Source organism: Rhodanobacter sp. 7MK24 (assembly GCF_014842995.1).
GTDB lineage: Bacteria > Pseudomonadota > Gammaproteobacteria > Xanthomonadales > Rhodanobacteraceae > Rhodanobacter_A.
The window spans coordinates 172,664-229,720 of record NZ_JACYXL010000006.1; the positions used below are offsets into that span (position 1 = coordinate 172,664).

Sequence of the window (57,057 nt, forward strand, 5' to 3'; positions counted from 1 at the left end):
TGTTCTCGATAGCGTCCTCCAGCGTGCAGCCGGGCTTGGCGACGGTGGCCTCGAACGGATAGAGGTTGAGCACCAGCAGGTCGATGGGCTGGATGCCGAGGTCGGCCATGACCGCGTCGTCGATGCCGCGTCGGCCGAGCAGGCCGCCGTGCACCTTGGGATGCAGGGTCTTTACGCGGCCGTCCATGATCTCCGGGAAGCCGGTGAGGTCGCTGACGTCTTTCACCGCAATGCCGGCATCGCGCAGCGCCTTCGCACTGCCGCCGGTGGAGAGCAGCTCGACGCCCTTCGCGGCGAGGCGGCGCCCCAGCTCGATCAGGCCGGTCTTGTCGGAAACGCTGAGCAGGGCGCGGCGGACGGGGACGACAGCGGGGGCGGGCATGGCGGCTTCCAGACGGGAAAGCCGCGAATTATAGCCCAGTCGGGGAGGCGGCCGGGATTTGGACGGCCAAATGCACGCTGATTACAGCAGCCCGTGCGCGGCCAGTTTCTTGCGCAGCGTGGCGCGGTTGATGCCCAGCGCCACGGCGGCGCGGCTCTGGTTGCCGTCATGGAACGCCAGGACTTCGCGCAGCAGCGGGCCTTCCACCTCGTGGATCACCAGTGCGTGCAGCCCCTCGCCGCAGTCCGCATCGCCGAGGTCGGCGAGATAGCGGCGCACGGTGCGGCTGACGCATTCGCCAAGCGCACTCTGCGAGGCGACCGGACGGGTGGCCTCGGCGGTTGGCAATCTCACGGCGTTCACTGACATTTCCCTCTGTACGTCTCGCGCGGCTGCGTGGGCCGCTGTTCTGATGGCCTTGCACGACCGCGTGGGCGATCGCCCCGTGCATGCCATCGGCAGTGCGCGGGGCGGAGAAGTCTACCCGTCCGGAACGCGGATTTTAAGTGCCGTGTCTGTGCGGTGCGCTATTCGAAATCAAACTGGTAGGCAACCGCTGCGTCGCCGGGATCTTGCACTTCCAATACCAGTGCCGTGGTGGCGCCGGGCGCGAGCCCCTGGCGCAGTACGACCGGGTCATCGAGATAGTCAGTGGGCAGCAAACGGCGCATCGACAGCCGATGGCCCTGCGCATCTGACAGGGTGACCACCACCACAGGCCAGGGTTGGGCGAACGCAGCGTCGTTGCGCAGACTGAGGCTGATCATCAGCGCCTGCGCGGCATTGGGATGCGTTTCGACGTTGCTGGCGAGCAGGTGCAACTGCTTTGGCGCAGCCACGAGCGGCAGGCGGCAGCCGAGCATGTCGCAGGCGCCACGCAGCCAGCTGCCGATGAGTGGGGAGCGAACCAGGTCATTGCGATCGATCCATGCCACTTCCCCCGCGAGCGCAATGGTGAGCGCCGTGCAGACCAGCACCCATGGCCAACGCCGTTGGTGGTCGGCGGTGCGCGGCCCGCGGTGTTTCCTTGCGGCTCGTGACGGTTTGCGTTTGCGCGCCTCCTTCGCGAAACGCGGCGCGAATACCAGCTGCGAGAAGTCTTCCGAGTTCGCGGCGGCAGGAGATGTTGCCTCCGCTACCACGGCAGGTTCCGGCGCAGGGCGCTGCGGGCGATACACCACCAGCTCGATGCGCGGCGGCGCCAGTGCCTGCTCGTTCACCGGCATTTCCTGAAAGGGTTCCGGCGGCAATTGCTCGCTGAGCGTGGCGAGACTGTCGAAACCGGCACCACAGTGTCCGCACAGTACGTAGCCGTGCGCCTGCACCAGCGCCTGCGCGCCGAGCGAGAACACGGACAGGCATTCGGGGCATTGTGCGTACATGTGGTGCGTCGCGTTGAACGAGCCGCAAGCTTAGCAGGGGATGCACGAGAGCCTGTTCACCCTCTCCGCGTGGCCCGCGCCGGGAACTGTCTGCGTGCAGCTCAAGGAAGGAACGAGGGTACGCGGGGAGAGTTCATGCAGGGACTCGGCCTTGAGGGGCGGACGCCCGTCCACGACCGGGTGATGACGCAGACATGCGGTCGAACAGGGGCGGCCCGTCGGGTTGCCTTGCCACGGCTGTCGTGAGGCAGCGTGCGGCTTCGCCCGATAGCCAGGCGCCACACGCTATCTCCTGACGGCCACGGCAAGGCTGCACGGGCTGCGTGGAGGCAGTGAACAGGCTTTTAGCCGCGACGATGCCCGCTGATGCGCACCCAGCCTTCGTGCACGTCCACCCGCAACGCATCGAACCATTCGGCGTAGCGTGCCAGCAGTTCGTCCTGTTGCCCGTCGAGGATGCCGGAGATCGCGAACGGTGCGCCGGGCTTTGCCGCCGCCGCGAACGCGGGCGCGAGTTCGCCCAGCGGACCGGCGAGGATGTTCGCCACGAACACATCGGCTGCAGCCCTGGGTTCGTCGCCCGGCAGATAGACGTCCAGATGCTTCGCCACGCCGTTGCGCCCAGCGTTGTCGCGCGAGGCAAGTAGTGCCTGCGGGTCATTGTCCACGCCCATCGCGTGGATGGCGCCCAGCTTGAGCGCGGCGATGGCGAGGATGCCCGAGCCGCAGCCGTAGTCGATCACGGACTTGCCGGCGAGATCGAGCCCGTCCAGCCATTCCAGGCACAGCGCGGTAGTCGGATGCGTACCACTGCCGAAGGCGAGGCCAGGGTCGAGGCGCACCACCACGCGTTCGTCGTCGGTCGGCGGCTCGATGTTCCATGGATAGATCCATAGGCGCCGGCCGAAGGACATCGGCTGGTACTGGTCCATCCACACGCGCTCCCAGTCCTGGTCTTCCACCACGCGGAAGTCCAGCTGGTCGGGCTCGAGCCACGGCAGCAATTCGCCCAGCGCGGCGGCGAGGCCGCGTTTGTCTGAGTGTTCGTCGAACAGTGCGTTCAAGGTGATCGTGGGCCACAGCGGCAATTCGCCCACGCCCGGCTCGAAGATCGCCTGCTCGTCCGGCGTCTCCGCATCGGCATCGCGCAGCGTGATCGACAGCGCGCCGAGATCCTCCAGCGCTTCCTCCACGCGAGGTTGCTGTTCGAGGCGGGTGGTGAGGGAGAGTTCGAGGAAGGGCATTTACGAGGCGTCGCTGGATGGTTGGCGATTCATGTGTGCCATGAAGGGTGGATCTTCGAGATAGATGTGGTCGGTGATGTGGAACACCTCCTTGATCAAGGGGTGCGCCAATGCTTCATCACGATCGAGCATGCGACCAAGAATGTTCGTTTCGTGCCATGGCGATTCATCCGCATTGCAGACACGGACGCCATCCGCGCGAAGCTCAAGGGCAAACGCCGTGCGTTGCGAGGGCGTGCTGCCTTCTTCCCAATCTCCGAGGCTTACTGCGGCGACGGCAGGCGTTTCCGGGTGGCCTTCGGTGAATCTGACGTAGTAAACGGCATGGGCATCGCCATCATTGGACACGAACCTGATCAGATGCACCGTGCGATTGCCGCAGCATTCGCACGGTGCGCCCAGGGAAGGCTCTTCAAATTCAATGCTGAGGGCCATGTCGCCGTTGTCTGATGGTGTTAGTGCGCGGGCGATTTGTCCTTCTGCTCCGCCATCCGCTTCTCGAGGTAGTGGATGTTCTGGCCGCCATGCTGGAAACCCACGTCGGCCATGATGCGCTGCTGCAGCGGGATGTTGCATTTCACGCCCTCGATCACCGTCTCGGCCAATGCCAGGCGCATGCGGGCGATGGCGGTGGCGCGGTCGGGGCCGTAGACGATCAGCTTGCCGATCATCGAGTCGTAGTTCGGCGGGATCGTGTAGCCGTCATACAAATGGGTATCCACGCGCACGCCGGGGCCACCCGGTGCCTCGAAGCGCTTCACCGTGCCGGGGCAGGGCAGGAAGCTGTCCGGGTCTTCGGCGTTGATGCGGCACTCGATGGCGTGGCCGTTGATCTTGATGTCTTCCTGGCGGATCGACAGCTTCTCGCCGCCGGCGATCAGCAACTGTTCGCGCACGAGGTCCACGCCGGTGATGAACTCGGTTACCGGGTGCTCGACCTGGATGCGCGTGTTCATCTCGATGAAGTAGAAGCGGCCGTTCTCGAAAAGGAATTCGAAGGTGCCGGCGCCGCGATAGCCGATGCGCAGGCAGGCTTCCACGCAGACCTTGCCGATCTGGGCGCGCAGTTCCGGGGTGATGCCGGGCGCGGGCGCTTCTTCCACTACCTTCTGGTGGCGGCGCTGCATCGAGCAGTCGCGCTCGCCGAGGTGGATGGCGTTGCCCTGGCCGTCGGCCAGCACCTGGATCTCCACGTGGCGCGGGTTCTCCAGGAATTTCTCCATGTAGACCATGTCGTTGCCGAAGGCCGCCTTGGCCTCCTGCTTGGTCATCACGATGGAGTTGCCCAGGTGCGCCTCGGTGCGCACCACGCGCATGCCGCGGCCGCCGCCGCCGCCCGCGGCCTTGATGATGACCGGGTAGCCGATTTCGCGGGCGATGCGCAGGTTTTCATCGATGTCGTCGCCCAGCGGACCGCCCGAGCCGGGCACGCAGGGCACGCCCGCGGCCTTCATCGCCTTGATCGCCTCCACCTTGTCGCCCATCAGGCGGATCACGTCCGCGGTGGGGCCGATGAAGATGAAGCCGGATTTCTCTACCTGTTCGGCGAAGTCGGCGCGCTCGGACAGGAAGCCGTAACCCGGGTGGATGGCCTGGGCGTCGGAGATTTCCGCCGCGGCGATGATGCGCGGGATGTTGAGGTAGCTCTCCGCCGACGGCGCCGGGCCGATGCAGATGGCTTCGTCGGCGAGGCCGACGTGCTTGAGGTTGCGGTCTGCGGTGGAGTGCACCGCCACGGTCTTGATGCCGAGACTGTGGCAGGCGCGCAGCACGCGCAGGGCGATTTCGCCGCGATTGGCGATGACGACTTTTTCGAGCATGGGCATGTTGGCTCAGCCGGCTCAGGCAATCACGAACATCGGCTGGTCGAATTCGACCGACTGGCTGTTCTCGACCAGGATCGCCTGGATCGTGCCGGATACGTCGGCTTCGATCTGGTTGAACATCTTCATCGCCTCGATGATGCCCAACGTCTCGCCGGCCTTTACCTGCTGGCCGACCTTTGCCAGCGCCGGGGCGCCAGGCGTGGCGGAGGCATAGAAAGTGCCGACCATCGGCGCCTTCACTACGTGGCCGGCCGGCAGAGCGCTGGCGGCAGGTGCGGCTTCGGCGGCGGCGACTGGCGCGGGGGCCGCCGGAGCGGCGGCTACCGCGATCGGTGCCGGGGCAGCCAAGGCTACGCCGCCCTTGGGCACGCGCGACAGGCGCACGACTTCTTCGCCTTCCTTGATTTCCAGTTCCGCGAGGTTGGATTCCTCGAGCAGGTCGATCAGCTTTTTGATCTTGCGCAGATCCATGGGATGGCCTTCATGTCATGGGCCGCCCTTGGGCGGCCGGAAAGGAAAAGGGGCAGTTTCAGCGTGGCGCCAGCCGGGCGACGACAGCGTCCAGTGCCAGGCGGTAGCTGTCGGCGCCAAAGCCGCAGATCACGCCGATCGCGATGTCCGCCAGGTACGAGTGGTGCCGGAACCGTTCGCGGGCGTGCACGTTGGACAGGTGCACCTCGATGAATGGGATCGCCACCGCAGCGAACGCATCGCGCAGCGCAATGCTGGTGTGGGTGAATGCGCCGGCGTTGCACAGGATCATCGCCACCTGCTCGTCGCGTGCCTGGTGCACACGGCCGATCAGTTCGTGCTCGGCGTTGGACTGGAACCATGCCAGTTCATGACCGGCGGCCTGCGCCTGCGCGGCCAGCCGGCCGTTGATGTCGGCCAGCGTGTCGCTGCCGTAGATGGTCGGCTCGCGTGCGCCCAGCAGGTTGAGATTGGGTCCGTGCAGGACCAGGATCTTGGCCACGCCATGCCTTCGACGACGTCCGGACGACCCGGAACGGGGCGCAGTGTGCGCGCAGTTGCTGATGTTGTCCAGTTCGGCGCAGATCGGCGATGTTCAATGGAGAAGTGCGTCACTCACCGTGCGTTCGCGTATGCGCGGGAGTGGCTCTTGCGGTCATGCCTGATCGCGAAGGTCAACTGGGTGGCCGTCCATGACCGTACTTTTCACCTGAGCCATTGATCGAGCGTGGCGGCATCCAGCGGACCGCGATGCGTGGCGATCACGCATCCATTGGCGTCGATCAGCGCGCTATATGGAAGCATCTCGTCGTTGTCGCCCCATAACAGTGATGTGCTTGGCGGTGCCATCCGGCCGAGCAGGACAGGGTAACGCACAGGATGATCGGCCAGAAAGGCACGAACATGCGCGGGATCATCCATGGCGATTCCCAGCACGATGCTACCGTTTTCGCCGAACTTGGCCTGGACGCGATCCAGCGCCGGCAGTTCATCCAGACAGGGCCCGCACCAGCTTGCCCAGAAATTCAGCAGCACGCGGCGGCCGCGGTAATCCGCCAGGGCATGGGGGCGGCCCTGCAGATCCGGCAGTTCAAGCCGGGGTGCTGGCTCGCCGGCCTGCGCCACTGTCACTCCGGCCGGCACATGCGCCAAGCGGCTCTCGTGTTGCAACCAGCCGCCAAGTGCTGCGGCCAGCACCGCCGCGACCAGGATGACGAGGTTGTCGCGGCTCAATGCGCCGCCTCATCCAGTGCCCGCTGCACCAGCGCGGTGGTCAGCACCGTCGGCAGTTGGCGACCCTCGCCGCCGCCCTCCGGGAACACCACGTACAGCGGCACGCCCGGCGAATGGTAGTGCTGCAGGAAGGCGGTGATCGCCGGGTCCTCGTTGGTCCAGTCGCCCTTCATGTAGACCGCACCGTCGCGCTTGAGCGCGTCATGGAATGCAGTGCCATCCAGCACGGTGTGCTCGTTGGCCTTGCAGGTGATGCACCAGTCGGCGGTCATGTCCACGAACACGGGCGTGTTGGCGGCGCGTAGTTCGGCGAGCTTCGCCGAGCTGTACGGCACGGTGCCCTGCTGTGCCGTCGCGGCATTCGTCATGGGTGGCAACTGCACCAACAGATACAGCGGCGCGGCGGTCAGCACTACCAGCAGTGCGGTCAGCACGTGATGCAACAGGCCGCGCCCGCGGCTGCGCTCGAACCACCACAGCGCCAGCGCCAGCAGCACCAGGGTCACCAGCAGCAGCCCCACGGCGTCGGCGCCGCGCTGGTTGGCCAGCACCCAAGACAGCCACGCCGCCGTGAGATACATCGGGAAAGCCAACACCTGCTTCAGCGTTTCCATCCAGCGGCCGGGTTTCGGTAGCCAGCGCGCCAGTGCGGGGATGTAGGCAATGGCGAGGAAGGGCAGGGCCAGGCCCACGCCCAGCATGAGGAAGACCAGCAACGCGTGCGCGGCTGGCGCGGCGAAGGCATAAGCCAACGCGCCACCCATGAAGGGGGCGGTGCAGGGGCTGGCCACCACCACGGCGAGCACGCCGGTGAAGAAGTCGCCGGCCACGCCGCCGCGATTGGCCAACGTGCTGCCCGTGTTGCCCAGCGAAGCGCCGAACTGCACCACGCCGGACATCGACAAGCCCAGCGCGAAGATCACGCAGGCCAGCACCGCCACCAGCAGCGGCTGCTGCAGCTGCGTGCCCCAGCCCAGTGCATGGCCAGCCGAGCGCAACACGAGGATGCCGCCGCCCAGCGCAAGGAAGCTCGCCAATACGCCGACGGTGTAGGCCAGCGCATGACGGCGGCGCAGTGCAGGAGTTTCGCCGCCTTCCAGCAAACTCACCGCCTTGAGCGAGAGCACCGGCAGCACGCAGGGCATCAGGTTGAGGACGAGGCCGCCGCCCAGCGCCAGCAACAGCGCGACGAGCAAACTGCTCTGCAACGGACCAGAGGGTGTGCTTGTGCCGGATGTAGTAACGCCTTCGACCGCCGCACCGCTGGCGAGGTCGAGGGTGGCGTCGCGCGTCATCAGCGGATAGCAGACGCCGCCGTCCTTGCAGCCGAGGAAGCTTGCTTCCAGCGTCACTTGCTTGTGGCCAGCGGTATCGCCTTCGATGGCTACCGGTAACGCGAGGTCGCCGAAGTACACCGTCACCGTGCCAAGCTGCGCGTCCTGATGCTGCACGCCGCCCGCTGGCCACGCGGGTGTGGCCAGCGTCAGGCCATTGGCGTCCTTGAGCTTGAGCGAGATGTGGTTTTGGTAGACGTAGTAATCCTTCGGCATCGTCCAGCGCAGCAGCAGGTGGTGTGCGTCCTGCGCCAGTGCGGAGAACTTGAAGGCTTGCTCTTGCGGCAGTGGATCGGACGAGGTGTCGTTCCCGTTTTCTCCGATCTGCTGCAATGCGTTGCCCAGCGAGGTGCCCGCGGCAGGCGTCGGGGCGGTAGCAGGTAATGGCAGGTCAAGCTGCTCGGTATGCGGGGGATAGCAGATCTTCGGCTCCACTTCGTGGCAACCCTGGTACTGCACGCTGAGCACGAGATGGGTGGTGCCTGGTGCCACCGTATAGGGAATGCTGGCGTCGACGGCGTGGTGGTAGGTCTCGACCGGGCCGAGATAGGGGTCGACGTGCTTTTCGCCAGGCGGCAGCTGCGCTTCGCCCAGCGTGATGCCCGGGCCGGCGGTGAACTTCATGCGGCCGCGATAGAGGTAGTAGTCCTGCGCGATGACCCAGTGCAGCTTGAGCGTGCCGGGCGTGCTGGCATCGGTGCTGAGCTTGTAGGCCTCGGTCACCGGCAGGATGTTGTCTTCCTGTGTCTGCGCAAACACGGCAGGCGCCAGCATGCACCCCAGGCCAAGCAGCAGGAGGGCCAGAATCGGCAGTCGGGCGGCCATGCGGCTGATGATGAAGCGCATCGTGATTCCAGATGTGCAGCGGGGAAAGCCATTATGGATCATGCAGAGCGGGCTTCCGCGCGCTGCGGCTTCATGTCTCCCCGGTGGCCAGCGCAGGAGCCTTGCGGCGCGCGCGGACCAGCCCGGTGGTGAGCGCCGTGCCCAGCAGCACCACCGCGCAACCGCCAAGCATGCGGGCACTCACCGGTTCGCCCAGCAGGAGCGCGCCCCAGAGCACGCCAAACGCCGGTATCAGATAAGGAATGACCATGATCCGTACCGCGCCGACCCGCGCCAGCACCCAGAAGAACAGCACATAGGCCAGCGCGGTGCACAGCACGGCCAGCCCGGCTGCCGCGAGCCAGGCCTGCGGCGGCGGAGCCTGCACGGGCCAGAACAGCACCGTTGGCGGGAGCAGCAGGAGTGCGGCGACCATATGGCTCCCGACTGTCACCACCAGCGGCGTCACTTTGGCCAGGCGCAGGTGCGTGTAGTGCACCACGTAGCCGTACAGCGCGGTGGCCGCCACGCCGGCGAGCAGCGCCGCGCCCGCGCCCGGCCCCAGCGCGAGGCTGCCCTCGGCCAGCCAGACCACGCCGGCAAAGCCGACCACCAGGCCGGCGCTGCGCCAGGCGTCCAGCCGTTGGCCCAGCCACAGCCAACCGACCAGGGCGGCGAACATGGGCGTCATGCCGTCGATGATCGAAGCCGTCCCCGCGGGCAGGCTGCGGGTGGCGAAGGTAAACAGCGCGAAGGGCAGTGCCGAATTCGTCAAGCCGACGACAGCGATCGGCCACCAGTGCGCGCGCCATTCCGCCCGGCGCTGGCGCGAGGCCAGCAGGGGCAGGAAGCACAGCGCCGCGCCGATGGCGCGCAGGCCCGCCAGCGGCAGCGCGCCGAAGGCGCTGGCACCCATCCGCATGAACAGGAACGAGCCACCCCACAGGGCGCCCAGCGACAGCAATACGGCGTAGTCGGTCTTCTTCATCAGGGTTGGGTCGGGATGGCTGGGAGATGGCCGAAGTCTGCCGGGTGCAGCTGACAAGGGCTGTCAGCAGTCTTCGGTCGCGCCATGCACCCAGTCCAGATAGGCCGCGTGGCCACGGTCGACCGGCAGCGCGATCAGTTCTGGTAACTCGTAGGGATGCAGTTCCAGCAGCCGCGCTTTGAGCGCGTCAAAGCGTGCGACGGTGGTCTTGATGAGCAGCAGCTCCTCGCCGTCGGTGTTCACTTCTCCCTGCCAGCGGTAGGTGGAAAGCACCCCCGGCACGCGGTTGACGCAGGCGGCCAGCCGTTCCCCCACCAGTGCCTCCGCCAGCTTTTGCGCGCTGACAGCGTCGGGGCAGGTGCACAGGCAGAGCAGGATTTCGGGGGCGGTCATGGCGGCGGGCGACGGATCGGACAATGCACGGTAGCAGAGGCCTCTTGAAACCCGCGCCTGTCCGCCCCATCCGCTGTTCCAAGGCTTGTACCTGCCGATCCGGGCCCGCCACCACTTGCGGGTGAGGGGCTTGAATCGCCAGAATTGGCACTCATCTTCGTCGAGTGCTAACAGCAGGCCACGAGCCAGCCTGTCAGTCCTCAACTCTTTTCATCACCAAAAGCTTGGGAGCCACCCATGAGCAAACTGCGTCCGCTGCACGACCGCGTCATCGTCAAGCGCCTGGAAGAGGAGCGCGTCTCCGCCGGCGGCATCGTCATCCCCGACAGCGCCACCGAGAAGCCCACCCGCGGCAAGGTGATCGCCGCCGGTACCGGCCGCATCCTGGAAGACGGCAACGTCCGCCCGATGAGCCTGAAAGAAGGCGACGTGGTGCTGTTCGGCAAGTACGCCGGCCAGGAAATCAAGATCGACGGCGAAGAGCTGGTCTTCCTGAAGGAAGACGACATCGTGGCGGTGATCGAGGGCTGAGCGCGCCCATCGCGCTCGCCCGTTGTCTAGAGCTTGCTTCGGCAACGCTTTCGAAACGACAGACCCTTTCCTTATTTCAAAATTTTTGAGGCAAAAATTTTATGGCCGCTAAAGAAGTCCGCTTCGGCGAAGACGCCCGTTCGCGCATCCTGAAGGGCGTGAACACGCTCGCCAATGCCGTCAAGGTCACCCTGGGCCCGAAGGGCCGCAACGTCGTGCTCCAGAAGAGCTTCGGCGCCCCCACCGTCACCAAGGACGGCGTGTCCGTGGCGAAGGAAATCGAGCTGGCCGATCCCTACGAGAACATGGGCGCGCAGATCGTCAAGGAAGCCGCTTCCAAGACCTCCGACAATGCCGGTGACGGCACCACCACCGCCACCGTGCTGGCGCAGGCCTTCATCCGCGAAGGCATGAAGGCCGTTGCCGCGGGCATCAACCCGATGGACCTGAAGCGCGGCATCGACAAGGCCGTGACCGCTGCGGTCGGCGAGCTGAAGAACCTCAGCAAGCCCACCGCCGACGACAAGGCGATCGCCCAGGTCGGCACCATCTCCGCCAACTCCGACAGCGCCATCGGCGACATCATCGCCACCGCGATGAAGAAGGTCGGCAAGGAAGGCGTGATCACCGTCGAGGAAGGCTCGGGTCTGGACAACGAGCTGGACGTGGTCGAGGGCATGCAGTTCGACCGCGGCTACCTGTCGCCGTACTTCATCAACAACCAGCAGAGCCAGCAGGTCGAGCTGGACGACCCCTTCATCCTGCTGCACGACAAGAAAGTCTCCAACGTGCGCGAGCTGCTGCCGATCCTCGAAGGCGTGGCCAAGGCCGGCAAGCCGCTGCTGATCGTGGCGGAAGAAGTGGAAGGCGAGGCGCTGGCCACCCTGGTGGTCAACACCATCCGCGGCATCGTCAAGGTCGCCGCCGTCAAGGCGCCGGGCTTCGGTGACCGCCGCAAGGCGATGCTGGAAGACATGGCCATCCTGACCAACGGCCAGGTCATCTCCGAAGAAGTGGGCCTGCAGCTCGAGAAGGCGACCATCGCCGACCTCGGCCGCGCCAAGAAGGTCGTGGTCACCAAGGAAAACACCACGATCATCGACGGCGCCGGCGAAGCGGCGAAGATCCAGGCCCGCATCGGCCAGATCAAGGCGCAGATCGAAGAGACCTCGTCGGACTACGACCGCGAGAAGCTGCAGGAGCGCGTGGCCAAGCTGGCCGGCGGCGTGGCCGTCATCAAGGTCGGCGCGGCGACGGAAGTCGAGATGAAGGAAAAGAAGGCACGCGTTGAAGACGCCCTGCACGCTACCCGTGCGGCGGTGGAAGAAGGCGTGGTGCCGGGCGGCGGCGTGGCGCTGATCCGTGCGCTCAAGGCCGTCGAGAACCTGAAGGGCGACAACGAAGACCAGAACCTCGGCATCGCCATCACCCGTCGTGCACTGGAAGCTCCGCTGCGCGAGATCGTCTTCAACGCCGGCGGCGAGTCCAGCGTGATCGTCAACCAGGTCAAGGAAGGCAAGGGCAACTACGGCTACAACGCCGCCACCGGCGAGTTCGGCGACATGATCGAGTTCGGCATCCTGGACCCGACCAAGGTGACCCGCTCGGCCCTGCAGTACGCCTCCTCCGTGGCTGGCCTCGCCATCACCACCGAAGCGATGGTGGCCGAGCTGCCGAAGAAGGAAGAGCACAACCACGGCGGCGCCCCCGGTGGCATGGGCGGCATGGGCGGCATGGATTTCTGATGCCCTCGTCCGCGCCATCGTCCCCGATGGCGCGGATCAGACAGCGGCCGTCCTGGCTGCACTGCTCAGGAAGGGCAGCGCGATACGAAAAACCCGCCTTCCCGGCGGGTTTTTCTTTGGATTGACTCGATGGCCTGCGCGGGATGGCGACTGCGGCGTAGTTGCGCCGGGCAAGCCTCACTCAGACCGAATCTCAATGCGCAGTCTGCGCTCCGCTGCCAGTCGCCGGCACGGTTGCCACCGGGGTCGGGCTGGTCGCGGCGGCTGGCGTCGGCGCAGGCGATGCTCCCAATGCCTTTGCCAGCAATGGCTGCAGCTTGCGGCTCATCCGCAACTGCTCGACGCTGGCCATGGACTGATCCAACTGCCGGGTCGCGTCGTCTTCGTCGGGTTGCGGGGCGCCGGGAGCGCGGGTGAGTGCGGCGAGTTGCGGGCCGAGTTGCTGGGTAAGCGCGTAGTAGGCGTCGTCGTGGATGCCGGCGGCGGTGAGCAACAGGCCGGGCATCAGCCACGCGGCCGTGTCCTCGTGCACGGGCGGAGCCGTGGTGCTGCGCGGATCGACCAGCAGCCATGTGCCAGGTTGCGCGAGCATGTCGCCGCCGTCGACGAAGCCGTCCGTGCGATAGACGTCGGTGAGCGCGGGCAAGTGGTCGCCGTAGAACAACAGCAAGGCAGGGCGCTGGCGCTTGGCGAGCGCCGCCGCGAGACGTCCCAGTTCCTGGTCGGCGTGCTGCATGTGGTAGATGTAGTTCTGCAGCGCGATCTTGTCCTTGCCCTCGATGCCAGCGGGCACCGCGATGGCGTCGCGCTCGGCGATGTTTTTCGGATCCACGTCGTAAGGGCCGTGCGCCTCGATGCTGATGGCGAAGATGAATTGCGGCGGCCCGTTGTCCTTGAGCTGGCTCAGGATCTCGTCGGTCATCGCGCTGTCGGCCATGTACTTGCCGTCGTTCGGCGCGTCGCGCGGAAAGTCGGCCTGCGACACGAAGCGTTGGAAGCCCAATGCCTTGAACGCGGTATTGCGGTTCCAGAAGGTTGGATCGTTGCCGTGCACCGCCACCGTTTCGTAGCCGTGCTCGTCGAGCACATGGACGAGGCTCGGTACCTGCTTGCGGCCCATCTGCAGGTAGGGAAACTGCAGGTTGTCGAAGTAACGCAACGACAGCCCGGTGAGCATCTCGAATTCGGTACGGATGGTGCCGCCGCCGAAGGTGGGCACGTGCAGCGCGCCACTGGTGCCGTGCGCCGCGAGCTGGCGAAGGTTGGGCGTGAGGTCGCTGTGCGCGTAGCCGTTGGTGGTGCTGGGATCGAAGAACGATTCGCTCTGGATCACCACGATGTCGGGCAGCACGGCGGCATTTGGCATGCCGATGCGTTGGCGCAGCGCATGGACGGACTGGCTGATCAGTTGCTCGGCCACCACGCTGTTGGGTTTGGGTTTGTGCAGGTTGTACTGCAGGTCGAACATCACCAGTTCGCTGAACAGGCCGGCATGGTCGCGGGTCGATGCGGCCGACCATGGCTCCATCCAGAGCACATGCCCGTTGTAGACCTTCGCCCAGCCGATCCAGCCGGCGAGCAGGCTGCCGAGCAACAGCGCCAGTGCCCCACCCGCCGCGAGGCGCTTGCCACCGGTACGGCGCTCGAACAATGGCGGTTCCAACCGCCATGCTGCCACCAGCACCAGCACGGCCACGACCATCACCAGGTACGGCCATGGGCTGTGCGGCAGGTAGCCGGCGAGAAGATGCGCGCCACCCTTGCGCAACTGGCCCACCATGCGGAAATCCGCCGGCAGCAGCGGGGTGCCGAGATTCGCCATCTTCAGCCTGTTGATGCCGTAGACCAGCACCTCCAGCAGGTAGGCCAGCCCAAACGACAACAGCAGACGACGCGTCGTCACCAGCAACAGGCCGACAACCAGCAGACCGGGCCACGCATTCGCGAACAAGAAGCGCGGCTGATCCAGGATGCGCAGCGGCAAGACGCCCTGGCCGCCGTCGAGCAGGCCGGTGAGCAGCACGAACAGCAGCGCCATCGCCAGCACCACGACGATGCGCAGAATCATGCGGCGAAGGACGGGGGCGGCGGATGAGGTCATGGCTGAATCGCGGACTCGGTTGTCATGGAGCGGGTGGTTTGTGAGAGCGAGCGATTTTCGCAGCCAGGGGCAGGACCGCAACAAAAAGGTAATGGGGACGACATGAATCGATTGTTGCCCGGGAACGTCTTCGCGCAACGTGCCGAGGCGGCAGACCGTGTACCGGCACGCTCGCCTTCGCTGCGGCACAATTCAGGGATGCCTCACGAATCTCCCGCCCTGCGCGCCCTGGTCGACGACCGTTATGCTGAACTGGTGGCGCGCTGTCGCGCTGCCGGCGTGCCGTTGCATGACGATGCGGGCGTGGCCGAGCGCATCCGCCGCACGCTGGCGGCCAGCGATTTCGCGTTCGAGGCATGGCGCGCCCAGCCCGCACTGCTGTCGCCTGCGGGGCTGGAACGCCTGCGTTCGAATGCCGATGCCGCGACGCGCATCGATGCCCTGAAGTTGCCGGAGGACGAGACACCGACGCTGGCCGCGCTGCGCCGCTTCCGCCACGCCGAGGCGCTGCGACTGGTGTTCCGCGACGTCAACGGCCTGGATGAGCTGCCGGATACCCTCTCCGCCACCAGCGTGCTGTACGAGGTGCTGCTGGACGTCGCGCTGGGCTGGAGCGAACGCGCTCTGGCCGAACGCTACGGCCAGGCGCGCAGCAGGCAGGGCGAGCGGCAGCGGCTGGTGGTGGTGGGCTTCGGCAAGCTGGGCGGCGCCGAGCTCAACTTCTCCTCTGATATCGACCTTGTGCTGGCCTATCCGCATGGCGGCGAGAGCGACGGCGCCCGCGTGCTCGACAACGGCGAGTACTTCGTGCGGCTGGGACGGCAACTGGTGCGCCTGCTCAACGAGCCGACCGTGGACGGCATCTGCGCGCGCGTCGACCTGCGCCTGCGGCCGTTCGGTAACGCGGGGCGGCTGGCGTTGTCGTTCGCGGCGATGGAGCAGTACTACCAGCGCGAGGGCCGGGACTGGGAGCGCTACGCTTGGATCAAGGCGCGCCCGGTAGCCGGCGATCGCGCCGCAGGCAAGCAATTGCAGGAGCTGCTGCGGCCTTTCATTTACCGCAAGTACCTCGATTACACCGCCTTCGCCGGCCTGCGCGAGATGAAGGCGTTGATTGATGCGGAAGTGGCGCGCAAGGAGCTTTCCGACAACCTGAAGCTTGGTTCCGGCGGGATTCGCGAGATCGAATTCATCGTGCAGCTCGTGCAGTTGATCCGCGGCGGGCGCGAGCCCAGCCTGCGCGTGCGCGGCTTGCTGTCTGCGCTGGCCGCGTGCGAGGCGCGCGGCCACATCCCTGCCGTGCGTGCGAAGTCGCTGCGCGCCGCCTATGTGTTCCTGCGCCGGCTGGAGAACCGCGTGCAGATGCTGCGCGACGCGCAGACCCATGACGTTCCCGATGACGCGTTGAGCCGGGAGCGCATCGCCTTCGGACTGGGTTGGCCCGCGTGGGATCCGCTGGCGGAAGAGTTGGCGAAACATCGCGAGATCGTCGCTAACGAGTTTGCCGCCGTGCTGATGCCGCAAGGCGGCCGCGGTGCGCGTATACCCGAGGCTGACGCCGCATTGTGGCAGGCGGCCTGCGCCGGCACGCTGGAGGCCGGCATGCTCGAAGCCAGTGGTTTCACGCCGGGCGCGGAGGTGGCCGATGCGCTCGCCAAGCTGCCGCAGGGCGGAGCGGTGCGTGCCATGTCGGCGCGTTCGCGCGAACGGCTGGATCACCTGATGCCGCAGCTGATCGCCGCCGCGCGCAACAGCACGGCACCCGTGCCTTGCCTGTTGCGCCTGTGCCGGCTTACGCAGGCGGTGGCGCGGCGGTCGTCCTATCTCGCCCTGCTCGAAGAGCAGCCCGCTGCGCGCAAGCGGCTGGTCGCCCTGTTTGCCGACAGCGCCCTGCTTGCCGAGCAGGCCATCGCGCAGCCGTTGCTGCTTGACGATGTGCTCGATCCGCGCATCGACCAGTTGCCATTCAAGCGCGCCGACATCGCCGCCGAGATCGCACGCGTGCTGGCGACGCTCGAAGAGCGTGAGGCCGAAGCGGAGCTGGAGCGCATCAACGAGTTCCAGTCCTCCACCGCATTTCGCCTTGGCCTTGCCTTCAACGACGGCCGGGCCGACGCGGCGGCCACGGCGCGTCGCCTCGCGGCGCTGGCCGAGTCGGTAGTGGGCGCGGTCACCGCGTTGGCCGAGCGTGAGCTGATTGCCCAGCATGGACGCCTGCCCGGGGAGGGCTCCGGCTTTGCGGTGCTGGGCTATGGCAGCCTTGGCGGCGAGGAACTGGGCTTCGCCTCCGACCTCGACCTGGTGTTCGTGTACGACGGCAAGCGTGCGCAGGTGACCAGCGACGGCGCACGGCCCATCGAAGGCGCGCGCTGGTACCAGCGGCTCGCCCAGCGCGTGATGAACTGGCTTACGGTGCCTACCCGCGCGGGCCGCCTGTACGAAGTGGACACGCGGCTGCGTCCCGACGGGTCCAAGGGCCTGCTGGTCGGCAGCCTCGACGCCTTCATCGCCTACCAGCAGAGTCGGGCGTGGACATGGGAGCACCAGGCTCTGTTGCGTGCCCGCCCGGTGGCCGGCGATGCCGCGCTGGGCGCGGCCTTGGCTGCGGTGCGCCGCAACATTCTCGGCGTGCCCCGCGAGCCGGCCCGCGTGCTGGCCGAGGTGAGCGAGATGCGTCGTCGCTGGCGCGCCGAGCGCGACCGCTCCGACGCGATGAACCTCGACCTCAAGCAGGGGCGCGGTGCGTTGCTCGACATCGAGTTCGTGCTGCAGGGACTGGTGCTGGCACATGCGTCCGACAAACCTGCTTTGCTCGGCGCCACTTCCAGCACGGCCTTGATCGAGGCTTGCCGAGCCGCGGGTTTGCTGGATGCCAACCAGGCCGCGATCCTCGCCGTGGCGCATGCCGAACTGCTGCGTCGTGCATTGGCCTGCACGCTCGATCTGCGCCCGCGCATCGCGCCGCGCGATACGGAGCTGGAGCAGTTGCGTGCCAGCGTTGAGGCGGTCGCCGATGCGCAGGGTTTCGCATTCTCCGGGGCTGCCGGCTAGGTTTGTCGGCCGCTGGAGGCGCTTGTCTGGGGCCGCGCCAGCAGGGCAATATCGCAGCCGGGTCGACAATGTCATTCAAGGGGATGGTTTTGCCGGCCGAAGGGGTTGCATGGCACGGGTGTCGCACGTGGTGCTGTTGGCGGTGCTGGGCTGCATATCCGGTATGCGGTCGGCAGCGGCATTGAGCCCGCATCTGCCGATCCACGCCATGACCACCGACCACTGGAACGTCGAGCAGGGCCTGCCGCAGATCACCGTGACGGGCATCGCCGAGGACCGCGCCGGCTTCCTGTGGGTCAACACCCAGGCCACCGTGGCGCGTTTCGACGGCAAGCAGTTCGTCGCGTTCGACCGTGCCGCCACCGGCATTGATACCAGCATGCTCACCGCGATCTGGGCCGACCCGCAGGGGCAGGTCTGGTTTGGCGGCGCACGTGGTCTATTGCGCGAGCAGCAGGGGCATTTCACCGCGCTGGGCGGAGATGCCGTCAACGCGATCATCGATGCAGGCGATGGCACGCCGCTGCTGGCTACCTCGAACGGCCTGGCCCACCTGCGCGCTGGGCGTATCGTCGCGGTGCCGGGTTACCGCGGGCCGGCCTTCAGCCTGCTGCGCGATGGTGCGACTTTGTGGGTGGGCGGATTGGGGCGCGTGTGCCGCGTCGTCGCCAAGCCCGATTCGCCCGGTGCAACCTGCATCGCCCTGGACGCGGGCCATGCCCAGATGGAGGTCATGCAGTTGGCTTCCAACCGGGGCCACCTGTGGCTGGGCACGCGCACCGGTTTGCTGCGCTTGGATGGCGACCGCATCGTCGCCGCGGGACTGGGCAACGAGCTCGACACCACGTCGATCGAAAGCCTGCTCGCTGATCGCAACGGCAACCTGTGGATCGGCACGGTGCCGGGACTGTATCGACTGTTGCCTGACGGCGTGCTCGAGGAGGCGGCCGACGATGACATCGCACCCAAGCCCTGGGTGCATGCGTTGCACGAGGACCGCGACGGCAACCTGTGGCTGGGTACGCACACCAACGGTCTGTATCGCATCTGGAACGGGTGGACGCATCGCGTGTCGTCACGCGACGGGCTGGCCGATCCGCTGGTGTGGAGCGTGGCCCGCGCGCCGGACGGAAGGATCGTGCTGGGTACCAATTCCGATGTCGAGATCTATGACGGCCATGGCGTGCACCCTTGGATCGCCGGCAACCGGTTGCCTAACCCTTCCGCCTATGAGCTTTACTACGACCGCCACGGCCGGCTGTGGGTGGGCACTCGCGGCGGCATCGCGGTTTTCGATGGGGCGCGCGACATTACCCCGCCGGCCTTGTCCGCGTTGGCCAGCCTGCAGATTGACGATGTGCGTGAAGTCGCCGACGACGATGTGTGGATCGGCACGACCGGCGGGCTGTATCGCTGGCATGCGGGCCGTCTCGACCGCCTCGATGCCGGATCGTCCGCGCCGGCATCGATCATCCGCTCGATCCTGCCGCTGACGCCCGATCATCTGTACTTCGGCACCGAGGATGGCGTCCGCGAATGGCGCGATGGAAAACTGGTGCAACCTGCGTGGGCCGAGCCGCTGCGCGGACACTTCGTGTCGCGCGTGGCCCTGTTGGGACCGGGGTTGCTCGGTGTCGCCACTACCGACGCGGGCGTCGGCGTCGTGGCCAACGGTTCGTTGCGCATGACTACCCAGAAGGACGGTTTGCCTGGCGACAACGCATGGTCGCTCGACGTGCTGGGGGGAAACCTCTACGCCGGCACGATCAACGGCGTGTGGCGGTTGCCGATGGCGCAACTGCCGATGCCCGGTTCGCCCGGGGGCAACGTGGTACCGCAGCAGCTCGCCGGTGAGCAACGCCTCACGCGGCTGCGCGGTTCGCATTGCTGCAATGGCGGTGGCGGCGCACGCAGTCTGGTGATTGGCGCCACCGTCTGGTACAGCACCACGGACGGCATGCTGGGCATCGACACGCGTGCCCTGATCGAGCCGCCGAAGCCGCCGGACGCGAGAATCGAATCCGTCGAGCGTGGTGGCCGCTTGCTTCCCGCCGGCGCGCTCGATCTGACTGACGGTTCGCGCGACCTGGTCATCCATTACACCGCACCGTATCTGCATGTGGGCGAGCTGCATTTCCGCTATCGGCTGGACGGCTACGACACCGACTGGCAGGAAGTGGGTGCGCGCCGCGCAGCGTTCTATACGCATCTGCCGCCGGGGAAATACCGTTTCCGGGTTGCCGTATCGCTTCCCGGTGCGTCGGGCTTCGGTCGCGAGGCGGACATAGCGATACGGATCGAGCCGCGCTGGCACGAGCGCATCCTGGTGCGTGTCGCCGCGGTACTCCTCGCCGTGTTGGTGATTGCCCTGCTGGTGGTATGGAACCAGCGTGCGCAGCGCCGGCGCAGTGCCCAACTGGAGATGGAGGTCGAACGCCGCACCGCCCAGCTCGCGCGTGCGGTGGAGCGTTTGCGCGTGGCCAACCTGGCGCTGGCCGAAGAGAGCCACACCGACGCGCTGACCAAGCTGCACAATCGGCGCTACCTGCTGCGCCTGCTGCCCGGGCTGCTGGCGAACCACCGTCGCATCGGCGTGCTGCAGATCGATATCGACTACTTCAAGCAGGTCAACGACAACTATGGCCATGCAGCGGGCGACGCCGTGCTGCGTGCGCTGGGCAGCTTGCTGCTGAAGTCGCGGCGCATCGACGACATTGCGGTGCGTTGGGGAGGCGAGGAGTTCCTGCTGCTGCTGCCCGGTGCCGAAGTGGTCGATGCGCAGGAGGTCGCGGGGCGCCTGTGTCGCGAAATCGCCGAACAGGATTTCGCCGATGGCCGCGGTGGCAGGATCCGGTTGACCGGCTCCGTCGGCTTCAGCCAATACCCCCTGGCCGCGCACCCGGACAGCGGCAATTTCGACGCCGTGCTCGAGCTGGCGGACCTTGCGCTGTATCGCGCCAAGCAGGACGGTCGCAACACCTGCGTGGGATTGGTCGCCACCAGTCCGCTACTGCCGGAAATCCTGGCTCATCCCATGGCGCCGCAGATCGGCGCCCTGGTCGCCGCGGGGCGTTTGCGCTGGGTGCGTGCGGAGCGCTGAATAGGCTATCGGATCGGATTGTCGCGATGGCGAAGCATGCGTGCATGCAGTTCTGTCGCGAGGCCGGGTTGTTGGATGCCAATCAGGTCGTGATTCTCTTCATTGCGCATGCCGAACTTCTGCTCCGCACGCCGGCCCGTATACTCGACCTAACTCTGCACATCGCGCCGCGCAACACTGAATTGAAAGCGTTGTGCGGTGAAGTGATGTATGTGACGCAGGCGTTGGGCTTCGCGTTTGCGTAAACTGCGTCTCGGTCGGAGTTTTGAACCGAGCAAGGACGGGGGATTTGTGACGCTGCAAATGTTGAATGGTAAGCCTATTGATGTCGCACGCAGAGGTCGCTGGTGTTCTTTGGGGTTCCTTTTTCTCAGCCTGTTCTTCGTCTGGCGTACTTCGCAAAAAATTGATCAAAATGCCTATGTCTTGAAATATCACTCGATAACGCAGGGCGTGATTACTTATGAGCTTCTTTCCGGGAGAGGAGCGCCGTCCATGGGCTATGCGTACAAAGTCATGGGCGAGAAATATAGTGGTGTTACAGATCCGGACGTTGTGCCTGGTTGCCGGCAAAAGTCTTGCGTGGGAAATGCGATAGAAGTTTCCTATTCGACAGAGCATCCGGGCTGGAGTTTTGCAGGGGAACTGAATCGGCAGCCGAATTTTTACGCCTCTGTCGCCATGAGTTGGGTGTTTGCAGCATTTGGGTTAATCGGTTGGGTAGTGTCGCAATTTTATGTTGTGCGTTTAAAGAGATTGGAAGATATACAAAATGTACCTGTGGTAATGAGCAGGCAGCAAAGGCGTGCATTGGAAAGAAGCGATAAAAAGCTTCATAAGTGAAGCTGCGAGAACGTGTCGGGGCACACTTCCATCGCTGTGGCTTTCTGAGTTTCATCGGCCGGACATGCACCGCTGCAACTCCGCAGCTATCGCCGCAGTTTCGCGCAGCGGCGACTGGCGCATCGGCGCGACAACATCGAGATCATGCAGCAAGCCGCGTCCGCGCAGGGCGTGGTGGAATCGCGCCAGCTTGTCCGGCAACGCGGCGACGACGTGGGTGTGCACGGCGCAGCCCACGGCGCAGGACTCGCTGAGCATGTTGACGGAATCGGGCGTGACCACCAGCCGGTCGGCCCAGCCCAGCACGCCTGGATAGGGGTTGCGACCATCGTCTGGGCCGGCCCACACCAGTCCAGGCACGTCGGCCAGCGCCTGGCGGAAGACAGCCAGTGCCTCCGGCGGCGTGCGCCGGGAAGCGAGCGCCAGCAGGCTGCCGCCTTCACGCCGGTGGCGGGCGAGCAGTTGCGCGGCGAGTTCACACGCGTAGTCCGTACCAAACGCGAACTGCTTGCGCGTGCCGCCCAGCAGCACGCCCACACGCGGCTGCGGCATTTCCTCGAAGGCGGGGCAGGCGTCGCGGCCATCGGCCAGCCACGCATCGTTCACGGGATTCAGTGAGCCGAGCGGCACCAGCACGTTGGGGCCATTCAATTGATCGTGGGACGGTGCGATCACCGTGTCCCAGTGGACGGGGTCGATGCGCGGATCGAGGATCTGCACGGTATGGCATTGCCCGTGCGCGAGTCGCCGCAGCATGCGGGTGAACAGCGCCGTGGCACGCCCGCAGCCGATGGCCAGTCGCGGCCATGGTGGCGCGAACTGCGCGCGCTGCCCGGCCGGCAAGGCCAGCGTGCCCCCCAGCGTGAAGCGCGGCGACAGCCACGACCACGGTGCGCGCGGTTCCAGCACCAGGTGCCGCACCGGCATGCCCATCAACTCGGCCAGCGCCAACGCCTGCCGCTGGTTGCCGGCAGCGGCGTCGGTGATTGCCCAGCACTCGTTTCTCAACAACGACATGCGGCGATTGTTTCCCGTGCGTACACGCTGCGTTGCGCCTGTCTGCGTTTATCGGCAGGCAGCTTGCCCATAAACTGGTGCAGCATAACGGCGAACGGCTGGCTTCCGGCCGACGCCTTCTTTCCCTACTGCTACTGCCGCGGAGAACTCACATGCGCATGTTTCGTTATCTCTTGATCGCGGGCCTGCTTGGCGCCGCGGTTGCTGCCCAGGCCAGCCCGGTCAGCTACAAGATGGATCCTGGCCACACCATGGTGCTGTTCAGCTGGAATCACTTCGGTTACTCCAACCCCACCGCCAACCTCGGCTTGGGCGAGGGCACGCTGGTGTTCGACCAGCAGGATCCGTCGAAGTCCTCGGTGGACGTGACCTTGCCGCTGAGCGGCCTCGACACCCATGTGCCGGCGCTGGACAAGCATCTGAAGGAGGCCGATTTCTTCGATGCTGCCAAGTACCCGGTGGTGACCTTCAAGAGCACCGGCGTGGTGCCGGTGGATGGCACTCACTTCAAGGTGACCGGCAACCTGACCGTGCATGGCGTCACCAAGCCGGTAACGCTGGATGCGACGCTGAACAAGATTGGTCCGCATCCGATGATGAAGGTGCAGGCCATCGGTTTCGACGCCACCGCCACGCTGAAACGCTCGGATTTCGGCATGGGTGCCTATGTGCCTATGGTGAGCGACGAGATCCAGGTGCATATCACCACCGAGGCCGAAGTGCCGAAGCAGTAATTCCTCCAGCGGAAAGACAGGCCCGCGTCGGTGACGGCGCGGGCTTTTTGCTACCGCCATTCAGACGGGCCCGTCTGGCCACCATCGGCGCGATCCCGGAAATGCTTCCGGCAAATTTTGCTGCCAGTGCAAGGTGGCCTGTTACCATGCGCGGCATCACAATCCTGCCCGGAACCTCCCCATGCCAGCCTCCGCCGCGGCCGTCGCCCCGATTCCGTCGAATGCCGAAAATCGTTACGAAGTGACGCGCAACGACCTCCCGTTGTCCTGCCCGATGCCGGGCATGGCGCTGTGGAATTCGCATCCCAAGGTGTATTTGCCTGTCGTCGACGACGGTGGCGAGTCGGTTTGTCCTTACTGTGGCGCGCGTTACGTCCTGCGCGATTGAGTAAGGCCGTTGTTCAGGCTTGCGGCGGCATTTTTCTTGCTTGGATAGCAAGATGAAGCTCATGCACCAGGATGCAGGCCCGCAGGCAGGAACCATGTCCGGCAGCGTCGGCACTACACCGCGACTGACCGTCGTCCAGCTGATCCCGACGCTGCAGTCGGGTGGCGCGGAGCGTTCCGCGCTGGAAGTCGCCCGCGCGCTGGTGCAGGCGGGGCACCGTTCGGTCGTGGTTTCGGCCGGCGGCCGGCTGGTGGAGCAGTTGGTAGCCGAAGGCAGCGAGCACATCACGCTGGACATCGGCCGCAAGTCGCTGGCCACCCTTTGGCGGATTGGTGCATTGCGCAAGCATCTGCAGGAACTCCAGCCCGACATCGTGCACGCGCGTTCGCGCCTGCCGGCGTGGCTGGGGTGGTGGGCGCTGAAGGGACTCAAGCAGCGGCCGCACTTCGTCACCACCGTGCACGGGCTCAACTCGCCGGGACGCTACAGCGCGATTCTGCTGCGCGGCGAACGCGTGATCGTGGTTTCGCAGACCCTGCGTGACTACGTACTTGGCCATTACGGTTGGCTGGAGCCAGGTCGCGTGCGAGTGATTCCGCGCGGCATCGACCCGGACGCCTTCCCGTATGGCCACCGCCCGGATGAATCGTGGAAGCGCGCGTTCTTCTCCGAACACCCCGGACTGGCTGGTGCGCCGCTGCTCACCCTGCCGGGGCGCGGCACGCGGCTCAAGGGGCATCACGACGCCATCGAACTGCTGGCCGACCTCAAGCGCCGCGGCATCGACGCGCGCCTGCTGCTGCTGGGTGTGATCGAGGCAGGCCGCGAGGCCTATGTGGAGGAATTGCGCGCGCTGATCCGCTCACGCGGCCTGGAATCGCAGGTGGTGTTGACGCCGCCGCGCAACGACGTGCGCGACATCTACGCGATCTCCAGCCTGATCCTGCAGTTGTCGAACAAGCCCGAATCGTTCGGACGCACCGTGATCGAGGCGCTGTCGCTGTGCCGCCCGGTATTGGGTTATGCGCACGGCGGCGTAGGTGAACTGCTGGCCGAGCTGTACCCAGCCGGCCGCGTGCCGCCCGGTGATCGCGAACGGCTGGTGGAGCGCGCCGCCGAATTGCTGCGCGTGGCACCGCCAATCCCGATGCTGCAGTCTTATCGCCTGGCCGACATGCAGCAGGCCACGCTGGCGTTGTACGAAGAAGTGGTCGCCGGCTGACTCGCGCGTCTCACTTACAATGCGGGTTCGTCGTCGCCACGGCACCCGCATGAGTCTCTCGCCCGACTCCCTGAAATCCGCACTGCGTTCGCCGCTGCTGCCATTCTGGCTGGTAGTTGCCTTGTTGCCGTTCGGTCGCAGCAGCGAATTCGGCACCTTTCTCTGCGCGGTGGGCACGGCCGTGATGCTGGTGCGTGCACCGCAGGCCTTGCGCGGGCAGGCCGGTGCTCGGCTGCTGCTGTGGTTGCTGGCGGCCTACATCGGTGCGGGGCTGGTCTCGTCTTTCGGTTCGCTGGCGCCTGGCAAGAGCTGGGGCACGGTGGCCGCCTTGCTGCGCTACCTGCCACTGGGTCTGTTCGCCTGTGGCGTGATCCGCGACGAACGCCGCCTGTACACCTTGTACGTGGCAGTGGCTTGCGTGCTGGCATGGTGGACACTCGATGCCTGGATGCAGGCGCTCACGGGGTGGAGCCTGGGCGGCCACGCCGAAGCCGAACGCATCTCAGGCATCTTCGGCGCACGCAACCTCAAGCTCGGCCCGACCCTGGCAGTGCTGTCGCCGTTCGCGCTATGGGCGGCACGGCGGCGCTGGGGTTTCGCGGGGTTGGCGATTGCCTTTCTCGTGATGCTGGGACCGATCCTGCTGGCCGGTTCGCGCGCGGCATGGCTGTGCTACGGATTGGTGGCGCTGGCCTTTGCCTGGCGCGAGGCGCGTTCGTGGCGGCGCTTCATGCTGTATTGCGCGTTGGGCGTAGTGGCGCTGGCAGCGGTCGGCGGTGTCGCGTGGCGCACCTCGGCACGCTTCGATGCGCGCATGGAGCGCACGCTGGACGCCTTGCACGGCACGCGGCTTGGATTGGACCAGGCGCTCACCGGCCGGCTGGAAATCTGGCGCGACAGCCTCAGGATGATCGCCGCGCATCCGGTCAACGGAGTGGGCGTGCGGGCCTTCCGTTATGCCTATCCGGAGTTCGCGCCGGCGGACGACCACTTCGTGGTGGCGGAGTCTTGCGGCGAAGGCGAAGGCGCCTGCCATGCACACCAGATCGTGCTGGAGATCCTCACCGAAACCGGCGGCATCGGCCTCGCGCTATGGCTGGCTGGCGTGGTCCTGGCGTTGCGCGTTTGGCGACGCGTGGGTGCGGCGGCGCGTGAACGCGCGTTCCCGGTCACCTTGGCGCTGGCCGTGATGCTGTTTCCGTTGAACACCCATCTGGCCTTCTACTCGGCATGGTGGGGCCTGCTGTTCGCCTGGCTGCTGGGGCTGTGGTGTTCAGCATTGTTTGCCGGCATCCCTGCCGGCAAAGCCAAGACCGGCATCCCTGCCGGACTCCTCAAAGAAGCGCTTCCTTCGGAGCATCACGATGCAGCGTGAGCCGCTGTCGGTGGTGGTGATCACCTTGAACAATGCGACCACGCTGGATGCATGCCTGTCCGGCGTGGATTGGGCCGACGAGATCGTGGTGCTGGACTCGGGTTCCACCGACGACACGGTGGCGATCGCGCAACGCCACGGCGCGCGCGTGGCTACGCATCCGTTCGACGAATTCGGCCCGCAGAAGCAGCGCGCCATCGGCATGGCCAGCCACGACTGGATCCTCAACCTCGATGCGGACGAAGTGCTGTCGCCTGCCAGCCGTGCGGTGATCGAGCGTGCGCTGACGCAGCCGAGATACGCGGGCTTCCGCCTGCCGCGCCGCGAACGCATGTTCTGGACAGTGCAGCACCCGTGGAGCTGGCGCAACGCGCATCTGCGCCTGTACGACCGCCGCCGTGGCCGCATGAACGACGTGGAAGTGCATTCGGCGATGGAAGTGGAGGGGCCGGTGAAGACGCTGTGGCGCGCCGACTTCATCAACGACAGCGATCCCGACATTGCTGCCCGCATCGATCGCATCAACCGCTACAGCAGTGCGCTGGTGGCGCACAAGCTGCGCCGCCGCCAGCGTTTCACCGGGCTGCGCATGGTGGTCTATCCACCGGTGTTCTTCCTGCGCCAGTACCTGTTCAAGCGCTACTTCCTCAGCGGCTGGGCGGGCTTCATCGCCAGCGTGGTAGGCGCGAACTACGTGTTCCTGAAATACGCCAAGTTGCACGAGGCGCGCCGGCGGATGCTTCGCGACCAGGGATGATCGCCAGGAACAATGACGGCAAGTTCAGCCGGGTCCCGCAACCAGCTGGCGCACGAACTCCGCAGCGATCACCGGCGTGCTGAAACGCTGCAGTACGAATTCGCGCGATGCGGCGGCCATGGTGCGGCGTTTCACGTCGTTGCACAGCTCGAGGATGCCGTCGCGCCAGGCCGCGGTATCGCCGGGTGGCAGCAGCAGGCCGGTGACGCCGGGTTGCAGGGTCTCCGGGATCCCGCTGGCGTCGCTGCACAGCACCGGCACGTCGCAGGCCTGCGCTTCCACCGAGGTGCGGCCGAAGGCTTCTGGCGCGATCGAGGGAAAAGCCAGCAGCGACAGCGCGTTGTAGTACGGCGCCACGTCGGCAACCCAGCCGAGCTGGTGGTGGCGCTCCGGGAACGGCGAAGCCGCGATGCTGTCGCGCAACCGCTGGGTATCGATGCCGTCGCCCAGCCACAGGCAGTGCAGGCGAGGCTCATGCACCATCGCCGCGTTGGCGGCGTCGAGCAGGGTGAAGATGCCCTTGCCCGCGTGCAGGCGGCCAAAGCAACCCAGTACGACGGCGCTCTCGTCCAGTCCCAGTTTCTTCAGCAGTTCGGCGCGCTGCGCCGCATCCGGCCGGCACTGCTCCATGTCCACCGGGTTGTACAGAACTTGCACGCGCCCGGCTGGCATGCCGTGCTCGACGTAGTCGCGCCGTGCGTATTGCGACACCGCGAAGAACCGTTGCGCGCAGCGGGCCACCAATCGGGCCGAGACCCGGTTCATTGGCTTCAGGCGATGGCGGAACAGCGCCACGGGAATGCCGAGCAGACGGCCGGTCAGGATCAGCGGCCAGTATTCCTTGCCGAAGTCGCCGACCAGCCAGTCTGGCTTCAACTGGCGCGCCGCGGCGATGGTGGCACGGTAGCCGCGCAGGTCGAAGATGTTGCGGAAGCGACCCGGGTGCAGATGCACCGGCGTGCCTGACAGCGCCTGTGCCATCGGCGCGCCTGGATGCACCACCGCCTCGACGGTGTGGCCGGCCTTGGCCAACGCCTGGGTCAGGGTGACGAAGTGGGCCTCGGCACCGCCGTTCTCGCGGCTGGTGCCGGCAAACAGGAACTTCATCCGTGACGGTCCTCGTAGCCGGTGAACGTCCGCCATGCGAACTGCGGCAGGATATGGCTGCGCGCCACCGCCACGCGTGGCAATCGCCACAGGTCGTTGCCTGGCTGCGCGCGACCACGGTGGATCGTGGTCGCGGCTGCATAGCCGGCTGCACGCGTGGCGTCGACCACGCGGTCGTCGTGATCGCCGTAGGGGTAGCAGAATTGCGTCACCGGTGCGCCGATCAGGTCTTCAAGATCGGCCTTGTTGCCGGCGATCTCATCATGCAGTTGTGTATCGTTGCACTGGCTGAGGCGCGGATGCGTACGCGTGTGGGCACCTACTTCCATGCCGCCGGCGTGCCAGGCGCGCAATTGTGCTGCGTCCATCATCGGCTTGCGCACGCCGAGCTTGGCGTCGTCCCAGTCGTTGTAGCGGCCGAGCGCGCCGCTTACGGCGTAGCAGGTTGCGCTGAAGCCATGGCGTTGCAGTACTGGCAGCGCGTTTTCCAGATTGTCGGCATAACCGTCGTCCAGCGTGATCACCGCGACGCGGCCCTGCCGCTCGCCGCGCAGGTACGGCATCGCCGCGCCCATCGAGAGCCCCGCGTAGCCGAATCGCTCCAGCAATGCCATCTGGCGCGCGAACGAGCGCGGGTGCACGTACAGGCTGCGCCAGCGCCGCAACTCGCGCGGTGGTGCGGCGATGTTGTGGTACATCAGGATGGGGATGGGCATGGCAGTCATGGTGCGTGCGTCGCCTTTGCGCGAGCTTTCAGTACACCGGCGGCATGCCGGGCGGGCGGGTCTTGAAGCGCTTGTGCACCCACAGGTATTGCTCGGGAGCCTCGCGCACCATCTGCTCGATGCAGGCGTTGACGCGGGCGGTGTCGACTTCAGCATCCGTGCCGGGAAAGTCGTCCAGCGGCGCGGCGAGGCGCAGCACGTAGCCGCTGCCGTCGGGCAGCCGCCGATGGAAGAACGGGATCACGGCGGCGCCCGACAGGCGAGCAAGATGATGCGTGGCGGTGATGGTGGCCGCAGGCACGCCGAAGAACGGCACGAACGCGTTGTCCTTGCTGCGCATGTCCTGGTCGGGCGCGTACCACAACGTGCCGCCGTTGCGCAGGTATTTCACGGTGCCGCGGATGTCGTCCTTGTCGAACATCGCGTCGGCATAGCCGAGGCGCGCGCGCAAAACCACCCATTCGAACACCGCCGAGTCCATCTTGCGGTACATGCCGGAGATGCGGGTGCGCTGCGAGACCAGCCGCGCGCACAATTCGAGATGCGAGAAGTGCCCGCCCACCAGCAGCACGCCGCGCCCTTGGGCGCGGGCGGCTTCGAGGTGCTCGATGCCTTCTATCGTCACCGGTATGCGTTCGATGGCGCGATCCGAACCCAGCCATCCCGACGCGAATTCCATCAGCATCAGGCCGAGGTCGCGCAGGTGGGCATCGACCAGCGTGGCCTGCGCCACGGCATCGAGTTCGGGGAAGCACAGTGCGATGTTGGTCGTCGCCACCGGTCGGCGCGCGTTGGGCACGATCTCGATCAGCTTGCCCAGGGCGCGCCCCAGCGCCATCCGCGCGCGATAGGGCAGCAACGCCACCAGTTTGATGACGCCAATGCCCAGCCAAGCCGGCCAATGGCGTGGTGCGAGCAGGGAACGGTGGAAGTCGGGGCGTGGGGTGCCGGGCATCCGCGGCATTGTAATGGACTGCTCCCTGCGCCCCGTATACTCGGCCACCATCTTTGGAGCCGGCCTTGCGCTTTCTCTACACCCTTGCGATGTACCTGGTGACGCCGCTGATCGTGCTGCGGCTTGCGTTGCGCGGCTTCCGCTCGCGGCCGTACTACTGGCGCTGGGCGGAGCGTTTCGGCTTCTTCAAGGCCCCGCTGAACCTGCGCGACAGCCTGTGGGTGCATGCGGTGTCGGTGGGCGAAGTGAACGCGGCCGAGCCGCTGATCAAGGCATTGAAGCGCGACTATCCCGATGCGCCGCTGGTGGTGACCACGGTGACGCCTACCGGTACTGCGCGCGTGCGGCAGTTGTTCGGCGGCAGCGTGTTCCACGTCTACCTGCCTTACGACTTGCCGTATGCGGTGAATCGTTTCCTCGCCGGCGTGCGACCGCGGTTGGCGCTGATCGTGGAAACCGAGATATGGCCGAACCTGTACTTTGCCTGCCGCCGCCGCGGCATCCCGCTGATGATCGTCAATGCGCGACTGTCGGAGCGCTCGCTGCGCGGCTATCGGCCGCGGCCGCTGCGGGGCATGGTGCGCGCGGCGCTGGGTTGCGTGGACATGGTCGCCGCGCAATCGCGCACCGACGCGGCGCGTTACCGCCTGATCGGCGCGCCGGCCGACCGCGTCATGGTTTGCGGCAACCTGAAGTACGACATGCCGGTGCCGCAGGATGCACCGGTGGCCGGCGCGCGCCTGCGTGAACACTGGGGCGCAAGTCGGCCGGTCTGGATCGCCGCCAGCACGCATGAGGGCGAGGAGCAGGCGGTGCTGGAAGCGCACCTTGCGGTGCTCAAGGGCCTGCCCGATGCGTTGCTGCTGATTGCGCCGCGCCATCCAGAGCGCTTTCGCCCGCTGGAGAACGCTGTGCGCAGCCTCGGGTTCGCCGCCGGCAGTTACAGCGTCGATGGCATGCCGGCGCCTTCGCACCAGGTATTCGTGATCGATGCGATGGGGCAGCTGATGCCGTTCTATGCGGCTGCGGGCCTGGCCTTCGTGGGCGGCAGCCTGGTGCCGATCGGTGGCCATAACGTGCTGGAGCCGGCGTCGTTGGGCACGCCGGTACTGGTGGGACCGCAGACCTTCAATTTCGAGGAAATAACCGTAAGCCTGATCGAAGAAGGCGGCGCGCTGCGCGTGCCGGATCGCGAGTCATTGGGCGAAGCGGTGCAACGCCTGTTGCTCGACGACGAGCGCCGTCACGGCATGGGCCGTGCGGCCAGGGAGGTGTTCGAGCGCGAGCATGGCGCCGTGGGCCGCCTGATGGAACTGATAGCTGCAAAGCTGCAGAACTGAGCCCCAAGAAAAAGGCCGGCAGCGCCGGCCTTTTCGTAGCGGTCTGCAGACGGGTTACTGCAACAGCGAATTGGTGTTCTGCAGATCGTCGAGGCTGGCGGTGCCGGCGCTCTGCTTCAGCAGCAGGCGATCCAGCACCAGCTGGTGGCGCGACTGCGAGTAGGTGCTTTCCGCCTGCGTCAGGGTCTGGATCGCCAGCAGCACGTTGACCATGGTCTGCGTGCCTACGTTGAAGCCTGCACGGGTAGCGTCCAACGCTTTCTGCGCGGAATCGACCGCCGCCTTGCCCGACTGCACCTGGCTGACGCCAGCCAGCACCGAGCGGTAGTAGTTCAGCGTGCTTGCCTTCACCTGGCGGCGTTCGATCTCCATCGAATCCTGCGCGGCGTCGCGGTTGTAGACGGACTGGCGCACCTGCGACTGGGTGAGTCCGCCGGAGAAGATCGGCACGTTGAGAGTGAGGCCGATCGTGGTCTGCGACGGGGTATTGGAGTGGATCGCCGCGTCCTCGTACCAGCTTGCACTCTTGCCGTAGCTGACGCTGGCCGTGATCGTTGGCAGGTGGCCCGCGCGTGCCGAGGTGACGTTCGCGTCGGCGGCCCGCACGTTCTGCTGCTGCGCCAGCAGGCTCGGGTTGTTGATCAACGCCTGCTTCACCCAGGCATCGGGGTCGGCCGGGTCGGGTGCGTTCATCGGCAGGTCGTCGCGCAGCTTCTTCAGGTTGCCGGTGGGCTGGCCAGTGATCTGGCTGAGCGCCTCGCGGTCGTTGTCCAACGTGTTCTGCGCGGCGATGGTCGTCGCCTTGGCGCCTTCGTAGTAGCTCTTGGCCTGGTATTCGTCGGTGATCGCCGACAAGCCTGCCTTGTAGCGCGCGACGGCCTGGTCGTACTGCTGCTTGTACGCGTCCTCGTTGGCCTTGGCGAAGGTGAGCTGGTCTTCGTCGGTAAGTACGGTGAAATAGGCCGTGGCGACACGCACGTAGAGGTTCTGCAGCGCGGCTTCGTAGGTCTCGTCCTGCGCGTTCGCCGAGGCGTGCGCTGCCTTCAGGTTGGCGTATTTGCTGAAGTCGAACACGGTCTGGCTGAGGTCGAGGCCCAGGCTGCGCGTGCGGCTGTGGCCGAACGCGCTGGTGCTGATGAACTGGTTCGGATTGTTCGGATCCTGCACTTCGCCGCCGCTGCCGCCGGTGGTCTGGTTCAACGAGAGCGAACCGCTGATCTGAGGCAGCAGCAGCGCGCGTGCCTGATCCACGCCTTCGCCGGTGGCGAGGCGGGTGGCGTCGGCCTGGGCCAGCGTCGGGTCGTTGGCGCGTGCCTGGCGATAGGCGTCGAGCAGGTCTTCGCCATGGCTGGGCAGCGAGACGGTGGCCAAGGCCAGAGCCAGGGTGAGCAGCTTCAAACGCATGATTGCCTCGTGGGGATCAGAGGAGAAGTTGGGCTTCAGAGCACGAAACGCGGCGCAGGCGCGGCGTTGACGAGGTAGGGCAGGTCGGTCTCGAGCAGGCTTCCCTCGCCTTCGCGGGTGATCAGCACGACTTGCTGCACGGGCGACTCGCCGCGGATCGCCAGCAGACGGCCGCCGGGCTTCAGCCAGCCCATCCAGCGCGACGGCACTTCGGCGACGGCACCAGTGGCGACCACCACGTCGAACTGGCCTTCCGGCTGCCAACCGTTCACGGCTTCGCCGGTATGCAGCTTGGCGTTCGTCACGCCGGTAGCCTGCAGGCGCTGGCTGGCCGTGGCGGTGAAGTCGGCGTGGATGTCCACGCTGACGACTTCGGCGGCGAGGTTGGCGAGGCAGGCGGTGAGGAAGCCCGAGCCGGTGCCGATCTCCAGCACGCGGTCGGCTTCCTGCAGATCCAGCGCCTGCAGCACGCGGCCTTCCAGCACCGGCTTCATCATCGTCTCGCCATGGCCCAGCGGCAGGCACAGGTCGGCGAAGGCGAGCTGGCGGTGCTCGGTGGCGACGAATTCCTCGCGCCGCACGCGGCCGAGCGTGTCGAGTACGCGACCGTTCAGCACCTCCCAGGGACGTACCTGGTTCTCCACCATGTTCGTCCGTGCCTGCTCGAAGTTCATCGCCATGTCTGCCGGGTTCCGTAGGAGTCGAAAAAAGACCTGAAAGGATAAGGGCTTGGCCTCGCCTCGACAACGGCTAGACTGCGGCCCGCACGTCGCATCACGAAGTGCCGGAAGTCACCGCGATGTGCTGACGCAAGTCATGCCTTGGGCAGTGTCCGCGGACACTTTGGCTGCCGTATGGCTGGAAATAAGTGAACCAAGGCGTATAATAAAGTCCTCGCATGACTTTGGGAAGGCGTTGGACATGAGCAGCATTTCGCCGGTCAGATCACAGGGGCCAGGGCGCCCGAAGGATCTGGAAAAGCGTGCGTCGATCCTCGCGGCGGCGAAGGCGCTGTTCATCCGCAACGCCTTCGCCGGCACCAGCATGGACGCGATCGCGGCCGAGGCAGGTGTCTCCAAGCTCACCGTCTATAGCCATTTCGGCGACAAGGACAATCTGTTCCGCGAGGTGATCCGCGCGCGTGTCGAGGACCTGCTGCCGGAAAACACCTATGACTACGACTCGCACGCCAGCGTGGAGCAAAACCTGCTGCGCGTGGCGCTGATCCATGCGCGGCTCGATTGCGACGTCGAGGCAGTGGGTACCTTCCGCGCCATCCTTGGCGATTGTCGGCAGGGCAACCCGCGTTTCGGCCGCTTGTTGTGGGAGGAGGGCCCGCTGCGCACGCAGGGCCTGATGGAACGCCTTTTGCAGCAGATCGTTGATGCCGGCCATCTCGCCATCGACGATGTGTCGCGTGCTAGCGTGCAGTTTCTCGCCCTCATCAAGGGCGACCTGTTCATGCGCCGCATGTTCGGTTGCGTGGATTGCAGCGAGAGCTACGCCGCCGAAATCGAAGCGACCGCACGCGCTGGCGTGGTCACCTTTCTGCGCGCCTACGCGACGCGCTGAACCAAGCGTCGAGTGCGCCGCACTCGCGGCATGTCCCGCTTCGTGCTTGAATAGCCGCTTGAGAAGCGGGGGTGCCGGCGCAACGGTCGGCTGAGAGAGTCCCTTCGAACCTGATCCGGTTAGCACCGGTGGAGGGAGCTTCGACGCACGATACAGCGTTTCGTCGTGCGCTTGGCGCCGCCGCTTTGATTACTTCATGCGAGTGCATTCGCAAGGGCCCGTGCATTCTGCACGGTCGTATGCGAATCCCTCGCGTAGAACCGCACATCCTCGTGCGGATTTTCAAAGAAGCCTGTCCAAGCCGGAGCCAACCCGATGAATGCCTTGCCGTCCGACCTCGCGCGCGCCGCGCAGGAACTCTCCGCTGCCGTGACGCGACCGATCCCCGGGTCGCGCAAGATCCACGCGCAAGGCAGTCGTGCCGACCTGCGCGTGCCGCTGCGCGAGATCGCGCAGGCGGACACGCCGGCGATGTTCGGTGTGGAGAAGAATCCGGCCATTACCGTCTACGACACGTCCGGTCCGTACACCGATCCGGATTACGCGGTGGATCTGGCCGCCGGCCTGCCGGCGCTGCGCACGGCGTGGATCGCCGAACGCGGTGACACCGAGGCATTGGACGGTCGCAGTTCCGAGTTCGGCCGTCGCCACGCGAATGCGCCGGAGCTGGCCGCGATCCGCTTCCCGCAGCTGCCAACGCCGCGCCGCGCGAAGTCGGGCGCCAACGTCACCCAGATGCATTACGCGCGCCAGGGCATCGTGACGCCGGAAATGGAATACATCGCGATCCGCGAGAACCAGCGCATCGACGCGCTGGGCGACAGCGCGTTGCGCGTGCAGCATCCGGGGCAGTCCTTCGGCGCGGCGATCCCGCGCATCATCACGCCCGAATTCGTGCGCGACGAAGTGGCGCGCGGCCGCGCCATCATCCCTGCCAACATCAACCACCCGGAAAGCGAGCCGATGATCATCGGCCGCAACTTCCTCACCAAGATCAACGCGAACATCGGCAATTCCGCCGTGACCTCGTCGATTGCGGAAGAAGTCGAGAAGATGGTGTGGTCGATCCGCTGGGGCGGCGACACAGTGATGGATCTCTCCACCGGCAAACACATCCACGAGACGCGCGAATGGATCCTGCGCAACTCGCCGGTGCCGATCGGCACCGTGCCGATCTACCAGGCGCTGGAGAAGGTCGGCGGCGTGGCCGAGGAGCTGACCTGGGAGCTGTTCCGCGACACCCTGGTCGAGCAGGCCGAGCAGGGGGTGGACTATTTCACCATCCACGCCGGCGTGCTGCTGCGCTTCGTGCCGCTCACCGCCAAGCGCGTCACCGGCATCGTCTCGCGTGGCGGCTCGATCATGGCGAAGTGGTGCCTCGCGCATCACAAGGAAAACTTCCTCTACACGCACTTCGAAGACATCTGCGAGATCATGAAGGCGTACGACGTGTCCTTCAGCCTCGGCGACGGCCTGCGTCCCGGCTGCGTGGCCGACGCCAACGACGCGGCGCAGTTCGGGGAGCTGGACACGCTGGGCGAGCTGACCCAGATTGCCTGGAAGCACGACGTGCAGACCATGATCGAAGGCCCCGGCCACGTGCCGATGCAGCTGATCAAGGAAAACATGGATCGCCAGCTTGAGAAGTGCGGCGAGGCGCCGTTCTACACGCTGGGGCCGCTCACCACCGACATCGCGCCCGGCTACGACCACATCACCAGCGCGATCGGCGCGGCGATGATCGGCTGGTTCGGCACCGCCATGCTCTGCTACGTCACGCCGAAGGAGCACCTGGGCCTGCCGAACAAGCAGGACGTGCGGGACGGCATCATCGCCTACAAGATCGCCGCGCACGCGGCCGACCTGGCGAAGGGCCATCCCGGCGCGCAGGTGCGCGACAACGCGCTGTCGAAGGCGCGCTTCGAGTTCCGCTGGGAAGACCAGTTCAACCTCGGCCTCGATCCGGAAAAGGCCAAGGAGTTCCACGACGAGACCCTGCCCAAGGATGCGCACAAGAGCGCGCACTTCTGCTCGATGTGCGGCCCCAAGTTCTGCTCGATGAAGATCACCCAGGACGTCCGCGACTACGCGGCAGAACACGGTACCGGCGAAACCGAGGCATTGTCCGAGGGCATGGCCGAGAAGGCTGCCGAGTTTCGCGCGCAGGGTGCAGAGGTCTATCGCAAAGCCTGAGGCATTCCATTGCAGTGATATCGAAAAGTCAGGTGAATCCTTCACCTGGCTTTTTCATGCGCCTTCCTAGGCTAGTCGACCACGTCCGTTGCAAACAGTCTCAGGAGCCAGTCATGCCCAAAGCCAAGCCCTTCGTCAGCGACATCGAGGCCATCCGCAAGCGCGCGCGCCAGGACATCGACAGGGGGGCGATGACGAAGGGCTACAGGGCTGATCGTGACGCCGTGGTGAAGCTGCTCAACCACGCGCTGGCCACCGAGATCGTCTGCGTGTTGCGCTACAAGTACCACTATTACATGGCTTCGGGCATCCACTCACAGTCAATCAAGCAGGAGTTCCTGCAGCATGCGAACGAGGAGCAGGGTCACGCCGACCTGATCGCCGAGCGCATTACCCAGCTCGACGGCAAGCCGAATTTCTCGCCTGAGGGCTTGGCTACTCGCAGCCATGCCGACTATGTGGAAGGCGAGGACATCGTGGACATGATCAAGGAGGATCTCGTGGCCGAGCGCATCGCCATCGACAGCTACCGCGAGATGATCGACTACGTGGGCAAAGACGACTCCACCACCCGACGTGTGCTGGAAGGCATTCTGGCGATGGAGGAGGAGCACGCCGAGGACATGAATACCCTGCTGGAGCAACTGGGCAAGAAAGGCGAGCCTGCCAAGGCAGCCCCCATGCATGGCGGCCACGCAGAGGGGAGGAAGCACGCGCGCAAGCGCGGCTGAGCCCGTACCGGCCGCCTGCGCATCACCAACCCGACAGCACCAGTTTGCCGATGCCGGTGCCCGACTCCAATCGGCGATGTGCCTCGCGCAGGTTCGTCGCATTGATCGGCGCAAGCGTCTCACGCCGAATGCCTTTCAGCTCGCCGGTATCGATCAGTTGCGCCACGCGGGCGAGGATGCGGCCCTGCTCGACCATGTCCGGCGTGCGGAAACGCGGCCTAGCGAACATGAATTCCCAGTGGATGCCGATGCATTTGGCCTTGTAGGGGTCGCCAATCCTGAGTGCGCCCTTCGGCTCTACGATCAGGCCCACGTGGCCTTGCGGTGCCAGCAGCTCGCCCAGCGTGTCCCAGTAGCGATCGGTGTCGGCGAGGTTGAGCGTGGCATCGACCTGCGCGAAGCCCTTCGCGGCAAGTTGTGTGCCCAGCGGTTCGCGGTGGTTGATCACGTGTTGTGCGCCCATCGCGCGACACCAGTCCGCGCTTTCGGGGCGCGAAGCAGTAGCGATCACGGTGAAGCCCGCGCGTCGCGCGAGCTGGACCGCGATCGAGCCCACGCCGCCCGCACCGGCGATCACCAAGAGTGATTTGCCTTCGCCACCATGCTCGCTGTCGAACGGCATGCGCTGGAACAGCAGTTCCCACGCGGTGATCGCCACCAACGGCAACGCGGCAGCATCGACGAAATCCAGCGTGCGCGGCATCGTCGCGGCGAGCCGAGCGTCGACCAACTGGAACTCGGCGTTGCTGCCCGCACGCGTGACATCGCCGGCGTAATAGACGCGATCGCCGGGTTTGAAACCCTGCACCTCGGCACCCACGGCCTCGACCACGCCTGCCGCGTCGTAGCCCAGCACCTTCGGCTGCGCTTCCACTTGTGGCTTGGGTGAGCGCACCTTGGTGTCGACCGGGTTGACCGATACGGCTTCCACGCGCACGAGCAGGTCGGATGCTCCCGGCACGGGTTTAGGCAATTCCACGTCCACCAGCGAGGCGGGATCGTCGATGGGCAGGTAGCGGGTGAGTGCGACGGCTTTCATGCTTTCGACTCCGAGGGGATGGGGAGGGTGGCCACCATTGGCGGATTGCGTTCGGTGAACATGCCGTTCCAATAAGGGTAGTGCGGATAGGGTGGCACCACCGCGCTGGCGGCATCGAGCGCGACGACCTGCGCGGGCGTGAGGTTCCAGCCGGTGGCGCCGAGGTTGTCGATCAGCTGGGCTTCGTTGCGCGCGCCGATCAGCACGCTGGATACGGTGGGCCGCTGCAGCAGCCAGTTGATCGCCACTTGCGGCACGCTCTTGCCGGTTTCCGCAGCGACGCCTTCCAGCGCGTCGACCACGCGATACAGCCGTTCCTCGTCCACCGGTGGCGCGAAGCCGGCGGTATCGTGCAAGCGGCTGCCTGCAGGCAACGGCTGGCCGCGGCGGATCTTGCCGGTGAGCCGGCCCCAGCCGAGCGGGCTCCACACGATGGCGCCGAGGCCCTGGTCCTGGCTGGCCGGCATCAGGTCCCATTCGTAGTCGCGGCCGATCAGCGAGTAGTAGCTCTGGTTCGCCACGAAGCGCGCGCTGCCGTGGCGCTCGGCGGCGGCCTGCGATTTCGCGATCTCCCAGCCGGCGTAGTTCGACACGCCGAGATAACGCAGCTTGCCCGCGCGCACCAGGTCGTCCAGCGTGGACATCACTTCGTCCACTGGCGTCATCGCGTCGAAGTGATGCAGTTGCAGCAAGTCGATCCAGTCCGTGCCCAGGCGCTTCAGCGCGCGGTCCACGCCGGCGATCAGGTGATGGCGCGAAGCGCCCACGTCGTTCGGACCGTCGCCGCTGCGCAAGGTGAGCTTGGTGGAAAGGATGGCACGCTCACGCCGGCCCTTCAGTGCGGCACCGAGGATTTCTTCCGAGGCGCCGTCCGAATAGACGTCCGCGCTGTCGAACAGGTTGGCTCCGGCGTCGAGGCAGATGTCGACCAGCCGCTTCGCTTCGGCAACGTCGGTGCTGCCCCAGGCACTGAACAACGGACCCTTGCCGCCGAAGGTGCCGGTACCGAAGCCGAGTGCGGGCACCTTGAAACCCGAGCGGCCGAGAAAGCGGTATTCCATGACGAAACTCCGATATAGAGAGAGGATCAAGCCTGCGTGCAGAGCACGGACGCTTGCGAAGCGCGGTGCCCGCGCAGCGCCCAGGCTGCCAAGGCGATGCCGACGACGGTCATCAAGGCCGCGATCCACGGCAGTGTGGCGAGGCCCGCGCCGCGCGCCACCGCTTCGCTGCCCAGCCACGCGCCCAACGCGTTGGCGAGGTTGAAGGCGCCGATGTTGAGGCTGGAGGCGAGGCTCGGGGCAGCGGAGGCGCGGCGCAGTATCCACATCTGCAACGGCGCCACGGTGGCGAACATCGCCATGCCGAGCAGGCCGGTGAACAGCACCATTGTCCAGCGTGCGTGCATCGCGAAGCCGAACACCACCAGCACCACGGCCAGCGCTGCCAGCGTGCCGACCAGGGCGTTGGAAAGGCTGCGGTCGGCCAACTTGCCGCCCAGCGGATTGCCGATGGCCATGCCAAGACCGAACACCAGCAGGACCGGCGACACCATCGCACCGCCAAAGCCGGTGACACGGGTGAGCAGCGGCTGGATGAAGGTATAGACCACGAACACGCCGGCGAAGCCGAACACCGTGGTGGCGAGGCCGACCAGCACCGGCGCGCCCGCGATGGCGCGCAGTTCCGTGCCCAGCGACACCGGTGCGGTGTCGTCGTGCGTGTTCGGAAGCAGCATGGCCAGCGCCGCCATCGCCAGCATGCCGATCGCGGTGATCGCCCAGAACGCTGCGTGCCAGCCAAAGTGCAGGCCCAGCCACGCGCATGCCGGCACGCCGATCAGTGTGGCCAGTGCGAGGCCGTTGAACATGGTGGCGATGGCCGAGGCCTTGCGTTGTTCCGGCACCAGCGAGGTGGCGACCACCGAGCCCACGCCGAAGAAGGTGCCGTGCGCCAGCGAAGCGAGCACGCGTGCAGCCATCAGCGCGACGTAGCTGGTCGCCACTGCGCAGGCGAGGTTGCCCAGGGTGAAGATCGCCATCAGCCCCAGCAGCACGGCCTTGCGTGGCAGCCTGCGCGTGGCCAGCGTGATCGCCGGCGCACCCACGAACACGCCGAAGGCGTAGCCGGAGATCAGCAGGCCGGCGCTGGCAATGCTCACGCCCAGGCTGGCCGATACCTGCTGCAGCAGGCCCATGATGACGAATTCGGTGGTGCCGATGCCGAAAGCGCCGACGGCCAGCGCATACAACGCCGGTGGAGTGCGACTGGGGGTCATGAAGAGGATTCCGCGCGATGGAGTGCGTGCAGTCTGGGTGCTTGCACTGTCAGCGGAAACCACCAAAATGGCGATTCATTTTCAATGAATTATTGAAAGCTATGGATCGCCTCGACGACCTCGTTTTGTTTCTGCGCGTGCTGGACCAGGGCTCGATCAGCGCCGCCGCGCGCAGCCTCGATCTCTCGGTGGCCGTCGCTAGCCAGCGGTTGCAGCGGCTGGAACGCGGGCTGGGCGTACGCCTGCTGCAGCGGACTACGCGCAGCCTGCACCCCACCGCGGAAGGCCGCCTGCTCGCCGAGCAGGGGCGGGCGCTGGTGGAGGATCTCGATGCGCTCACCGCGGGCCTGAGCCAGAGCGCCGGCGATGTGACCGGCACGCTGCGCGTGACCATGTCGGCCGCGTTTGCCCGCGAATACATCTCGGCGCTGCTGCCCGAGTTCCTGGCGCGCCACCCGAAGCTGCGCCTGTTCGCCCATCTCAGCGACGAGATGGTGGACGTGGTGGGCGCGGGTTACGACCTCGCCATCCGCATCGGTGCCTTGAACGATTCCAGCCTGGTGGCGCGCAAGCTGGCCGCCAACCGGCGCGTGCTGTGCGCCTCGCCGGATTACCTGCGCCGGTACGGCCGCCCGCGCACGCTCGCTGAGTTGGCGCGGCATGAATGCGTGTTGCTGTCGGGCCAGGACGTATGGCGTTTCACCGACCGCCGCGGGCGCGAACATGCAGTGCGCGTACAGGGGCGCTTCGAGACCACGCTGGGCGAAGCGGTGCGGGATGCGGCACTGGCCGGGCAAGGCATTGCCGTGCATTCGCTGTGGCATGTGCACGAGGCACTGGCCGCGGGTCGGCTGGAAGTGGTGCTGCCGGAGTACACGCTGCCCGAAAGCGGTATCTGGGCAGTGACGCCGCAACGCCGGCTGGTGCCGCCACGCGTGCGTGCGTTCACCGAGTTCCTGCTCGAAAAGCTGGGCGATCCGCCACCATGGGAGCGCGGCGTGGCGGCGGTGAAACGCAAGGCGCGCGTGCGCGGCGGCTGACGACGGGCATGAAAAACGGCGCGCCGCTTCGCAGCGACGCGCCGTTCCTGTGGAGGGGGATCAGGCCTTAGAAGCCTTGTAACGCTCCACGCCAGCGCTGATCTCGGCCTTCGCCTCATCGGCGCCGACCCAGCCGTCGATCTTCACCCACTTGCCCTTCTCCAGGTCCTTGTAGTGCTCGAAGAAGTGGCCGATGCGCTCCAGCCAGTGCGGCGACACGCCCTTGATGTCGCTGATGTGCGCGTAGCCCGGGAACACCTTGGGCGAGGGAATCACGAGCAGCTTCTCGTCGCTGCCGGCCTCGTCGGTCATCTTCAGCATGCCGACCGGATGGCAGCGGATCACCGAGCCCACGGTCAGTGGCAGAGGCAGGATCACCAATGCGTCCAGCGGATCGCCGTCGCCGCCCAGCGTGCCCGGCACATAGCCGTAATTGCACGGGTAGCGCATCGGCGTCGACAGGATGCGGTCGACGAAGATCGCACCCGACTCCTTGTCCACTTCGTACTTGACCGGCTCGGCATCCTTGGGGATTTCGATGATGACGTTGATTTCGTCCGGCACGTTGCGGCCAGCGGGAACCAGGTGCAGACCCATGGGGATGTCCTTGCGCGATATAGGAGAAAGATGGCCCGCAAGGATACGGCAAAACGCTGCTGCGATGCAGCAGCGAAGGCTGAACAACAAGCCCGGCAGGCCTGCCGTTTCCCTCCGCGGGAGGGCTTTGCGCTGTTCCGTGCGCTACCTGGTTTGTCCTGCGTGCACCAGGACGATAAACGCAGGCTTTCCATTTCCAGTCACGGCATGACGTTGCCATGGCGCCCAGCGCTTGGGTGAGAGCTGTTGGCTAACCCTCGACGCAGGCTATCCATGGTTGTGGCGGATTGAGCTTTGGTCTTTCTCTGACCACTGGCATCCTTCCCTTCGCGCTTTGGGTCAGCTTTGCCCTTCGTCACCGTTTCTGTGGTGACGTGGGCCAGCGAAGAGAAGGAATTCGGACACAGGCAGGCGATCAAGGCCGTTGGGCAACTGGTGATGGCAAGATCGAAGACGCCAGGAGAGCAAGTTCTCAAACCTGGCGTGCATCCATGTCATCCAGGCACTGCCCGAACAGCTGCATGGCTTCGCGCAATGTGGTGACCGATAGCCCGCAATAGCCCAGTAGCAGCCCAGGGCGCGCCGGAGGGTCGAGGTAGTGCGGGGTCATCGAGTACAGGCCCAGTCCGCGTCCCTGCGCAAGCTCGATAAGGGCCTCGGCGCGGGCGTGGTCGTAGCCGCGCAGCCAGGCCACCACATGCATGCCGGCGGGGGAGCCTCCTATCTCCACGCGATCTCCCGCGTAGCGGTGCAGCCCTTCGATCAAGGCGTCGCGCCGCGCCTGCAGTTCCTTGCGGGCAAGGCGCAGATGGCGTTCAAAGCCGCCATCCTCCATGAAGTGTGCCAGCGCAGCCTGTTCGATGCCGGGGCTAGCGACGTCGCTCAGGTACTTGGCATTGACGAAGTCATCGACGAGCGCTGCCGGCAGCACCATGTAGGCCATCCGAAGGGTGCCGAACAATACCTTGGAGAAAGTGCCCACATAGATCACGCGGTCGCCTTTGTCGAGCGAGCGCAAGGCTGCCAGCGGATGGGCGGTGTAGCGAAACTCCCCGTCGTAATCGTCCTCGAGGATCCAGCATTGGTGCTTCTCGGCATAGCGCAACAGTTCCAGCCTGCGCGGCAGCGAAAGCACCGCGCCGGTTGGGAATTGGTGCGAGGGCGTCACGCAGACAAGGCTGGGTGATATCTGCGGCAGTTCATTGCAGACCAGCCCTTCGTCATCGGTGCGCACGGGGCATATCCGGGCGCCGTGCGCGACCAGTGCCTGGTGCATGCTGAAATAGTGCGGCTCCTCCAGCACCACCGCATCGCCCTCATCCAGCAGCACGCGTGCTGCGATGGTCACGGCCTGCTGGGTCCCGGCGACAACCATCACCTGCTCTGGCGAAATCCGCACGCCACGGCGGCGCGCGAGGTAGTCGCATATCTGCTTGCGCAAGGCCGGCAGGCCTTGCACATGGGTGATCTGGGGCGGGGTATAGATAGCCGCCCGTGCCAATTCACGCCCCCAGATGCCATTCAGCGCAGGATTGATCTGCGAGTGGCCATACTGCAACTCGTAGCGAAGCCCGCGGTGCTTCGTGGCGATACCGGGAGTACGCACCGTCCGCGCACGCTGCGCGTAGCGCGAAGGCGATTCGATCGACGGTGTCGCAGGCAGCAGCGGCGGATGGGTCTGCAACGATGCCACATAACTTCCCGATCCGGTGTGCCCCTCGATGAAGCCTTCCGCCCGCAGTTGCTCGTACGCTGAAAGTACGGTGGTGCGCGACAGTTCCAGCTCGCGGGCGAGTTCGCGCGTGGGAGGCAGGCGAGTGCCGGTCCCGAGGCGGCCGTCGAGGACGGCACTCCGGAGCGCCCGGGCCAGCTGCGCGTAGTGCGGGCCATGACCGTCGAGTTCGAGGAACATGTCAGCGCTTTCGGAGAGCAGCTCCGCAATATCTGTGGCCATGGGGAAGTTGCGCCTGCAGTATACGATTGACCTCATTGGAGCGACGCCGGGAAATGTGCAATCGATCTGCGCGGGCATCACGCGTTGGGCGAGCACTGGCCCGAAAGGCCCAGTTGCCGCAATAAATCGCGCAGCGGATCCAGCAGGGCGCCGTAGCGGGCCCCACGAGCGGTGTTCGATTGCAGTGGCTGCCGCACCTGGGCGGCGCTGGCCGTGCTGCGCACGGCGCGAGCGGTTTTGTGGAATTCCAGGCAGGCCGGTTCGAAGGGCAGGCGGCAGAACTCGAGCAGCTCGCGGATTTTCCCCGCGGGATCCGCCAGCATGTCTTCGTAGACATGATCGTGGCAGCGCCCGGGGAAGCGCTGTTGCCAGAACCGGCTGATGCGGTCGTATCCGGCGTAGTAGTGGGCGATGGACTCGAAGTCGTAGCTGAAGGCGGCGCCATCGCCGAACAACTGGCGATAGCAAGCGAAGCAGGTTTCCAGCGGGTCGCGTCGAGTATTTACGACAAGGGCGCCTGGCAGCATCGCCAGCACCGGTCCGATCAGCGACCAGTTGCCAAGGTTCTTGTCAGTAAACCTGGGCTTGTCCTTGCGCCAATGCGCGGTGCGTTTCAGGTACTCGCAACCGAGGCGGTGCCAGTCTTCGGCCGTGGCCAGGGGGGCCCACTCGGCCAGGGCCTGATGCCTGCGGCCGGATTCACCCCGAAGCACGGCGGACAGATCCGGTATTTCATTGGCCCCCTCCACCTGGGAGTGAGAGGCAAGAATGTGTTCGGTGAGTGTCGAACCCGAGCGCGGCAGGCAGGCGATGAAGATGACCTCGCTGCCGAGGTTCGGGTCCACGACAGGGGGCAGCGGCGCGGAAAATGCCTTGATGAGGCTGTCGACGCGCAACTGCTCGCCCTCGATATCCCACGAGGTGAGGCGACGCTTGATGGCGCTGGCCGCCTGCAGGGCGTGGAAAGAGGCGGCCAGATCATTCTGGTCCTCAAGCGACTTGGCCAGCGCGTAACCAAGCCACACGCGGTCGTCGGCGGAGAGGTTCGGGCGATCCAGCAACTGCCTGATGTGTTGAACCTCGGCGTCGTCGAGCTTCACCGTCTTGAGATTGACCAGGGAGTACCACGCCCTGGCGTGGCTTGGGTGGTCCCTCAGGACATCGCGGTAAAGACCGATGGCTTCCGCAATGTCGCCCAAGCCGTTCAGCACGTTGGCCAAGGTCATGCGTGTCATGACGTGCGATGGATCAAGCGCCATGGCACGTTCCAGTGTCTGTTCGGCGGTTGCCAGCATGTGTGCGGCAATGGTGCGGGATGCGTCGGGCAGCAAGTCGTTCACCCGCATGTCGATGGGATCCATGGCGAGTGCGTGGCCGAATCCTCTGCGAACCGGGACGGTGGAGAGTCGCCTTTGCCGGCACGCAAAGGGAAAATCACCCGAAACTGAAGCTATAGATTTGCAAGCCTTTTGCAGGGATATGGAGCTTCAGCAGATGGCTGCCATCGGCGCTGCTCTCGAACAGGGTGTAGAGGCGACTGCCCTGCACGGTGACGGGTGGCTGAGGTTTGCCATCGATGGTTACTTCCAGCGTGATGGGCGTGTTCGCGTTGGCGACCATGTGTAGCTTGGTTGCCTTGAATCGAAGCTCGACATTTCCTTGCGAGCCGGCTAGCTCCGCGCATTCGTCCGTAATCCGCCATATACCGCTCAAGGCGTAGTGGTTGGGTTCGGGTTGCCCCGCCGAGAAATGGCGCAGGCCCTTGCTGCCGTCTTCGGAGCTGTCCAAGCCGGTTTGGGCCGCGGTGCCCAGCAGCATTTCCGGTGAGTCGCCATCGGCGGGGATGCCGCTGGCGGGTTCGGCGCCGGATAGCGTGTTCAGTCCCAACAGCATGCGTATCGCGTTTTCCATGCGCTGGTAATTGCCTTCGCCGTACTGGTGGCCGATCAGCTGGCCGTTCCGGTCGAACAGGTATTCGGCAGGCCAGTACTGGTTGTGCCAGGCCGACCAAGTTGCGTGCTCGCTGTCCATAGCGACCGGAAAGGTGATGCCCAGTTGCTGTACGGCGGCGGTTACGTCGGAAGGATTCTTCTCGAAATCGAATTCCGGTGCATGCACGCCGACCACCATCAGACCCTTATCCTTGTAGGTTTCGTACAGGTGCTCGACGTGCGGCAGTTCGCGCACGCAGTTGATGCACGAATAAGCCCAGAAATCGACCAGCACCACCTTGCCGTGCAGGCCGGCCATGGTCAGCGGCGGCGAGTTGATCCAGTGGTCGATGCCGGTAAATTCCTGGGCGGCGGCAATCCGGGCCGTGACGACGCCGCATGACAGAAGCAGCAGGAAGGCCAAGGAGCGTACTGGCAGCTTCACGGAGATACCCCCTTTGTGAACGATGTATAGGTATCACACAACGCGCCGGCGGGATGCGAGTCGGCGCGCTGCTTGATGCAGAACGGTGCCCGGTCTCGGTCAGTAGTCGTAGGTAATGCCGAATTGCAGGTAACGCGGCGCCTCCATGCCGAGCGGGGACAGGTAGTCGGGCGCTGGCCCCGGGCTGCCGGCCCCCGCCACGGAGTACTGCGACGACCCGTACAGGGCGTTGTACTGCGTGACTTTCTGCTCGTTGAACACGTTGTGGATCTGTAACTGGAAGTCCAGCCGGTTCTTGGCGAACGCCGGACGGTAATCCAGCTGCAGGTCCAACTGATGCGTCCATGGCGTGAAGCCGGTGGTGCCCGGCACAGCCGGTACCCCACCGCACCAGTGGAAGGCGTTTCCGTAGCCCTGGTAGTTGGTCTGCTGCGGACCGTACCAGCCCAGGCAGGATACCGGCGTACCCGAGGCGATGCGGTAGACGGCGCCGACCATCCACTCCGGGCTGATCTTGTACGAGCCGTAGATGCGCAACTGGTGCTTCTGGTCGTTGGCCTGGTCACCATTGGCGTACTGCATGATCTGCCAGTAGTCCCACTGCTCGGTAGCCGACTGCGAGCTGCCGCCCTGGCCGATGTTCGACTGCACCGGACCCTCGGTGTCGCCGTAGCTGCGCGAGAACACGTAGTCGATCTTGCCGTACCACTTGCCGTCGAACACGTGTTCCAGGTACATGTCGAGCGAGTAGTAGTCGCGCTTCAGCGTCGGGTAGTTGAAGGCGGATCCCGGCATGGTGATCTTCGCATAGCCGCCCGAGGTGGTCGGGACGGTAATGACGGCGGTGCTGCCCGGGTTGATCAGAACGCTGCCGCTGAGCTTGGACAGGTTGATACTCACGCCCTGTTGCTGGGCCAAGGTGAGAAGCTCGGAGTCGTCGGAATTGATTCCGGCATAGGCCGTCGGATCGAAGTCGTCGATCACCCGGCCCAGCTTGTTCACGATGCCGGTGACGCCGTACACCCAGCTCTGGTCCAACATCGTGAACTGCTGCTGCATGCCCAGCACGAACTGGTCCTGGTACTCTGCCTTGAGGGTGCTGGACGTCACCGTCTTGGGGTTGATCACACTGCCGTTTTCGTTGTTGACGACATAGACGTTGCCATTGGCGCCGGTAGTACAACCACCATTAGCGCAAAGTCCCACCTGCGCCGGCGTCACGCCCTGCGGCGTGCCGTCGGCATTGACACCGGTATAGGTGAAGAAAGTCTCCGTATACGTCGGGGCGGCGGCCTCGCGCAGCGCCACCGAGGCAGGCATCGCCAGGTAGTAGCGGCCAGCGTTGCCGAACACCTTCATGCTGGAGTCGCCGAACACATCCCAGCTGAAGCCGAGGCGCGGTGCCCACTGCGCCTTGGTCAGGCGCAGGTAGGCTTGGCCCTCCGGATTGAAGTTGGTGAACTGGTCATTGCGCAGGCCGAGGTTCAGCAGCAGGTTGGGCGTCACTTGCCAGTTGTCCTGGACGTACTGCGCACGCTGCCTGACCACCAGCGACGGAGTGAGGTCCTGGAGGCGGTACTGGAACACATAGCCGGGGCCGTATATCCAGGCGTAGCCGTTGCCGCTCTGGTGACCCGGACCGGTCATCTCCGCGCCATCCATGCGATCCACGCTGTTGTCGTTGTCGATGCCGAACTGCAGGTCGTGGTTGCCCAGCTTCCAGTCCAGGTCGATGCGCAGGTTGCGCGATTCCGCCGTATGGTTCGGATTGCTGACGCTATTATTGATGTTGGAGTTGGTGCAGCCATGGCTGCACGGCGCACCGACCTCCTGCGACGCGTTAAGGATGCTGGGCAGGTCGGCGTCGTAGTCCGGACCGAACGCGGTGTAGTACTTGCTGCTCATCTTGCCGTAGAGGAAGTTCAGCGTCAGGTCGTCGGTGATGTACGAGGTGTATTTGGCGATCCAGACATCGAAGCTGTTCTTCTGTTCCAGGCCGTAGCTCGCGAAGGCGCCTTTCGTGTACTGATTGTTGTCGTAGCTGTAGTCGTAGTAGCTGCCCGGATCCCGGGTCCACCCGTTGTAGATGTTGGTCAGCGACAGGATATTGCTGTCGTTGATGTTCCAGTCCAGCTTGGCGTAATACTTTGGCTGGCTCTGGCGCTGGCTATAACCTTCGCCGGCGGTGACATTGTTCACTGCGTTGTTCAGCTGCGTCTTGTCGGCTTCGGCGCCCAGGAAGAAGAACAGCTTGTCCTGGATCAGCGGACCGCTGACGTACGCGTCGTAGACGGCGTTCCATTGGTTGGTGTCGGCCGCCTTGTTGGGCTGGAACATCTGACCCGGGGCTTCGTTCGCCTGGTAAACGCCCGTGCCACCCGCACGTGTAAAGGTGTAGTTCGGATTGCCGTAGTACCAGTTGTCGTAGCCGCTCTGCGCAAACGCTGGCGCCCACAACACCTGACCGCCGAAGTGCCAGTCGTTGGTGCCGCTCTTGCCGATCTGGCTGATCACGCCGCCGGCCGAACGGCCGTACTGCGCGCCGTAGCCGCTGGTGAGCACTTGCTGCTGGTCGATGACGCCATAGGGCAGTGCGATACCACCGGTGTTGCTGAGCGGGTCGGAGGTGTTGAAGCCGTTGATGTAGTAGGCATTTTCGACGATGGACGAACCGCCGAATGAGAGCGGCGAACCTCCTGTGGGGCTGCTGCCCATGAAGGAGGCGGCACCCTGGATGGTGCCCGGTGCCAGCAGGGCGATGGCCTCGGCACTCCGCGCCAGCGGCAATTCGGTCAGCTGCTTGGAGGTGATGGTGAGATTCTGGGTTGTCGAGGTCACGTCGATCGTGGGCAACGCGTTCGCGGTCACGGTCACGGTACTCAACGACTTGGCGTTCGGGCTGCCGGCTTGCATGAAGTCGGCTTCGGATGCGCCACCGGCGGCCGGACTGACGTTGTTGCGCGACTGCACCACGGCACCGTTCTGGAGCAGGTTCACCGTGTAGTTGCCGACCGGCACCGTCAACGAGTAGTGGCCGGTGTTGTCGACCGCCACGGTGCGGTTGAAGCCCGAACCGCCGGTGACCTGCACGGTCGCGCCGGACGTGGGCGCGCTACCGAAAATGGTGCCGGTGGTGGCCTGTGCGTGGGCAGGCGCAAGCGCCGTCGCTCCATATAGTCCCAGCACGGCGGTGATGGTTGCGCTCAATGCCGAGCGGGTCATCCGGTGGCTTCGGCTGTTCAGTTCGATGTGTTTGCTGCTTTGCATGCCACGCTCTCCCGATGTGATTGCCTAACCCGGGCATCTGGTGTTGCCCGGACGAAATTTCGTGTTTCCCATCAAAACCGGTGCGCTCATTGCCGCTTGCGTCGCTTGCCTGTCGGGTGCTGGAACAGCCACGGTGCGTTAGCCGATCAGCGACTTCCTGCTGCAGAAGTAACCGCCGAGCATGGAATGCAGCGCGACCACGCGGTCTGCATTGCCAGGGCCACTGGCGTGGCCCAGTACGTGATAGATCTGAGCCAGCGAGTCGGCGCGTTGGGTCGGGTTGAGCGAGCCGCCGACCAGCCCGATGTAGGACTGGAGCACGCGGAATGCCGCCGCCAACAGATTCGGGTCGACGGCAATGTGCACTTCCGCGTCAACCGGCGTGACATCGTCAGCGGGTGCAGCGGGAGCTGCCCGCTCCATGGATGTACGGATAGAGTCGTCCGCCTCATGCATCGAGCCTTCGCCGGCGACCAGCCAGCGAAGGGAAATGCCGAGCGTCCGTGCGACGATGATGCAATGTTCGCGCGAGAGGTCGCCGCGGCCGCGGCACCAGTCGCGTACGGTGTCTTCCGAAAAGCCGCTGCGTTGGGCGATAGCAGCGGTGCTGCCCTCGATCCGGATCAGTAGCTGCATGCGTGCGACGAGGTCGTTCAAGCCGGAAGGAGGGATCGGTAGCGAGGACGCCCGCGCCGAGGTCGTGGTTTGTATGCTTGGGGAAATCGCTTCCGGAAGCCTGTCCAGGGCGGGCATGCGATCGCCCTTGCCGGCGAAATCGCGGGAATGGAAGTCACCGCCGGTGACGGGTTGAGCGGACTGCGCGTCGAGTTGGGGAATGGCTATCGGCATCAGATTGCTCCACGGAACGATCGAACGATGACCTCGTGTCTGGTGATCGGCTGAAGGAGCAAGCCCGCTGGCCAGACGCATGTGAGGAACTGCGTGTCGAGATGTCAACGATTCGTTACAAAAGCGTCTGATGGTCAAGCCTAGGCAGGCCGAATGCTTCGGTACACGACCAATTCACATGGAAAAATCGAAGCCAATTCATGAGCGCGCATATTCGCCGGCGTTGTTGCGCATGATGTTGCGATGAAAATCCGATCGCATATTCCCGCGATGAGAAACGCTGTTGCGCGCGCGAAGGAACATAGGAGTCCTATGCTTCCGGCCTTAAAAAATACGAGGAGATTGGCTATGGATGGAATGCGCGGCACTCTCTAGCCTGCATCCATCGGTGGATGCGCCAGCGCCGCATGGCATTGTGGCAAGGTAGCTTTTCCCCACCCTGCGGACGTGCCTCCCCAAGCGGTCCGCTGGGGTCTTTATGAGGTCATCGGAATCACGGTGCGCCATGTCCATCCCGTCGAGACTTCCAGTGGCTACCGTGACCCGTACGGCGACGTTATTGATCGGGGGCGCCGTTTTCGTGGGCACGCTGGACCTGATCTATGCGTGTGGGTATTGGAGATTGCTGCACGGAGTGCCTCCCGCCCGCATCATCCAGGTCATTGCATCGGGCGTGCTGGGAAGGCATTCCTTCGACGAAGGCGGTATCAGCGTGCTGCTCGGGCTGGTCCTGCAGTACGCGATCTCCTTCGTGATGGTATGGGCCTATTACATGGTCAGCGGTTGGATGCCTGCGCTGATCCGACGTGGCATATGGATTTACGGTGTCCTGTATGGCCTGTGGTTGTATGTGGCGATGAACGACATCGTGGTGCCGCTGTCCGCCGCGATGAAGGGATCGACCGTTCCCAGTTGGGTCGTCGGCAGCATTCTCGAGAGTGCCTTGTTGATCGGTCCGCTCATTGCCTGGATCGCGCGTCGCGCGCGAGTGGGCCCGCCGGGACGCGAAATGCAGCAACCGGCATGAGTCGCTCGCAGACCGGTCGGGGATATCGAGCGCGCGATTGTCATTGAACGCCAATTGGAAGTGGCGACGCGCAGGCTTCAATAGGGCTTTTCGCGGAGCCACTTGGTGGCGATCCACTTTTCTCCGCGCAGCACCGGCAGCCCGGCATGCAGCGAGCTGGCGTCACCGCTCTCGTAAGCGAAATAGACGGCCGAGCCGCGCAGGGCGGTCACAGTAAGGCCGACTTCGGGAAACGCGGTGCCGCCACCGGCTTCGGGCGTGTTGAGGTACATCACCACGCTGGCGATGCGCTGCCCGCCGCGTGCGGTGATGGTGGAGTAGCCGGGTTGGCCTGGGTCGAACCAGTCGTAGTGCGGCTGATACTCCTGGCCTGGCAGGTAATGCAGGATCTGCAGGCCCTCGCCATGGCTCATGGGGATGTCGAGAAGTTCCGCGATGCGTTGTTCGAGCTGTGCCACCAGCGGCAATTCGCCCAGCTTGAAGAACATGCCCACGCTGGTGCGACGTTGATCCACCTGTTGCCCGCCGCTCTCGTCCACGGTGAGCGCGCGCGCCAGGCGAGGGCGCGCCAGCGCGATCAGCTCGTCGCATTCCTCGCCCGTCAGCAGACCATCGAGCACGCGCAGCGCGGGCCTGTCCATGCTCAGCGCAATCTTCACCTCGCGGTCGCCGACCTTGGCCAGAGGTGCCTCTGGATGCCTGGTGCGATGCGCGAGCGGCGCCCCGGTATCCGCAAGCAAGGTGGCCAGCGGCACTTTCAGCACCTCGGCCACGCTGCTGCGGCTGTGCCGCGGATCGTAGCCATGCGACAGCATCAGTTCGACCACGGTCTGCGGGGCGTGTCCGGCGCGGCTGGTGGCGAGTATCCATTCGCGCAGTTCGGGGCTGATCGTGGGGCGTGTGTTCATGGGTGCGGGTGGAGCGGGGGAATTGGTCAAGCTTACTTCACCCGGTTTGGGTGGCATGAGCCGTCGGGAGCGCATTGTCCGCTGGCGTTTGTGGCCCTTAGACTGCAGCACCGCTGTACGGCTCGAGGGGAGAGTCCATGCGTCTGCTGTCAGTAGCGATCAGTTGCGTCTTGCTGCTTGCCGGTTGTTCGGGGGAGGCGGTTCAAAGGCCGGTCACGAATGCTGCGCCACCACCGCCACCATCGTCGTGGCCGCCCGCGCCACCGCCACCACCGGGGGCGCCGCCGCCGCCGCAATCGATAACGACTGTGGCCCCGGTTTATCCGGGATTCGAGGCCGTCTATGGCATACAAGGGACGGTCGTGTTGCTCATCCTGGTCGGCAAGGATGGAGACCCGCTCGATATCAGGGTCGACTACAGTTCCGGGTCACGTGGACTGGACAGGGCCGCCATTGCCGCGGCCACGCAGTGGCGGTTTTCCCCGGAAAGGAAGAACGGCATTGCGGTCGAAGGCTATGCGCGCGTACCGGTGACGTTCAACGAGCCGATGATCAAGGGCGATCCGGCGTGGACGCCGGCGTACCGCCATGCGCCCATCCAAATGGACGATGCGCCCATTCCCTATGCGACTGTCGTGCAAGCCGTCTCCGACGTGGCTGCGCGGGCCCATGCGCAGGTCTATGACAGCACGCACAAGCAATCCCATGTCTATGCGATTCGCGACAGCCAGAAGATCGTGCGCGAACTGTGGTATTTCACCGATATATCGACGGACCGGGCGATGGTGGTTCGCTACATTTTCACGGGAACCCCAGACAACCCGATAACGTTGGCGGCCACGCTTTGCAACAACGCCAGCCTGTGCAGGCAGCGTGAGTCATGGGTCAAGGCTGGCCCTTATACGAAGCGCGTGTCCACGGAATAGTCCGGCGCCTTGGACCGGCTGCCGTGGAACAAGACGGCGCGAGCCGCCCCAGAGGCGGCTCGCGTGTTCCATGACGGGACGGCTTACTGCAACTTGTCCCACAGGAAGTCGTACACCATCGCATGCATGTGTGCCGACTGTTTGTTGTCCGCGCCGGCTCCGTGGCCGCCTTCGAGGTTCTCGTAGAACCACACGTTGGGGATGCCCATGCCTTCCATCTTGGCGGCCATCTTGCGCGCCTGTGCCGGGCCTACGCGGTCGTCGCTGGTGGTGGTGTAGAACAGCACCGGCGGGTAGTGCGTCTCCTTGTGCAGGTTCTGGTAGGGCGAGAAGGACTTGATGAAGTCCCACTGCTTCGGATCGTCCGGGTTGCCGTATTCGGCGATCCATGACGCGCCGGCATCGAGGTGGATGTAGCGCTTCATGTCGAGCAGCGGCACCTCGCAGGCGATCGCGCCGAACAGCTGCGGGTACTGGGTGAGCATGTTGCCCATAAGCAGGCCGCCGTTGCTGCCGCCCTCGGTGCCAAGGTGCTTAGCGGTGGTGACGCCGCGCTTCACCAGGTCTTCCGCCACCGCGGCGAAGTCCTGGTAGGCCTTCGGCCGGTTGGCCTGCAACGCAGCCTGGTGCCACGCCGGGCCGTATTCGCCGCCGCCGCGGATGTTGGCGATGACGTAGACGCCGCCGCGATCCAGCCAGGCACGGCCGATGCTGCCGCTGTAGAACGGCTGCAGCGAGACCTCGAAGCCGCCGTAGCCGTACAGCAAGGTGCGGTTCGAGCCGTCGAGTTTCATGTTCTTCGGTGCGATCTCGAAATAGGGCACGCGGGTGCCGTCCTTCGAGATGACGAAGTGCTGGCTCACGTTGAACTTGGACGCGTCGAAGAAGGCAGGCTGATGCTTGATCGTTTCGACCTCGCCTTGGCCAAGCACGCCGCGTTCCAGCGTAGTCGGGGTAAGGAAGCCGGTGATGGCGAGCCAGTATTCGTCGCTGTGATCGGGGTCGGTATCGACCACTTCCACTGTGCTCATCGCCGGCGCGCCCGGCATGGCCTCGCGCCGCCAGTCGCCGGCGGTTGCGGGATTTTCGGGGGGAGTCAGCACTTCCATCCGGCTTTTCACGTCGTCCAGTACGTCGAGAATCAGATGGTGCTGCGTCCATGCGTAGTTGGAGAGTGCGGTGTGCGCATCGGGCTTGAACAGCACGGTGAAGGCGCGCTTGCCGGCCATGAAGTCATCGAACTTCGTGGCGACCAGCGAGCCATTGGGATAGGTGGTTCCACCCACCGTCCACGGCGCGCGCAGTGTCACCAGCAGCCATTCGCGATGCGCATCGGCGCTGGCGTCGCTGGGGATGTCGAGCTTCACCAGCTTGCCGTTCTTGCGCAGGAAGGTTTCGCTGTGGAAGAAGTCGGCGGCCACCTGCACGAAGTCGCGTTCGAAGCCGGGCGTGAGGTCGCGGTACGCGCTCACCGCGAGGTCGTCGGGCTTGCCCGCGTATACCTCGGTGGCGCTCGCGAGCGGCGTGCCGCGCCTCCATTCCTTGGCGATGCGAGGATAGCTGGACTTGGTCATCGAGCCGGGGCCGAAGTCGGTGCCGACGTAGATGTGGTCCTGATCGACCCAGCCCACCTGGGTTTTGGCGATCGGCAGTTCGAAGCCGCCTTTCACGAAGGACTTGGTGGTGGTGTCGAACTCGCGCACCGCCACCGCATCGCCGCCGTCGGGCGACAACGAGAGCAGGCAGCGCGTATACGCGGGCCTCAGGCATTGCGCGCCCTTGAACACCCAGCGCTTGCCTTCGGTCTTGTTGAGCGCATCCACGTCCAGCACGATGTCCCACTTGGGATCGGCCTTGCGGTATTCGGCCAATGTGGTGCGGCGCCAGAGGCCGCGCGGGTGATCCTTGTCCTGCCAGAAGTTGTAGAGCCAGTCGCCCATGCGCTCGATCATGGGAATGCGCGCATTGGAATCCAGCACTTCAAGGATCTGGTTGCGGGTGCGGTCGAACTCCGCGGAGCTGGCGAAGGCCTTCTCGGTGATCGCGTTCTGCGCCTTCACCCAATCCATCGCACGTGCATCGTGGGTGGCTTCCAGCCAGAGATAGGGATCGTCGCTGCCGGCGGGCTGGTCGGTAGCCTGGGCCGTGCCCGTGCCGCTCACAGTGATGCCCAGCGCAAGCGCGAGCCAGAGGGATGTCTTGGACGTCATGGAAGCTCCTTGGGGTGCGGCGAAAGACTTGGCGATTGTCGGCGTTTGGTGTGCTTGTCATTTCGGCGCAGGCCGGAATCCAGTGGCCGTATCGCCTGAACGTGCGTGATCGCCACTGGGTCCCGGCCTGCGCCGGGATGACGGGCATTTGCCAAAGTGTGATGGCGCGGTGTTGCGCATGCCTGTGGCTGAAGTCAGGTGTCCGAAATGCGACAGGCCCCGCGAACGGGGCCTGTCGTCGTGCCGGGTGGTTCAATGCAGCAGCGGGATGATCAGCAGCGCCACGATATTGATGATCTTGATCAACGGGTTCACCGCGGGGCCGGCGGTGTCCTTGTAGGGGTCGCCCACGGTGTCGCCGGTCACGGCGGCCTTGTGCGCTTCCGAACCCTTGCCACCGTGGTGGCCATCCTCGATGTACTTCTTGGCGTTGTCCCACGCGCCGCCGCCGGTGGTCATCGAGATCGCCACGAACAGGCCGGTGACGATGGTGCCGATCAGCACGCCGCCCAGCGCCTTCGGCCCCAGCAGCAGGCCCACCACGATAGGCACGACCACCGGCAGCAGTGAAGGCACGATCATCTCCCGGATCGCCGAGCGGGTGAGCATGTCCACCGCCTTGTCGTACTGCGGTTTGCCGGTGCCGTCCATGATGCCGATGATGTCGCGGAACTGGCGGCGCACTTCCTCCACCACGGCGCCCGCGGCACGACCCACTGCTTCCATCGCCATCGCGCCGAACAGGTAGGGGATCAGGCCGCCGATCAGCAGGCCGATGATCACCATGTGATCGGAGAGATCGAAGGTGTAGGTCGTATCCGGATGGTTCACCGCGAGGTTGTGCGTGTAGTCGGCGAACAGAACGAGTGCGGCAAGAGCTGCCGAGCCGATGGCATAGCCCTTGGTCACCGCCTTGGTGGTGTTGCCCACCGCGTCCAGCGGGTCGGTGACGCCGCGCACCTCCGGCGGCAGGTCGGCCATCTCGGCGATGCCGCCGGCGTTGTCGGTAATCGGCCCGTAGGCGTCCAGCGCCACAATCATGCCGGCCATCGACAGCATCGAGGTCGCTGCGATGGCGATGCCGTACAGGCCGCCGTGCTCGTAGGCGCCCCAGATGGCAATGCAGATCGCCACTACCGGCAGGCCGGTGGCCTTCATCGACACGCCCAGGCCGGCGATGATGTTGGTGCCGTGCCCGGTGGTGGAGGCCTGCGCGATGTGCTTGACCGGCTTGTAGTTGGTGCCGGTGTAGTACTCGGTGATCCACACGATGGCGCCGGTGAGCACCAGCCCGATCAGCGCGCAGAACCACAGGTTCAGGGCGCCGTAGCTGAAGCCGCCCATCAACTGCATGGTGATCGGGTAGAACGCGATGGCCGCCAGCACGCCCGACACCGCCACACCCTTGTACAGCGCGCCCATGATCGAGCCGCCGGGCTTCACGCGCACGAACAGCGTGCCAATGATCGAGGCGATGATGGACACCGCACCCAGCAGCAGCGGATACAGCACGGCAGTGCTGCCCGCATTGGTCAGCGTGAGGCCGCCCAGCAGCATGGTGGCGATCACTGTCACCGCGTAGGTCTCGAACAGGTCGGCAGCCATGCCCGCGCAGTC

Annotated in this window: 49 protein-coding genes and 1 riboswitch (2 of these 50 only partly in view); of the genes, 18 read left to right on the top strand and 31 right to left on the bottom strand. The window is 65.3% G+C overall.

All coding sequences use genetic code 11. From position 1 onward, the window contains the following. From purH to cutA, 12 genes are all read right to left on the bottom strand, one after another. Positions 1–382, bottom strand: partial view of a bifunctional phosphoribosylaminoimidazolecarboxamide formyltransferase/IMP cyclohydrolase gene (gene purH / locus IHE49_RS11820; RefSeq protein ID WP_192158075.1) — the 5' portion only. Its footprint begins 1,229 nt before the window's first position; only the first 382 of its 1,611 coding nucleotides appear in the window; it begins with the start codon at positions 380–382; its stop codon lies beyond the left edge, outside the window. 81 nt (positions 383–463) lie between these two features. Next, positions 464–751 carry a helix-turn-helix domain-containing protein gene (locus IHE49_RS11825; protein ID WP_192158076.1) on the bottom strand — a complete coding sequence of 96 codons (288 nt, stop codon included), beginning with the start codon at positions 749–751 and terminating at the stop codon, positions 464–466. 158 nt (positions 752–909) lie between these two features. Then, positions 910–1,764, bottom strand: coding sequence for a zinc-ribbon and DUF3426 domain-containing protein (locus tag IHE49_RS11830; RefSeq protein WP_192158079.1), 855 nt, complete (start codon positions 1,762–1,764; stop codon positions 910–912). A gap of 344 nt (positions 1,765–2,108) precedes the next feature. Further along, positions 2,109–3,008, bottom strand: coding sequence for a 50S ribosomal protein L11 methyltransferase (gene prmA, locus IHE49_RS11835; RefSeq protein WP_192158081.1), 900 nt, complete (start codon positions 3,006–3,008; stop codon positions 2,109–2,111). Then, positions 3,009–3,443: a hypothetical protein gene (locus tag IHE49_RS11840; protein WP_192158083.1), complete on the bottom strand. Its 435-nt coding sequence runs from the start codon at positions 3,441–3,443 to the stop codon at positions 3,009–3,011. A 20-nt stretch (positions 3,444–3,463) separates the two neighbouring features. After that, positions 3,464–4,828, bottom strand: a complete 1,365-nt coding sequence (accC, locus tag IHE49_RS11845; RefSeq protein ID WP_192158225.1) for an acetyl-CoA carboxylase biotin carboxylase subunit — start codon at positions 4,826–4,828, stop codon at positions 3,464–3,466. Positions 4,829–4,849: 21 nt separating this feature from the next. Continuing rightward, positions 4,850–5,305, bottom strand: a complete 456-nt coding sequence (gene accB, locus IHE49_RS11850) for an acetyl-CoA carboxylase biotin carboxyl carrier protein (RefSeq protein WP_192158085.1) — start codon at positions 5,303–5,305, stop codon at positions 4,850–4,852. Positions 5,306–5,363: 58 nt separating this feature from the next. Beyond that, positions 5,364–5,807 carry a type II 3-dehydroquinate dehydratase gene (aroQ, locus tag IHE49_RS11855; RefSeq protein WP_192158087.1) on the bottom strand — a complete coding sequence of 148 codons (444 nt, stop codon included), beginning with the start codon at positions 5,805–5,807 and terminating at the stop codon, positions 5,364–5,366. A 203-nt stretch (positions 5,808–6,010) separates the two neighbouring features. Then, a complete protein-coding gene (locus IHE49_RS11860) occupies positions 6,011–6,538 on the bottom strand; it encodes a TlpA disulfide reductase family protein (RefSeq protein ID WP_192158089.1) in 528 nt (175 codons plus the stop codon). Continuing rightward, positions 6,535–8,718 (bottom strand): protein-disulfide reductase DsbD, encoded by a 2,184-nt coding sequence (locus tag IHE49_RS11865; RefSeq protein WP_192158091.1) that lies wholly within the window; start codon positions 8,716–8,718, stop codon positions 6,535–6,537. The genes IHE49_RS11860 and IHE49_RS11865 overlap by 4 nt, the downstream gene beginning before the upstream one ends. 70 nt (positions 8,719–8,788) lie before the next feature. After that, the gene (locus IHE49_RS11870) at positions 8,789–9,685 is read right to left on the bottom strand and encodes a DMT family transporter (protein ID WP_192158093.1); all 897 of its coding nucleotides are present in this window, start codon (positions 9,683–9,685) and stop codon (positions 8,789–8,791) included. A gap of 63 nt (positions 9,686–9,748) precedes the next feature. Further along, positions 9,749–10,078 (bottom strand): divalent-cation tolerance protein CutA, encoded by a 330-nt coding sequence (gene cutA / locus IHE49_RS11875; protein ID WP_192158095.1) that lies wholly within the window; start codon positions 10,076–10,078, stop codon positions 9,749–9,751. Positions 10,079–10,315: 237 nt separating this feature from the next. Between cutA and groES the strand changes: the two genes are divergently transcribed. Together groES and groL are read left to right on the top strand one after the other, a co-directional pair. After that, positions 10,316–10,609 (top strand): co-chaperone GroES, encoded by a 294-nt coding sequence (gene groES / locus IHE49_RS11880; protein ID WP_049623107.1) that lies wholly within the window; start codon positions 10,316–10,318, stop codon positions 10,607–10,609. A 101-nt stretch (positions 10,610–10,710) separates the two neighbouring features. Beyond that, complete coding sequence (gene groL, locus IHE49_RS11885) at positions 10,711–12,354, top strand: chaperonin GroEL (protein ID WP_192158097.1); 1,644 nt, start codon at positions 10,711–10,713, stop codon at positions 12,352–12,354. Positions 12,355–12,547: 193 nt separating this feature from the next. On the opposite strand, the gene IHE49_RS11890 is transcribed toward groL, so the two are convergent. Beyond that, on the bottom strand, positions 12,548–14,455 hold the full coding sequence (locus IHE49_RS11890; protein ID WP_225578398.1) for an LTA synthase family protein: 1,908 nt from the start codon (positions 14,453–14,455) through the stop codon (positions 12,548–12,550). A 198-nt stretch (positions 14,456–14,653) separates the two neighbouring features. On the opposite strand from IHE49_RS11890, the gene glnE reads away from it, so the two are divergent. The 4 genes from glnE to IHE49_RS11910 all read left to right on the top strand — a co-directional run bounded on the left by glnE (position 14,654) and on the right by IHE49_RS11910 (position 21,449). Then, entirely contained in the window at positions 14,654–17,506 is a 2,853-nt protein-coding gene (gene glnE, locus IHE49_RS11895) for a bifunctional [glutamate--ammonia ligase]-adenylyl-L-tyrosine phosphorylase/[glutamate--ammonia-ligase] adenylyltransferase (RefSeq protein ID WP_192158099.1), read from the top strand. A gap of 109 nt (positions 17,507–17,615) precedes the next feature. After that, entirely contained in the window at positions 17,616–20,606 is a 2,991-nt protein-coding gene (locus IHE49_RS11900; RefSeq protein ID WP_192158102.1) for a ligand-binding sensor domain-containing diguanylate cyclase, read from the top strand. Between the two features lie 44 nt (positions 20,607–20,650). After that, positions 20,651–20,851 (top strand): hypothetical protein, encoded by a 201-nt coding sequence (locus IHE49_RS11905; protein ID WP_192158103.1) that lies wholly within the window; start codon positions 20,651–20,653, stop codon positions 20,849–20,851. Positions 20,852–20,897: 46 nt separating this feature from the next. After that, positions 20,898–21,449 carry a hypothetical protein gene (locus tag IHE49_RS11910; RefSeq protein WP_192158105.1) on the top strand — a complete coding sequence of 184 codons (552 nt, stop codon included), beginning with the start codon at positions 20,898–20,900 and terminating at the stop codon, positions 21,447–21,449. 51 nt (positions 21,450–21,500) lie between these two features. Here IHE49_RS11910 and IHE49_RS11915 read toward each other — a convergent pair whose 3' ends face one another. Beyond that, positions 21,501–22,466, bottom strand: coding sequence for a mitochondrial fission ELM1 family protein (locus IHE49_RS11915; RefSeq protein ID WP_192158106.1), 966 nt, complete (start codon positions 22,464–22,466; stop codon positions 21,501–21,503). Positions 22,467–22,618: 152 nt separating this feature from the next. On the opposite strand from IHE49_RS11915, the gene IHE49_RS11920 reads away from it, so the two are divergent. The 5 genes from IHE49_RS11920 to IHE49_RS11940 all read left to right on the top strand — a co-directional run bounded on the left by IHE49_RS11920 (position 22,619) and on the right by IHE49_RS11940 (position 26,942). Further along, on the top strand, positions 22,619–23,200 hold the full coding sequence (locus IHE49_RS11920) for a YceI family protein (protein WP_192158108.1): 582 nt from the start codon (positions 22,619–22,621) through the stop codon (positions 23,198–23,200). A 181-nt stretch (positions 23,201–23,381) separates the two neighbouring features. Next, the gene (locus IHE49_RS11925; RefSeq protein ID WP_192158110.1) at positions 23,382–23,588 is read left to right on the top strand and encodes a zinc-finger domain-containing protein; all 207 of its coding nucleotides are present in this window, start codon (positions 23,382–23,384) and stop codon (positions 23,586–23,588) included. Between the two features lie 94 nt (positions 23,589–23,682). Continuing rightward, positions 23,683–24,810, top strand: a complete 1,128-nt coding sequence (locus IHE49_RS11930; RefSeq protein WP_192158229.1) for a glycosyltransferase — start codon at positions 23,683–23,685, stop codon at positions 24,808–24,810. Positions 24,811–24,859: 49 nt separating this feature from the next. Beyond that, entirely contained in the window at positions 24,860–26,185 is a 1,326-nt protein-coding gene (locus tag IHE49_RS11935; protein ID WP_192158112.1) for an O-antigen ligase family protein, read from the top strand. Continuing rightward, complete coding sequence (locus IHE49_RS11940) at positions 26,175–26,942, top strand: glycosyltransferase family 2 protein (RefSeq protein WP_192158114.1); 768 nt, start codon at positions 26,175–26,177, stop codon at positions 26,940–26,942. Before IHE49_RS11935 ends, IHE49_RS11940 begins: the two co-directional genes overlap by 11 nt. A gap of 24 nt (positions 26,943–26,966) precedes the next feature. On the opposite strand, the gene IHE49_RS11945 is transcribed toward IHE49_RS11940, so the two are convergent. Genes IHE49_RS11945 through lpxL form a run of 3 tightly spaced genes read right to left on the bottom strand, consistent with a single transcriptional unit; the run spans position 26,967 to position 29,738 of the window. Next, positions 26,967–28,049 carry a glycosyltransferase family 4 protein gene (locus IHE49_RS11945; protein ID WP_192158116.1) on the bottom strand — a complete coding sequence of 361 codons (1,083 nt, stop codon included), beginning with the start codon at positions 28,047–28,049 and terminating at the stop codon, positions 26,967–26,969. After that, positions 28,046–28,765 (bottom strand): polysaccharide deacetylase family protein, encoded by a 720-nt coding sequence (locus tag IHE49_RS11950; protein ID WP_192158231.1) that lies wholly within the window; start codon positions 28,763–28,765, stop codon positions 28,046–28,048. Before IHE49_RS11950 ends, IHE49_RS11945 begins: the two co-directional genes overlap by 4 nt. Before the next feature lie 37 nt (positions 28,766–28,802). Then, a complete protein-coding gene (gene lpxL, locus IHE49_RS11955) occupies positions 28,803–29,738 on the bottom strand; it encodes an LpxL/LpxP family Kdo(2)-lipid IV(A) lauroyl/palmitoleoyl acyltransferase (RefSeq protein WP_192158118.1) in 936 nt (311 codons plus the stop codon). A 56-nt stretch (positions 29,739–29,794) separates the two neighbouring features. Between lpxL and waaA the strand changes: the two genes are divergently transcribed. Next, a complete protein-coding gene (gene waaA, locus IHE49_RS11960) occupies positions 29,795–31,069 on the top strand; it encodes a lipid IV(A) 3-deoxy-D-manno-octulosonic acid transferase (RefSeq protein WP_192158120.1) in 1,275 nt (424 codons plus the stop codon). Between the two features lie 54 nt (positions 31,070–31,123). On the opposite strand, the gene IHE49_RS11965 is transcribed toward waaA, so the two are convergent. Then, positions 31,124–32,473, bottom strand: a complete 1,350-nt coding sequence (locus IHE49_RS11965) for a TolC family outer membrane protein (protein WP_192158122.1) — start codon at positions 32,471–32,473, stop codon at positions 31,124–31,126. Between the two features lie 35 nt (positions 32,474–32,508). Then, a complete protein-coding gene (locus IHE49_RS11970; protein ID WP_192158124.1) occupies positions 32,509–33,153 on the bottom strand; it encodes a protein-L-isoaspartate O-methyltransferase in 645 nt (214 codons plus the stop codon). A 241-nt stretch (positions 33,154–33,394) separates the two neighbouring features. On the opposite strand from IHE49_RS11970, the gene IHE49_RS11975 reads away from it, so the two are divergent. The 3 genes from IHE49_RS11975 (at position 33,395) to IHE49_RS11985 (ending at position 36,969) form a co-directional block, all read left to right on the top strand. Next, on the top strand, positions 33,395–34,045 hold the full coding sequence (locus IHE49_RS11975) for a TetR/AcrR family transcriptional regulator (protein ID WP_192158127.1): 651 nt from the start codon (positions 33,395–33,397) through the stop codon (positions 34,043–34,045). A gap of 57 nt (positions 34,046–34,102) precedes the next feature. After that, a riboswitch (TPP riboswitch) is annotated at positions 34,103–34,199 on the top strand. 161 nt (positions 34,200–34,360) lie between these two features. After that, complete coding sequence (gene thiC, locus IHE49_RS11980; RefSeq protein WP_192158129.1) at positions 34,361–36,238, top strand: phosphomethylpyrimidine synthase ThiC; 1,878 nt, start codon at positions 34,361–34,363, stop codon at positions 36,236–36,238. A 113-nt stretch (positions 36,239–36,351) separates the two neighbouring features. Continuing rightward, entirely contained in the window at positions 36,352–36,969 is a 618-nt protein-coding gene (locus IHE49_RS11985; RefSeq protein WP_192158131.1) for a DUF892 family protein, read from the top strand. Between the two features lie 22 nt (positions 36,970–36,991). Here IHE49_RS11985 and IHE49_RS11990 read toward each other — a convergent pair whose 3' ends face one another. Genes IHE49_RS11990 through IHE49_RS12000 form a run of 3 tightly spaced genes read right to left on the bottom strand, consistent with a single transcriptional unit; the run spans position 36,992 to position 40,286 of the window. Continuing rightward, entirely contained in the window at positions 36,992–38,008 is a 1,017-nt protein-coding gene (locus tag IHE49_RS11990; RefSeq protein ID WP_192158133.1) for a zinc-binding alcohol dehydrogenase family protein, read from the bottom strand. Continuing rightward, positions 38,005–39,069: an aldo/keto reductase gene (locus IHE49_RS11995; RefSeq protein ID WP_192158135.1), complete on the bottom strand. Its 1,065-nt coding sequence runs from the start codon at positions 39,067–39,069 to the stop codon at positions 38,005–38,007. Before IHE49_RS11995 ends, IHE49_RS11990 begins: the two co-directional genes overlap by 4 nt. A 26-nt stretch (positions 39,070–39,095) precedes the next feature. Further along, entirely contained in the window at positions 39,096–40,286 is a 1,191-nt protein-coding gene (locus IHE49_RS12000) for an MFS transporter (RefSeq protein WP_192158137.1), read from the bottom strand. 101 nt (positions 40,287–40,387) lie between these two features. On the opposite strand from IHE49_RS12000, the gene IHE49_RS12005 reads away from it, so the two are divergent. Next, positions 40,388–41,326 (top strand): LysR family transcriptional regulator, encoded by a 939-nt coding sequence (locus IHE49_RS12005; protein ID WP_192158139.1) that lies wholly within the window; start codon positions 40,388–40,390, stop codon positions 41,324–41,326. A gap of 60 nt (positions 41,327–41,386) precedes the next feature. Here IHE49_RS12005 and ppa read toward each other — a convergent pair whose 3' ends face one another. The 6 genes from ppa to IHE49_RS12035 form a co-directional block, all read right to left on the bottom strand. Further along, positions 41,387–41,923: an inorganic diphosphatase gene (gene ppa / locus IHE49_RS12010; RefSeq protein WP_192158141.1), complete on the bottom strand. Its 537-nt coding sequence runs from the start codon at positions 41,921–41,923 to the stop codon at positions 41,387–41,389. 472 nt (positions 41,924–42,395) lie between these two features. After that, entirely contained in the window at positions 42,396–43,955 is a 1,560-nt protein-coding gene (locus IHE49_RS12015; RefSeq protein WP_225578399.1) for a PLP-dependent aminotransferase family protein, read from the bottom strand. Next, positions 43,955–45,238 (bottom strand): sulfotransferase, encoded by a 1,284-nt coding sequence (locus IHE49_RS12020; RefSeq protein WP_192158143.1) that lies wholly within the window; start codon positions 45,236–45,238, stop codon positions 43,955–43,957. The genes IHE49_RS12015 and IHE49_RS12020 overlap by 1 nt, the downstream gene beginning before the upstream one ends. Positions 45,239–45,311: 73 nt before the next feature. Further along, the gene (locus IHE49_RS12025) at positions 45,312–46,253 is read right to left on the bottom strand and encodes a redoxin family protein (protein ID WP_192158145.1); all 942 of its coding nucleotides are present in this window, start codon (positions 46,251–46,253) and stop codon (positions 45,312–45,314) included. A 99-nt stretch (positions 46,254–46,352) separates the two neighbouring features. Further along, a complete protein-coding gene (locus IHE49_RS12030) occupies positions 46,353–49,520 on the bottom strand; it encodes a TonB-dependent receptor (protein WP_192158147.1) in 3,168 nt (1,055 codons plus the stop codon). 138 nt (positions 49,521–49,658) lie between these two features. Further along, on the bottom strand, positions 49,659–50,450 hold the full coding sequence (locus tag IHE49_RS12035; protein ID WP_192158149.1) for a helix-turn-helix domain-containing protein: 792 nt from the start codon (positions 50,448–50,450) through the stop codon (positions 49,659–49,661). A gap of 424 nt (positions 50,451–50,874) precedes the next feature. Between IHE49_RS12035 and IHE49_RS12040 the strand changes: the two genes are divergently transcribed. Continuing rightward, positions 50,875–51,396, top strand: a complete 522-nt coding sequence (locus IHE49_RS12040) for a hypothetical protein (RefSeq protein ID WP_192158151.1) — start codon at positions 50,875–50,877, stop codon at positions 51,394–51,396. Positions 51,397–51,473: 77 nt separating this feature from the next. Here IHE49_RS12040 and IHE49_RS12045 read toward each other — a convergent pair whose 3' ends face one another. Continuing rightward, positions 51,474–52,304: a 2OG-Fe(II) oxygenase gene (locus tag IHE49_RS12045; RefSeq protein WP_192158153.1), complete on the bottom strand. Its 831-nt coding sequence runs from the start codon at positions 52,302–52,304 to the stop codon at positions 51,474–51,476. A gap of 137 nt (positions 52,305–52,441) precedes the next feature. Between IHE49_RS12045 and IHE49_RS12050 the strand changes: the two genes are divergently transcribed. Then, a complete protein-coding gene (locus IHE49_RS12050; RefSeq protein ID WP_192158155.1) occupies positions 52,442–53,230 on the top strand; it encodes an energy transducer TonB in 789 nt (262 codons plus the stop codon). An 83-nt stretch (positions 53,231–53,313) separates the two neighbouring features. Here the strand turns inward: IHE49_RS12050 and IHE49_RS12055 are convergent, their stop codons facing one another. Together IHE49_RS12055 and IHE49_RS12060 are read right to left on the bottom strand one after the other, a co-directional pair. Next, the gene (locus IHE49_RS12055; protein WP_192158157.1) at positions 53,314–55,440 is read right to left on the bottom strand and encodes a prolyl oligopeptidase family serine peptidase; all 2,127 of its coding nucleotides are present in this window, start codon (positions 55,438–55,440) and stop codon (positions 53,314–53,316) included. Between the two features lie 252 nt (positions 55,441–55,692). Continuing rightward, positions 55,693–57,057: the 3' portion of a sodium-translocating pyrophosphatase gene (locus IHE49_RS12060; protein ID WP_192158159.1), read on the bottom strand. 666 nt of this gene lie beyond the right edge of the window; 1,365 of the gene's 2,031 nt are visible here — the last part of the coding sequence; its start codon lies off the right edge, out of view; its stop codon occupies positions 55,693–55,695.

Bases quoted from the DNA above. Each gene is read 5' to 3' on its own strand.
- IHE49_RS11825 (WP_192158076.1), bottom strand. From the start codon at position 751: ATGTCAGTGAACGCCGTGAGATTGCCAACCGCCGAGGCCACCCGTCCG.
- glnE (WP_192158099.1), top strand. From the start codon at position 14,654: ATGCCTCACGAATCTCCCGCCCTGCGCGCCCTGGTCGACGACCGTTAT.
- IHE49_RS12030 (WP_192158147.1), bottom strand. From the start codon at position 49,520: ATGCAAAGCAGCAAACACATCGAACTGAACAGCCGAAGCCACCGGATG.
- IHE49_RS11865 (WP_192158091.1), bottom strand. From the start codon at position 8,718: ATGCGCTTCATCATCAGCCGCATGGCCGCCCGACTGCCGATTCTGGCC.
- IHE49_RS11990 (WP_192158133.1), bottom strand. From the start codon at position 38,008: ATGAAAGCCGTCGCACTCACCCGCTACCTGCCCATCGACGATCCCGCC.
- accC (WP_192158225.1), bottom strand. From the start codon at position 4,828: ATGCTCGAAAAAGTCGTCATCGCCAATCGCGGCGAAATCGCCCTGCGC.
- IHE49_RS11925 (WP_192158110.1), top strand. From the start codon at position 23,382: ATGCCAGCCTCCGCCGCGGCCGTCGCCCCGATTCCGTCGAATGCCGAA.
- IHE49_RS11905 (WP_192158103.1), top strand. From the start codon at position 20,651: ATGCAGTTCTGTCGCGAGGCCGGGTTGTTGGATGCCAATCAGGTCGTG.
- IHE49_RS11900 (WP_192158102.1), top strand. From the start codon at position 17,616: ATGGCACGGGTGTCGCACGTGGTGCTGTTGGCGGTGCTGGGCTGCATA.
- IHE49_RS12055 (WP_192158157.1), bottom strand. From the start codon at position 55,440: ATGACGTCCAAGACATCCCTCTGGCTCGCGCTTGCGCTGGGCATCACT.
- IHE49_RS11985 (WP_192158131.1), top strand. From the start codon at position 36,352: ATGCCCAAAGCCAAGCCCTTCGTCAGCGACATCGAGGCCATCCGCAAG.
- cutA (WP_192158095.1), bottom strand. From the start codon at position 10,078: ATGACCGCCCCCGAAATCCTGCTCTGCCTGTGCACCTGCCCCGACGCT.
- groL (WP_192158097.1), top strand. From the start codon at position 10,711: ATGGCCGCTAAAGAAGTCCGCTTCGGCGAAGACGCCCGTTCGCGCATC.
- IHE49_RS12035 (WP_192158149.1), bottom strand. From the start codon at position 50,450: ATGCGTCTGGCCAGCGGGCTTGCTCCTTCAGCCGATCACCAGACACGA.
- IHE49_RS12005 (WP_192158139.1), top strand. From the start codon at position 40,388: ATGGATCGCCTCGACGACCTCGTTTTGTTTCTGCGCGTGCTGGACCAG.
- IHE49_RS12020 (WP_192158143.1), bottom strand. From the start codon at position 45,238: ATGGATCCCATCGACATGCGGGTGAACGACTTGCTGCCCGACGCATCC.
- IHE49_RS11840 (WP_192158083.1), bottom strand. From the start codon at position 3,443: ATGGCCCTCAGCATTGAATTTGAAGAGCCTTCCCTGGGCGCACCGTGC.
- groES (WP_049623107.1), top strand. From the start codon at position 10,316: ATGAGCAAACTGCGTCCGCTGCACGACCGCGTCATCGTCAAGCGCCTG.
- IHE49_RS11870 (WP_192158093.1), bottom strand. From the start codon at position 9,685: ATGAAGAAGACCGACTACGCCGTATTGCTGTCGCTGGGCGCCCTGTGG.
- IHE49_RS12015 (WP_225578399.1), bottom strand. From the start codon at position 43,955: ATGCCCGCGCAGATCGATTGCACATTTCCCGGCGTCGCTCCAATGAGG.
- lpxL (WP_192158118.1), bottom strand. From the start codon at position 29,738: ATGCCGCGGATGCCCGGCACCCCACGCCCCGACTTCCACCGTTCCCTG.
- IHE49_RS11950 (WP_192158231.1), bottom strand. From the start codon at position 28,765: ATGCCCATCCCCATCCTGATGTACCACAACATCGCCGCACCACCGCGC.
- IHE49_RS11965 (WP_192158122.1), bottom strand. From the start codon at position 32,473: ATGCGTTTGAAGCTGCTCACCCTGGCTCTGGCCTTGGCCACCGTCTCG.
- accB (WP_192158085.1), bottom strand. From the start codon at position 5,305: ATGGATCTGCGCAAGATCAAAAAGCTGATCGACCTGCTCGAGGAATCC.
- IHE49_RS12045 (WP_192158153.1), bottom strand. From the start codon at position 52,304: ATGAACACACGCCCCACGATCAGCCCCGAACTGCGCGAATGGATACTC.
- IHE49_RS11940 (WP_192158114.1), top strand. From the start codon at position 26,175: ATGCAGCGTGAGCCGCTGTCGGTGGTGGTGATCACCTTGAACAATGCG.
- IHE49_RS11945 (WP_192158116.1), bottom strand. From the start codon at position 28,049: ATGAAGTTCCTGTTTGCCGGCACCAGCCGCGAGAACGGCGGTGCCGAG.
- IHE49_RS11890 (WP_225578398.1), bottom strand. From the start codon at position 14,455: ATGACCTCATCCGCCGCCCCCGTCCTTCGCCGCATGATTCTGCGCATC.
- IHE49_RS11935 (WP_192158112.1), top strand. From the start codon at position 24,860: ATGAGTCTCTCGCCCGACTCCCTGAAATCCGCACTGCGTTCGCCGCTG.
- IHE49_RS11995 (WP_192158135.1), bottom strand. From the start codon at position 39,069: ATGGAATACCGCTTTCTCGGCCGCTCGGGTTTCAAGGTGCCCGCACTC.
- IHE49_RS11970 (WP_192158124.1), bottom strand. From the start codon at position 33,153: ATGGCGATGAACTTCGAGCAGGCACGGACGAACATGGTGGAGAACCAG.
- IHE49_RS12000 (WP_192158137.1), bottom strand. From the start codon at position 40,286: ATGACCCCCAGTCGCACTCCACCGGCGTTGTATGCGCTGGCCGTCGGC.
- IHE49_RS12040 (WP_192158151.1), top strand. From the start codon at position 50,875: ATGTCCATCCCGTCGAGACTTCCAGTGGCTACCGTGACCCGTACGGCG.
- thiC (WP_192158129.1), top strand. From the start codon at position 34,361: ATGAATGCCTTGCCGTCCGACCTCGCGCGCGCCGCGCAGGAACTCTCC.
- IHE49_RS11975 (WP_192158127.1), top strand. From the start codon at position 33,395: ATGAGCAGCATTTCGCCGGTCAGATCACAGGGGCCAGGGCGCCCGAAG.
- ppa (WP_192158141.1), bottom strand. From the start codon at position 41,923: ATGGGTCTGCACCTGGTTCCCGCTGGCCGCAACGTGCCGGACGAAATC.
- IHE49_RS12050 (WP_192158155.1), top strand. From the start codon at position 52,442: ATGCGTCTGCTGTCAGTAGCGATCAGTTGCGTCTTGCTGCTTGCCGGT.
- IHE49_RS11930 (WP_192158229.1), top strand. From the start codon at position 23,683: ATGTCCGGCAGCGTCGGCACTACACCGCGACTGACCGTCGTCCAGCTG.
- IHE49_RS11830 (WP_192158079.1), bottom strand. From the start codon at position 1,764: ATGTACGCACAATGCCCCGAATGCCTGTCCGTGTTCTCGCTCGGCGCG.
- IHE49_RS11920 (WP_192158108.1), top strand. From the start codon at position 22,619: ATGCGCATGTTTCGTTATCTCTTGATCGCGGGCCTGCTTGGCGCCGCG.
- prmA (WP_192158081.1), bottom strand. From the start codon at position 3,008: ATGCCCTTCCTCGAACTCTCCCTCACCACCCGCCTCGAACAGCAACCT.
- IHE49_RS11915 (WP_192158106.1), bottom strand. From the start codon at position 22,466: ATGTCGTTGTTGAGAAACGAGTGCTGGGCAATCACCGACGCCGCTGCC.